This is a genomic window from Geothermobacter hydrogeniphilus (assembly GCF_002093115.1).
Taxonomy (GTDB): Bacteria; Desulfobacterota; Desulfuromonadia; order Desulfuromonadales; family Geothermobacteraceae; genus Geothermobacter_A; species Geothermobacter_A hydrogeniphilus.
In genome coordinates this window covers 57672-115342 of sequence record NZ_NAAD01000003.1, presented here as the reverse complement: position 1 = coordinate 115342, position 57671 = coordinate 57672, and the positions used below count along the sequence as shown (strand labels likewise).

Annotated in this window: 52 protein-coding genes and 1 riboswitch (2 of these 53 cut by a window edge); of the genes, 18 read left to right on the top strand and 34 right to left on the bottom strand. The window is 59.5% G+C overall.

The window, feature by feature from the left end:
* From B5V00_RS03980 to B5V00_RS03970, 3 genes are all read right to left on the bottom strand, one after another.
* A protein-coding gene (locus B5V00_RS03980; RefSeq protein ID WP_085009466.1) for an NAD(+) synthase crosses the window boundary here: on the bottom strand, positions 1-342 show its 5' portion. The gene continues 1602 nt to the left of window position 1, outside the view; 342 of the gene's 1944 nt are visible here — the first part of the coding sequence; it begins with the start codon at positions 340-342; the stop codon falls past the left edge of the window.
* Between the two features lie 771 nt (positions 343-1113).
* Positions 1114-1482 carry a YraN family protein gene (locus B5V00_RS03975; RefSeq protein ID WP_085009465.1) on the bottom strand — a complete coding sequence of 123 codons (369 nt, stop codon included), beginning with the start codon at positions 1480-1482 and terminating at the stop codon, positions 1114-1116.
* Positions 1479-2120, bottom strand: coding sequence for a ribonuclease HII (locus B5V00_RS03970; protein ID WP_281249642.1), 642 nt, complete (start codon positions 2118-2120; stop codon positions 1479-1481). Before B5V00_RS03970 ends, B5V00_RS03975 begins: the two co-directional genes overlap by 4 nt.
* A 140-nt stretch (positions 2121-2260) precedes the next feature.
* Between B5V00_RS03970 and B5V00_RS03965 the strand changes: the two genes are divergently transcribed.
* On the top strand, positions 2261-2452 hold the full coding sequence (locus tag B5V00_RS03965; protein WP_085009463.1) for a hypothetical protein: 192 nt from the start codon (positions 2261-2263) through the stop codon (positions 2450-2452).
* 280 nt (positions 2453-2732) lie between these two features.
* Here B5V00_RS03965 and rplS read toward each other — a convergent pair whose 3' ends face one another.
* The 7 genes from rplS to B5V00_RS03930 form a co-directional block, all read right to left on the bottom strand.
* A complete protein-coding gene (rplS, locus tag B5V00_RS03960) occupies positions 2733-3080 on the bottom strand; it encodes a 50S ribosomal protein L19 (protein ID WP_085009462.1) in 348 nt (115 codons plus the stop codon).
* A 105-nt stretch (positions 3081-3185) separates the two neighbouring features.
* Positions 3186-3929: a tRNA (guanosine(37)-N1)-methyltransferase TrmD gene (gene trmD, locus B5V00_RS03955; RefSeq protein WP_085009461.1), complete on the bottom strand. Its 744-nt coding sequence runs from the start codon at positions 3927-3929 to the stop codon at positions 3186-3188.
* A 48-nt stretch (positions 3930-3977) separates the two neighbouring features.
* Complete coding sequence (gene rimM, locus B5V00_RS03950) at positions 3978-4502, bottom strand: ribosome maturation factor RimM (RefSeq protein ID WP_172399616.1); 525 nt, start codon at positions 4500-4502, stop codon at positions 3978-3980.
* Positions 4503-4510: 8 nt separating this feature from the next.
* Positions 4511-4744 (bottom strand): KH domain-containing protein, encoded by a 234-nt coding sequence (locus B5V00_RS03945; RefSeq protein WP_085009459.1) that lies wholly within the window; start codon positions 4742-4744, stop codon positions 4511-4513.
* A gap of 109 nt (positions 4745-4853) precedes the next feature.
* Positions 4854-5123: a 30S ribosomal protein S16 gene (gene rpsP, locus B5V00_RS03940; protein ID WP_085009458.1), complete on the bottom strand. Its 270-nt coding sequence runs from the start codon at positions 5121-5123 to the stop codon at positions 4854-4856.
* 89 nt (positions 5124-5212) lie between these two features.
* Positions 5213-6556, bottom strand: coding sequence for a signal recognition particle protein (ffh, locus tag B5V00_RS03935; RefSeq protein ID WP_085009457.1), 1344 nt, complete (start codon positions 6554-6556; stop codon positions 5213-5215).
* Between the two features lie 108 nt (positions 6557-6664).
* Entirely contained in the window at positions 6665-6919 is a 255-nt protein-coding gene (locus B5V00_RS03930; RefSeq protein ID WP_085009456.1) for a putative Se/S carrier protein, read from the bottom strand.
* 116 nt (positions 6920-7035) lie between these two features.
* On the opposite strand from B5V00_RS03930, the gene B5V00_RS03925 reads away from it, so the two are divergent.
* Both B5V00_RS03925 and B5V00_RS03920 read left to right on the top strand, forming a co-directional pair.
* A complete protein-coding gene (locus B5V00_RS03925) occupies positions 7036-7290 on the top strand; it encodes a hypothetical protein (RefSeq protein ID WP_139800640.1) in 255 nt (84 codons plus the stop codon).
* Positions 7287-7784 carry a DciA family protein gene (locus B5V00_RS03920; RefSeq protein WP_085009455.1) on the top strand — a complete coding sequence of 166 codons (498 nt, stop codon included), beginning with the start codon at positions 7287-7289 and terminating at the stop codon, positions 7782-7784. Before B5V00_RS03925 ends, B5V00_RS03920 begins: the two co-directional genes overlap by 4 nt.
* Positions 7785-7825: 41 nt before the next feature.
* Here the strand turns inward: B5V00_RS03920 and B5V00_RS03915 are convergent, their stop codons facing one another.
* From B5V00_RS03915 to alr, 13 genes are all read right to left on the bottom strand, one after another.
* The gene (locus tag B5V00_RS03915) at positions 7826-8554 is read right to left on the bottom strand and encodes a tRNA1(Val) (adenine(37)-N6)-methyltransferase (RefSeq protein WP_085009454.1); all 729 of its coding nucleotides are present in this window, start codon (positions 8552-8554) and stop codon (positions 7826-7828) included.
* A 99-nt stretch (positions 8555-8653) separates the two neighbouring features.
* Complete coding sequence (locus B5V00_RS03910) at positions 8654-10891, bottom strand: hypothetical protein (protein ID WP_085009453.1); 2238 nt, start codon at positions 10889-10891, stop codon at positions 8654-8656.
* A gap of 378 nt (positions 10892-11269) precedes the next feature.
* Positions 11270-12373, bottom strand: a complete 1104-nt coding sequence (locus B5V00_RS03905) for an NHL repeat-containing protein (protein ID WP_085009452.1) — start codon at positions 12371-12373, stop codon at positions 11270-11272.
* A 126-nt stretch (positions 12374-12499) separates the two neighbouring features.
* Positions 12500-13117: a cytochrome c3 family protein gene (locus B5V00_RS03900; protein WP_085009451.1), complete on the bottom strand. Its 618-nt coding sequence runs from the start codon at positions 13115-13117 to the stop codon at positions 12500-12502.
* Positions 13118-13365: 248 nt separating this feature from the next.
* Complete coding sequence (locus tag B5V00_RS03895; protein WP_085009450.1) at positions 13366-14358, bottom strand: cytochrome c3 family protein; 993 nt, start codon at positions 14356-14358, stop codon at positions 13366-13368.
* A gap of 39 nt (positions 14359-14397) precedes the next feature.
* Positions 14398-15483: an SMP-30/gluconolactonase/LRE family protein gene (locus B5V00_RS03890; protein WP_172399615.1), complete on the bottom strand. Its 1086-nt coding sequence runs from the start codon at positions 15481-15483 to the stop codon at positions 14398-14400.
* A gap of 53 nt (positions 15484-15536) precedes the next feature.
* Positions 15537-17495 carry a cytochrome c3 family protein gene (locus B5V00_RS03885; protein ID WP_085009448.1) on the bottom strand — a complete coding sequence of 653 codons (1959 nt, stop codon included), beginning with the start codon at positions 17493-17495 and terminating at the stop codon, positions 15537-15539.
* Positions 17496-17868: 373 nt separating this feature from the next.
* Positions 17869-18729: a c-type cytochrome biogenesis protein CcsB gene (gene ccsB / locus B5V00_RS03880; RefSeq protein ID WP_085009447.1), complete on the bottom strand. Its 861-nt coding sequence runs from the start codon at positions 18727-18729 to the stop codon at positions 17869-17871.
* A gap of 48 nt (positions 18730-18777) precedes the next feature.
* Positions 18778-20157 carry a cytochrome c biogenesis protein ResB gene (resB, locus tag B5V00_RS03875; protein WP_085009446.1) on the bottom strand — a complete coding sequence of 460 codons (1380 nt, stop codon included), beginning with the start codon at positions 20155-20157 and terminating at the stop codon, positions 18778-18780.
* 549 nt (positions 20158-20706) lie between these two features.
* Positions 20707-21225 carry a 5-(carboxyamino)imidazole ribonucleotide mutase gene (gene purE / locus B5V00_RS03870; protein WP_085009445.1) on the bottom strand — a complete coding sequence of 173 codons (519 nt, stop codon included), beginning with the start codon at positions 21223-21225 and terminating at the stop codon, positions 20707-20709.
* Positions 21226-21464: 239 nt separating this feature from the next.
* Positions 21465-22742 carry a phosphoribosylamine--glycine ligase gene (gene purD / locus B5V00_RS03865; protein ID WP_085009444.1) on the bottom strand — a complete coding sequence of 426 codons (1278 nt, stop codon included), beginning with the start codon at positions 22740-22742 and terminating at the stop codon, positions 21465-21467.
* Between the two features lie 91 nt (positions 22743-22833).
* Complete coding sequence (purH, locus tag B5V00_RS03860) at positions 22834-24399, bottom strand: bifunctional phosphoribosylaminoimidazolecarboxamide formyltransferase/IMP cyclohydrolase (RefSeq protein WP_085009443.1); 1566 nt, start codon at positions 24397-24399, stop codon at positions 22834-22836.
* Positions 24400-24545: 146 nt separating this feature from the next.
* Positions 24546-25661: an alanine racemase gene (gene alr, locus B5V00_RS03855; protein WP_085009442.1), complete on the bottom strand. Its 1116-nt coding sequence runs from the start codon at positions 25659-25661 to the stop codon at positions 24546-24548.
* Between the two features lie 528 nt (positions 25662-26189).
* Between alr and B5V00_RS03850 the strand changes: the two genes are divergently transcribed.
* The 3 genes from B5V00_RS03850 (at position 26190) to thiC (ending at position 29485) form a co-directional block, all read left to right on the top strand.
* Positions 26190-26375, top strand: a complete 186-nt coding sequence (locus tag B5V00_RS03850; protein ID WP_085009441.1) for a CooT family nickel-binding protein — start codon at positions 26190-26192, stop codon at positions 26373-26375.
* A gap of 20 nt (positions 26376-26395) precedes the next feature.
* Positions 26396-26492: riboswitch (TPP riboswitch) on the top strand.
* 57 nt (positions 26493-26549) lie between these two features.
* Entirely contained in the window at positions 26550-27983 is a 1434-nt protein-coding gene (thiD, locus tag B5V00_RS03845; protein ID WP_085009440.1) for a bifunctional hydroxymethylpyrimidine kinase/phosphomethylpyrimidine kinase, read from the top strand.
* A 194-nt stretch (positions 27984-28177) separates the two neighbouring features.
* The gene (thiC, locus tag B5V00_RS03840) at positions 28178-29485 is read left to right on the top strand and encodes a phosphomethylpyrimidine synthase ThiC (RefSeq protein ID WP_085009439.1); all 1308 of its coding nucleotides are present in this window, start codon (positions 28178-28180) and stop codon (positions 29483-29485) included.
* Between the two features lie 210 nt (positions 29486-29695).
* Here the strand turns inward: thiC and B5V00_RS03835 are convergent, their stop codons facing one another.
* The 5 genes from B5V00_RS03835 to B5V00_RS03815 form a co-directional block, all read right to left on the bottom strand.
* On the bottom strand, positions 29696-30931 hold the full coding sequence (locus tag B5V00_RS03835) for a ChaN family lipoprotein (protein ID WP_085009438.1): 1236 nt from the start codon (positions 30929-30931) through the stop codon (positions 29696-29698).
* A 42-nt stretch (positions 30932-30973) separates the two neighbouring features.
* Positions 30974-31774 (bottom strand): adenosylmethionine decarboxylase, encoded by an 801-nt coding sequence (gene speD, locus B5V00_RS03830; protein ID WP_085009437.1) that lies wholly within the window; start codon positions 31772-31774, stop codon positions 30974-30976.
* 332 nt (positions 31775-32106) lie between these two features.
* Positions 32107-35256 carry an efflux RND transporter permease subunit gene (locus B5V00_RS03825; RefSeq protein ID WP_172399614.1) on the bottom strand — a complete coding sequence of 1050 codons (3150 nt, stop codon included), beginning with the start codon at positions 35254-35256 and terminating at the stop codon, positions 32107-32109.
* Positions 35257-35260: 4 nt separating this feature from the next.
* Positions 35261-36376: an efflux RND transporter periplasmic adaptor subunit gene (locus B5V00_RS03820; protein ID WP_172399613.1), complete on the bottom strand. Its 1116-nt coding sequence runs from the start codon at positions 36374-36376 to the stop codon at positions 35261-35263.
* A 765-nt stretch (positions 36377-37141) separates the two neighbouring features.
* On the bottom strand, positions 37142-38122 hold the full coding sequence (locus B5V00_RS03815) for a class II fructose-bisphosphate aldolase (RefSeq protein ID WP_085009434.1): 981 nt from the start codon (positions 38120-38122) through the stop codon (positions 37142-37144).
* A gap of 252 nt (positions 38123-38374) precedes the next feature.
* On the opposite strand from B5V00_RS03815, the gene B5V00_RS03810 reads away from it, so the two are divergent.
* On the top strand, positions 38375-39820 hold the full coding sequence (locus B5V00_RS03810; protein WP_085009433.1) for a glyceraldehyde-3-phosphate dehydrogenase: 1446 nt from the start codon (positions 38375-38377) through the stop codon (positions 39818-39820).
* 422 nt (positions 39821-40242) lie between these two features.
* On the opposite strand, the gene rpsU is transcribed toward B5V00_RS03810, so the two are convergent.
* The gene (rpsU, locus tag B5V00_RS03805; protein ID WP_085009432.1) at positions 40243-40437 is read right to left on the bottom strand and encodes a 30S ribosomal protein S21; all 195 of its coding nucleotides are present in this window, start codon (positions 40435-40437) and stop codon (positions 40243-40245) included.
* A gap of 149 nt (positions 40438-40586) precedes the next feature.
* Entirely contained in the window at positions 40587-41690 is a 1104-nt protein-coding gene (locus tag B5V00_RS03800) for a THUMP domain-containing class I SAM-dependent RNA methyltransferase (RefSeq protein ID WP_085009431.1), read from the bottom strand.
* 339 nt (positions 41691-42029) lie between these two features.
* Here B5V00_RS03800 and B5V00_RS03795 point away from each other — a divergent pair, with 339 nt between their 5' ends.
* Both B5V00_RS03795 and B5V00_RS03790 read left to right on the top strand, forming a co-directional pair.
* A complete protein-coding gene (locus tag B5V00_RS03795; protein WP_085009430.1) occupies positions 42030-42800 on the top strand; it encodes a cytochrome c3 family protein in 771 nt (256 codons plus the stop codon).
* Between the two features lie 115 nt (positions 42801-42915).
* Complete coding sequence (locus B5V00_RS03790; protein WP_172399612.1) at positions 42916-43659, top strand: PilZ domain-containing protein; 744 nt, start codon at positions 42916-42918, stop codon at positions 43657-43659.
* A 156-nt stretch (positions 43660-43815) separates the two neighbouring features.
* Here the strand turns inward: B5V00_RS03790 and aat are convergent, their stop codons facing one another.
* Genes aat through B5V00_RS17370 form a run of 3 tightly spaced genes read right to left on the bottom strand, consistent with a single transcriptional unit; the run spans position 43816 to position 47104 of the window.
* Positions 43816-44529: a leucyl/phenylalanyl-tRNA--protein transferase gene (gene aat, locus B5V00_RS03785; protein WP_085009428.1), complete on the bottom strand. Its 714-nt coding sequence runs from the start codon at positions 44527-44529 to the stop codon at positions 43816-43818.
* 5 nt (positions 44530-44534) lie between these two features.
* Positions 44535-46769 carry an ATP-dependent Clp protease ATP-binding subunit ClpA gene (clpA, locus tag B5V00_RS03780; protein WP_085009427.1) on the bottom strand — a complete coding sequence of 745 codons (2235 nt, stop codon included), beginning with the start codon at positions 46767-46769 and terminating at the stop codon, positions 44535-44537.
* Between the two features lie 20 nt (positions 46770-46789).
* Entirely contained in the window at positions 46790-47104 is a 315-nt protein-coding gene (locus tag B5V00_RS17370) for an ATP-dependent Clp protease adaptor ClpS (RefSeq protein ID WP_245803903.1), read from the bottom strand.
* 345 nt (positions 47105-47449) lie between these two features.
* Between B5V00_RS17370 and B5V00_RS16830 the strand changes: the two genes are divergently transcribed.
* The 9 genes from B5V00_RS16830 (at position 47450) to B5V00_RS03730 (ending at position 57656) form a co-directional block, all read left to right on the top strand.
* On the top strand, positions 47450-48055 hold the full coding sequence (locus B5V00_RS16830) for a hypothetical protein (RefSeq protein WP_139800639.1): 606 nt from the start codon (positions 47450-47452) through the stop codon (positions 48053-48055).
* 242 nt (positions 48056-48297) lie between these two features.
* Complete coding sequence (locus B5V00_RS03765; protein WP_139800638.1) at positions 48298-49326, top strand: hypothetical protein; 1029 nt, start codon at positions 48298-48300, stop codon at positions 49324-49326.
* Positions 49327-49517: 191 nt separating this feature from the next.
* Entirely contained in the window at positions 49518-49952 is a 435-nt protein-coding gene (locus B5V00_RS03760) for a lytic transglycosylase domain-containing protein (protein ID WP_085009423.1), read from the top strand.
* Between the two features lie 57 nt (positions 49953-50009).
* A complete protein-coding gene (locus B5V00_RS03755; RefSeq protein ID WP_085009422.1) occupies positions 50010-51257 on the top strand; it encodes a metallophosphoesterase family protein in 1248 nt (415 codons plus the stop codon).
* 5 nt (positions 51258-51262) lie between these two features.
* Positions 51263-53716: an AAA family ATPase gene (locus B5V00_RS03750; protein WP_085009421.1), complete on the top strand. Its 2454-nt coding sequence runs from the start codon at positions 51263-51265 to the stop codon at positions 53714-53716.
* A 266-nt stretch (positions 53717-53982) separates the two neighbouring features.
* Complete coding sequence (locus B5V00_RS03745; RefSeq protein WP_085009420.1) at positions 53983-55230, top strand: sensor histidine kinase; 1248 nt, start codon at positions 53983-53985, stop codon at positions 55228-55230.
* A gap of 249 nt (positions 55231-55479) precedes the next feature.
* Complete coding sequence (locus tag B5V00_RS03740) at positions 55480-56067, top strand: LemA family protein (protein ID WP_085009419.1); 588 nt, start codon at positions 55480-55482, stop codon at positions 56065-56067.
* Between the two features lie 5 nt (positions 56068-56072).
* A complete protein-coding gene (locus B5V00_RS03735; protein WP_085009418.1) occupies positions 56073-56798 on the top strand; it encodes a TPM domain-containing protein in 726 nt (241 codons plus the stop codon).
* 222 nt (positions 56799-57020) lie between these two features.
* Positions 57021-57656, top strand: a complete 636-nt coding sequence (locus tag B5V00_RS03730) for a TPM domain-containing protein (RefSeq protein WP_085009417.1) — start codon at positions 57021-57023, stop codon at positions 57654-57656.
* 6 nt (positions 57657-57662) lie between these two features.
* Here B5V00_RS03730 and B5V00_RS03725 read toward each other — a convergent pair whose 3' ends face one another.
* Positions 57663-57671 carry the 3' portion of a nucleotidyltransferase gene (locus tag B5V00_RS03725; RefSeq protein WP_085009416.1) on the bottom strand. The gene runs 1236 nt beyond the window's last position, so 9 of the gene's 1245 nt are visible here — the last part of the coding sequence; the start codon falls outside the window, past its right edge; its stop codon occupies positions 57663-57665.

Here is a 57671-nt window from a genome sequence, read left to right as displayed (position 1 = left end):
GACCCGGCCGGAAGCGATCAGGGCAGCACAATTGAAGAGCCTGCCGTCAAGCGCCAGCGGCAGCCCCGCCACCAGCACCAGGGAGTGTTCGGCGCTCAACCGGGCCAGTTCCTGCAGGGCCTGCAGGGCCTTTTCCTGCAGCAACGGCTGATAGAACAGATCGGCACAGCTGTAGCCGGTCAGGCAGAGTTCGGGCAACAACAGCACTTGCGCCTTGCGCTCGGCAGCCTGCCCGGCCAGTCCGACAATCTGCCGCAGGTTGAAATCAATGTCGGCCACCCGCAGTTCGGGGGTTCCCACCGCAACCCGCACCAGCCCCAGTTTTCGCAAAGAATAGCTCATCTCTCTCCTGCCATCTGTCGTGTGCGACAACCTAGAATCAGTGAGTTCCTGTCGGATGGAGAGTGCAAGTACCTGGTCTGAATGAGATTTTCAAAAATCTGAAACGCACCCATAGATTCGTTGGCAATTTTGGGAAAGCTCAGGCAGAGCAATGACTTTGTACCGGCCGCCGACAAGGGACTCTCTGACTCAGGTAAGCATAGGGGAAGTTCAGGGAATTGGCAAATTGAACCTCGCCGGAAGAGCATCGCAACTGAAGAGCGCAAGCAACACAGCGGATGGGCGCGTATCGACTGCCCTCGCATAAAACCGCGGGGTCACGGCCCCGCTCGCCGCTCTACTCTTTTGCGCGCCACAAAAGAGTAGGCAGAAAATGGCGCCCGACGAAGCCACCCTGCGGGTTCCTTTACTCCGGCGCCGCCCGGCGGGAGGCATGAAAACTCGGCTGCGCCTCAGACATTCGTCCGACTCTGTCCCGAAACGTCCACCTCTCTTCGGCGGCGACAACACGGGGACAAAAAAATACAAAAACAGAAATGCCCCGAACCCGCAAAATGGTCCAGGGCGGCTCAAATGTCGTTAGGTGCAAGGCACACGAAGACTGAAACCGCAGGCGTAGCGGCCAGCTACGTCGAGGATTGAAGGCTGAGTGTAACGCAGCAGATGACGGCATTTCAGCCGCCCCCGCACCAATGAGGTGTAGCGACAGCTACTCCGCAGCGACCGAAGGTGCGAGCAACGCAGCAGGCGGGTGCGTATCGGCCGCCGTACTCAGAAATCAAGCCCGAAGGCGTTGGGGAGATGCTCTATAAACGCCTCGTCCCGCCACTGCCGAACGGCAATCACATCGAAACGCGGCTGCAGCCGTCCGGCCGGCTGGTTGTTGAGATACCACTGGGCGGTGCGGATGATCTGCCGCTGTTTGAAAATGCCGACCGCTTCCTGCGGCAGGCCGCAGGCCTGGCCGCGACGGGTCTTGACTTCGACGAACAGCAGCAGTCGACGATTGCGGGCGATGATATCGATCTCGCCGACCCGGGTGCGATAGTTGCGCTCCAGAATCCTGAACCCCTGGCGACGCAGGAACAAAACAGCCTGCTCCTCCCCCCAGCGGCCCAGCGCCAGACGCTCCTCGGTCATGATCGCTCGAGATGCTCACGCACCCCACCGAAGGTCCGCCGATGCAGAGGGCAGGGACCATGCTCGGCAATCGCCCGTCGATGAGCGGCGCTGCCGTAGCCCTTGTGGCCGGCGAAGCCGTACTGCGGATAACGCCTGTCGTAGGCACACATCATCCGATCCCGCACCACCTTAGCAATCACCGAGGCGGCCGCAACCGACAAGGAACGGGAGTCACCTTTTTTCAGTGTCAATTGCGGGATCGTCGTCGGGATTCTGGAGATCCCGTCGACCAGCAGGTAATCGGCCGGGCAGCGCAGGCGCTCCACCGCCAGGCGCATCGCCGCCAGGGTGGCCTGGAGAATATTGCGCCGGTCCACCTCTTCGGCCGGCATGATGCCGACCCCTACGGCAGCCGCCTGGGAACGGATCTGCAGAAACAGTTCGGCACGCTTGCGGGCGGTCAGTTTTTTCGAATCGGTCAAGCCCGGCAGATCGAACCGTTCCGGCAGCACCACCGCCGCCGCCACCACCGGCCCGGCCAGGGGGCCGCGCCCGGCTTCGTCGATACCGGCAATGACCCGGTAGCCACGGGAACGGGCCTGCTGTTCAAAATAGAGATCGGTCGGAGCATCGACCGGAAAAAGATCCAGGGTCACAAATCCCTCCATGCGCCACCAGGCCGCCGAACCGCGACGGGGGTGACAACCGGAAAAAAGCCTTTGGCATTTTTAACTCATTGATATAAAATTCGCAAAATCTTTTCCAACCTGCACATTCATGTTTCAAGGAGGCAGCAATGCTACTGGCCTTATTCTTTCTGGCACTTTTTCTCTACCTGGTCTTCATCGTCGACTGGGATGTCGTTCGACCCGCGTTCGCCAAGGGCGGCTGGGTTGTCCTCGGCATCTACTGCCTGATCGCCGTCGGCTATTATGCCGCCAAGGCGAATCATGTGGTTGCAGCAGCCGGCATCAGCCACCATGGGTAGGGAGGGTGAGTGATAAGCACCTGCCTGCTGCGTTGCTCCCGCCGGCAACGGTTCAAGTGATTGATTGTTCAGCAAATCGTCAAGATCTCGAGCAGGTAAATCTCCCATACCATCGTCTCAAGTCACCGGATTTTTTATCAGCCCAATGCGCGGCAGCTGCGTCGCACAAGCGAAGCGGGCCTGCAACGCAGAGTTGATGAAAAAGCCGACACCCTCACACACAAAAAGCCCCGGTGCAAACCGGGGCTTTTTGTGTTGCTTCTGGATCTGTCCGGCAGGCTCAGGCGATCCGCTTCTCGCGAATACGGGCAGCCTTGCCGTGCAGGTTGCGCAGATAGTAGAGCTTGGCCCGGCGGACACGACCGATGGTCAGGACCTCGATCTTTTCCACCGCCGGCGAGTGCAGCGAGAAGATACGCTCCACACCGATGCTGTTGGAAATTTTGCGCACGGTGAAGGTCGAACCGATGCCGCGGTTGACGCGCTTGATGCAGACCCCCTGAAAGACCTGGATACGTTCCTTGTCTCCCTCGGTGATCTTCACATGCACCCGCAGGGTATCGCCCGCCTTGAACGCGGGAATGTTTTTCCTCACCTGTTCCATGCCGATCCGGTCGACAATATTCATCCTGTCCTCCTTATGTGCGATGCTGTTCGCTGTTTGTTTTGACATTTCTTGTCCGCCCCCGGGCCGGCGATCCAACATGACCGTCATCGTTCACCCCGAAAGCTGTCACTCATCTGTCTGGCGGCAGCCTTCACGCAACTGCCGCAAAAATTCCCGATCCTGATCATCAAGCGGGGCTGTCTCCAGCAACTCCGGCCGCCTTTCGAAAGTCCGCTGCAGCTGTTGCCGTCGGCGCCAGCGGGCAATCGCGCCATGGTCGCCGGAAAGCAGCACCGGAGGCACCGCCTGCCCGTTAAACTCCGCTGGACGGGTATACTGCGGATATTCCAGCAGCCCGTCGGAAAAGGAGTCGCCGGCGGCGCTGCCGGCCGCGCCGAGGACATCGGGCAGCAGGCGCGCAACGGCATCGATGATGGTCATGGCGGGCAGCTCACCACCGGTCATGACAAAATCACCGATCGAATATTCATCGTCGACCAGCGAACGAACGCGCTCGTCAATCCCTTCATAACGTCCGCAGACGAAAATAAGGCCCGGTTCACGAGCCAGTTTTTCCGCCTCGGCCTGGCAGAACCTGCGGCCCTGAGGCGTCATCAGCAGCACCCTGGAACCGGGACTGGCACGTCGCAGATCAGCAAGAGCCGCGGCAACCGGATCGACCTTCATCACCATCCCGTCGCCGCCGCCGTAGGGCGTATCGTCTGTCACCTGATGCCGACCCTCGGCCCAGTCACGCAGATTATGGCTGCGCACGCTGATCAGTCCCCGCTGCTGCGCCTTACCGAGAATACTGGCAGAAAAAGGCGATTCGCAAAGCTGGGGAAAGAGGGTCAGAATATCAAAGGTCATAACCTGTCGTCGAACCTGTATTAAACCTGGACTCTGGTTCAGACTGACTCACTGCCCCAGGTTGTCCGGAAACAGACCCTCGGGAACATCGACCTGAAGTGTTCCCCGTTCCAGATCAACGGCTCCGATAAATTCAGGAACGGCCGGGATCAGCACCTCACCATACCGGCCCCTGACCACATAGACCGCATGGGCGCCGGTTTCAAACATCTCTTCAAGCCGACCGATCGGCCCGCGGCCGGTATCAATCACGTCCAGACCTTCCAGTTCAAACCAGAACAGGTCCCCATCGTCCCGCTGCAGAGAAGCGGGATCAACCAGCACCTCGGCGCCAACCAGCGGTTCGGCCCGCTCAATTCGGTCAATCTCCCGCAAACTGACACGCAACCAGCCACGACCGGGAACGATCCTCTGCACCGTCAGGCAATCAGAACCGGTGTCATTCTGACGCAGATAAATGCGGGGCGCTGCCAGTAGAGCCGCCTGGTTGCCGGGATGTCCCTTGATTTTCAAATCCCCGCGCAGGCCATGGGTACCAATCACCCGGCCCAGGGGGCGCAAAGCTGTTTCCAACGGCTGCACTACTCCATAATCTGCAGCGAGGCCCGCTTGCTCTCCCGGGTGGCCTTGGCATTGAGCAGGGTTCGCATCGCCTTGGCAGTGCGTCCCTGTTTGCCGATAATGCGCCCCATGTCCTCCTGGGCTGCGGCCAGTTTGACGAGCACGGTCCCGTCCTCGCTCTCTTCTTCAGAGATGGAAATGGCCTCGGGATTTTCCACCAGAGACTTGGCGATGAACTCGATCAGCTCTTTCATGGGGGTCCGTCCTTTGGTACAGGGGTTGCCCTGGCCTCGGAAACCTGACGGAGAAAATCTCGACGTGAAATCCTCCCCACCCCCATCCGACCTTACCAGATGGAGAGAACTAGGCCTCAGCAGGCTGCTTGAACTTGGCCCAGATGCCGCTGCCACGGAGCAGTGTACGCACCGTGTCGGTCGGCTGAGCACCTTTCTTCAGCCATTCGAGGGTCAGTTCTTCTTTCAGGTTGACCAGGGGTGGATCGACTTTCGGATCGTACTGGCCCAGATTGGCAATGAAACGGCCATCGCGCGGGAAGCGCTCATCGGCGACCACGACCTGGTAAAAAGGCTTTTTCTTGGCGCCGCCACGGGCCAGTCTGATTTTTACTGCCATGTGTGTATCCTCCTGGATCTTCCTCGTTGTAATCTTAGCACTTGTTTCGAGATTGTCTTGTCAGTCAATAACGTGAAGCTGCGACAAACCTAAAACGGCATGCCGCGCATCATTCCCTTAAGCCCCTTGGGACCCATTTTCTGCATTTTTTTCATCATCTTCTGCGCTTCCGAAAAACGCTTGATGAGCTGATTGACGTCCTGCACCGTCGTTCCACTGCCGCGGGCGATTCGCTGCCGACGGGAACCATTGAGAATCCGGTGATCATGACGTTCACGGCGGGTCATCGAATTGATGATCGCCTCGATTTTTTTCATTTCCTGGTCGGGCGGCTGCATCCCCTTCATCTGCTTCATCGCCTTGCCAGCGCCGGGGATCATCTTCAACAGGCCCTCCATGGAACCCATCTTCTTGATCATCTGCAGTTGATCGCGGAACGTTTCAAGAGTGAAACCATCCTTGCGCAACTGCGCTTCCATCCTGGCGGCATCCTCGGTCTCGACCACCGACTGGGCCTTCTCGATCAGGGAAAGAACGTCCCCCATACCGAGAATCCGCTGCGCCATACGGTCGGGATGGAACACCTCAAGGGCGTCGAGTTTTTCGCCCATACCGACCAGCTTGATCGGCTTGCCGGTTACCGCGCGGATCGACAGCGCCGCACCACCGCGAGCATCACCGTCGAGTTTGGTGAGAATCACGCCGCTGATGTCGAGAACCTGATTGAAGCTCTCGGCGACATTGACGGCGTCCTGCCCGGTCATGGCATCAGCGACGAACAGAATCTCGCGCGGCTCGAGGGAATCCCTGATCCGCACCAGTTCCTGCATCAATTCGCTGTCGATATGCAGCCGCCCGGCGGTGTCGAGGATCAGGGTGTCAAACCCGTTCAACTCGGCGTAGGCACGGGCCGCTTCACAGATTTTTACCGGATCCTGCCCCGGCTGGCTGTCGAAGACCTCGACATTGATCTGGCGGCCGACAGTCTTGAGCTGCTCAATCGCCGCCGGACGATAGATGTCGGCCGGCACCAGCAAAGGGTTGCGCTTCTGCCTCCGCAGAGAAAGCGCCAATTTACCGCAGGTGGTCGTTTTACCGGCCCCCTGCAGACCGCAGAGCATAACCGGAACCGGCGGGCGTGCCGCCAGGTCGAGAGCATTGGCCTCACCCTCGCCCATCAATCGGGCAAGTTCCTCGCGCACAATCTTGATAACCTGCTGGGCCGGTGTCAGACTTTTGAGGACATCCTGGCCGAGAGCCCGGTCACGAACCGCAGCGATAAAATCCTTGACCACGCGGAAGTTGACGTCGGCCTCGAGCAGAACCAGCCGGACCTCCCGCAGAGCGTCCTTGATATTCTCTTCGCTCAGGCGCCCACGGCCCCGCAGCTTCTTGAAGACCGTGTCAAACTTTTCCGTCAGGTTATCGAACATCGATCACATCTATCACTCTGGATGAAGCCTTCTCACAAAGGATGAAATAATAGTGAAGCGCCGATCGACTGTCAAGGAGAAAACGACGGCGGTGAGACAAGTTAGCCCTTACGGAAGCAACTCAAAACCGCCCTCCTGCTTTTCATGCAGTTCCACCGGCGACAACCGCGCTTCATCGAGCAGTGCCAGTACCCGCGCCCGGTCTTCCGCCACGATGCGAATCGCCAGACCGCAATCGGAACTGAGTTGACGCGGCACAGGAATCAGCAGGATGTTCGCATCTGCGGACTTGAGCAGTTTTTCAGCCTTCATCACCCGGTGAATCGAGTGAAAAATGGCAACCAGATCACCTTTTTTGACCATGCTGTCCTTCCCTTGGGGCCGGCATCATGCCATGATTGTCACAACGAAGCAACCCCACCATTGACCCGACGGAGAAAAGGCGATAAAATCCCTCAGTTTTTATCAGGAGACCATCGGTGATATCCGAAACAACCATCCACCTTACCAGCTTACTGGTTTTTGCCTTCGGCGCCAACCTTCCCCTCGGCTACCTGCGCGAAGGGGTACGCAAATTCTCGCTCCGCTGGTTCATCTACATCCATATCACGATTCCAATGATCATCCTGCTGCGCCTGCACTATGGTTTCGGCTGGAGTATTGTCCCCCTGACCCTGGCCTGTGCCGTGGCCGGACAACTCCTCGGGGGACGAGCCCGGCGCCGGGTGCAATGAACAGGAAACCGAAGCGACCACGTCTCCCCCAGGCGGTCAGGGCCGGAAGCATCGCCGAGGAGTTCTTCTCCAGTGGCGGCTATGCGGAAAAACTGAAGCAGTACCGCGCCTGGCAGGTCTGGGAGCAGGTGGTCGGACCGCAGATCGCCTCCCACGCCAAACCGTTACGCATTCGCGACGGCATCCTTGAGGTGCGCGTCGACCAGCCGATCTGGATGCAGCAGTTGCGGATGATGGCGCCACAGATTCTGCAGAAACTCAATCAGGAACTCGGCGAAGGGCTGATTCGCGAGCTGTTCTGGAAACGCGGCCGGATGCCGGACACCCCTGTCGAGACAACATCTCCCGAACGTCCGCCGCGGAGCCCGTTGACCGAAACCGAACGGGCCGCCATTGAACGGGAACTTGCCGCCCTGCCCGAGGGTGAAATTCGCGATGCCCTGCGCCGGGTTCGTATCCGGCAGGCGGAGACTGAAAAGGGGAGAAGGCAGTAGGCAGTAGGCAGTAGGCAGTAGGCTGCAAACTGACAACTGCCCTATTCTTGCCCGAGGCCGAAACCGGTATAGATCTCCCGTACCTCCGCGGAGTAATCGTCTCCGTCATACAGGTAAAGCGGCGGCTCGATCTTCAGGCCGCCGGGTCTGGCCGCGCGCCGTCCCTCAACCAGCACCAGCTTGGCCCCCTCACCTTCCCTGGAGTGAACCATACGCAACCGTTTTGGCTCAATTTTGCAACTCTGCATCAGGGACAGCAATTCCGCAAGCCGTTCCGACAGATAGACAATGCAGAAGTGCCCGTTGTTTTTCAGCAGATAGGCGGCGGCGCGAATAAAGTCCTCCAGCCCGCCGGCCATTTCATGCCGGGCCCCGGCACGCTCGGCGTCGGGAGCAATGCGACCGCTTTTGGGGGAGCGATATGGAGGGTTGGTCAGTACCGTCCGGTAGGACTGCGCCGCAAACAATTCCCGGCACTGCCGCAGATCCCCGTGAATGACGCGAAACCTGCCGGGCTCCGGCAGGCGGCCGAGGTTTTTACGGGCAGCAGCAACCGGCAACGCTTGCCGCTCAATGCCATCCACCCGCTCCACCCCTCCGGCAGCCAGCAGCAACGCGATGATTCCACGGCCACAACCGAGGTCCATCATCGGCGCCCTGCAGGTGGCCCCCGCGAAAGCGACCAGCAGAAACGGATCAAGGGACCAGCGATACCCTTCCGGCGACTGACTTTCTTCGTCCCGAAGAATGGATGCAACGATCGATTTCATCAAATCCAAACCACCCGTCCGACAGCTTCACCCAACAAAAAGAAAGCCCCCTTCACCAGAGGATGAAAGGAGCCGATTGCAAACGATACCACATAAGGATCAGAATGTTTTCTTGACTTCCACCCGCCAACGATGCTCAACGCGCTCAGGAAGAACGGCACCATCCTTTTTCTCTCTGTCTCCGTAAGCATAGTCGAGGTTGATTTTAAATTTCTGGTAATCAAGCCCCGCCATCAGGTAAACCGCGTATTCACCCTGGTCATCCTGCTGAAAATAACGATAACGGACACGTGATCCGAGGTACAGGTGACGGGTCGGGTACAGGTTGACGGCCACCCCGAGAGTGGTAACGCGAACATCGTAACGGGAACTCGTTTCCTCCTCGTAACGAAGCTCCTGCTCAATCGAGGCGATGCGACGAATCAGGCCGGTCTGACGATAGATGTTGCGCTGCAGCGACTGCCGAGCATCGACGGTGGTGTAATCGGGACCGTTGACGATGTCACTCCAGCGGTAGTCCAGCCGCCCCCGCAATTCCCAGTTCCGGTTCGGAGCGTAATTGAGCGTCAGGTGATGATTGAACTCATTCCTCGTCCCCCCGCCCACACTGGTTCCCAGAGTAACCAGATTGCTGTTGTTTTCTACCGACGGCGTCGAGTTGAGGGTATATTCCGTGGCCATCCGCAACGAAAACGACCGTCGATCATAATTCAGAGTGTGCCTGAAATTGAGCTGGTCATCGCTGTCCGAAGACGCATTCAGATGGTCATAGATGAATTCAATGCGGTTGTCCAAACGATTGGAACTGGTCATTTCGGCAAACAGCGCCAGAGTATTCCGCCAGGTGGTGCCGGTCTGAAAATTCGCATCATTGAGCTTTTCAACCTCTCCCAGCGGGATGACATAGCGGGTCAAGCTGCCACCCAGGTCCCCCTGTCCCCAGACCAGCTGTTCCTGCCCCCCGACCCTGAGTCGCGAGGTGATATTGGTCTCGACCTTGCCGATCAGCACCGTTTCATAATAATTGCTGTCGTTGACATTGGCCTTGTTCCGTCCCGCGAACCGGGCGACGGAAACAGACCCGAACATATCATAACGGGGGCGATAAGCCTGGTTCGAATAGAAGGAGAAGGTCAACCGCTGGGCATCCCCCTGCATCAGGTCATCGTTGTTGTATTCCAGCTCCGACCTGAAATCCGCCCGATAACGGGAGTTGCGGAACCCTTCGATCTTCGTGTCAACCAGGGAAGAATCGACATGCCCCGTCTGGTTCCCGCCGGTGGCAAAATTCGATTCATCGCGCTTCTCCCCGAGCAGACGGACCCGCCAGGCCGTGTCACGGTTCAACTGGCCGGAAGCGAAAATCGGAATCTCCAATTCCCTGATCATTCGATCAGCACGGAGCAGACGCTCAAAGGTGGTGAAGTTGCTGAACTCCCAGTTGGTTCGTCTTCCAACAGAGAAAAGATTCAGGTCGTAGCGTTCCTCATCCGGCACGAATCCGGAGGAATCCAGGGTCGTGTAACTGACATCGGCGGAAATTTTGATCCAGTTGGTGATATTGATCCACTGGCGGGTCAGCGTGTGATCAACAGTGCCAAGCATGAAGATCTTTTCGCGGAAATTATTCTGCGGGTCGAGATAATCGACATAATCGTGAAGACGGTAATGGAACCAGTTGTCTTTCTTGTTCAGGGAGACAAAAGCCAGGTCGCGTTCGCTGTATTTCTGCGGGGTGAGAGACTCAAGATCACGGACATCCACCTGACGATAGTCAATCAACAGCCGCGGGAACATGGAAAGGATATCACGATACTTGCCGAGATAATGGCCGTTGCGGATACCGAGAAACAGGGTGGCACCGCTCTCAATGCGACTGCCGTCCTGAATGTCATCGTAGACCAGCGGCTCAATCACACCTTCGGTCTGATAGGGGAAGAAATCCCCCTGCCAGGCGAAAGTCGAGTCCTCAACGAATTGGGCTTCAGAGAGATCGCGGGAATACGCCTGAAAACGGATCGGCAACCCCCCCGGAGCGAAGAGAAATTCTCCCTGAAAAAGCGCTTTCGGCGCCTGCAGCGACTGACTTTCGCCATTTTCATCCAGATCCAGGCTGATCCACTCGGCGCCGAGAGCAAGTTTATAACCACCGCCCCGCCCTTCATAAATCTGACCGTCAAGGGAATAAAGCAGACTGTACTTCTGCGCGAAATAGGAGGTGTCGGCAACCTGTTGCCCGTCCTCATCCGCCTTGTAGCCGCCATAAGCCAACTCAACACTGCCGTTGAGACGGCTGAGGGCAAAAGCTGGCTGCAGACTCGTCAACAGCAGCAGCAAACAGATTGAAATTTTTAAGAATGTTTTAAACAATTTACAAAGTCCCCGCGACAAAGTCTGCCCTGTTTGGTGCAAAAAGCGTTCCCCGGCCGCCATGGCTATCGCAAATAGCTCACGCTCATGGCGGACCCTCGGCAATAAGCTTTTTCACTATTTATTTCAGACTGTTAGATACAGGGATCGACTCGAAAAACCGCCGATGCAACACCACATCAAAAACTGTGCTTCAGCACAGTACGGCATATCGCCACGCCGCCGCCTTCACACCATGAAATACCGGGGAAAAGGCGTTGCCCAAAACGGACCGCCCACCAAAAAAAAGGCCCGCATTAAAGCGGGCCCGGCGTGAAACTCAGTCATGCAATGGCGCCATAAACATCATTGGGGCTTCTTCTTGTCCGTAGAAAGACCATACTTCGAATAGTCGGCGCCCTCTCGCACCCCGAAGGCATAGAGACTGACCCGGCTCGGCCCGAACTGGTTGGCGACCGCCACTACATAACTGGCCTTGAACCCGGGCGCGATAAATTCCTGCAGATCGGGAACAACATCGGCACTGACGGCGATGCCCAGCGGCAGAAAAAGATTGGCCGGAGGGGGCGCATCAGCATAGTACATCAGCAGGCGATCGTTGCGGTCAAAAACCTGGACATTCTCGAAGCCGCCGTCGACCACATGCAGCAGCCCATCAGGGGCCACGGCAATCCCCTTGGGCCGGGTGAACTGACCCGGCCGGTCACCGACCTGGCCGATCTCCCCGAGGAGCTTGCCCTCAGGCGAAAACTTCAGCACTTTGAACAGCCCCATGTCACTGACGACGAGATTTCCGGCACTGTCGAAAGCCAGCGAATAGGGCCAGTACAACTCACCTTCTTTGGTTCCGAACGTCTGCAGAACTTCTCCATTGGCGATGTCGATACGATAAATCCGGTGGTGCCGCAGGTCCCCGACCCACAAGTTGCCCCCCGCGGCAACCATTCCACCCGGGCGGAAGCCCTCCGGGAAACTGTAGGAACGAATGTATTTCTCATCCTTGTCGAGAACAATGACCGTATGCAGGCCACTGTCCGCGATAAACTTCCGACCCTGCTCATCAATGGTCAGGCCGACCGGTTTCTGCAGGGCAAAGGTCTCTCCCCCCCCGGCGGAATCAAACCCCTGCAGCACCCTGGCTTTGCGTTGCTGCAGATCAAAACGCCACAGCGCCTGAATCCCGGAATCAATAACATAAAGGACATGTCCGTAGAAGGCGACATCGGTCGCTTTCTTGAAAACCATCGGTGCCGTATTGCCCAGCGCTAGGGCGAGTCGACGCTTGTTCTCCGGCAGAACATCGAGTTCCGTGATGAAGGTGGTCAGATACTGGACACGCGGCAGATCGGGGGGAGGAGGAAAATAGACCGGCTCCAACTTCTTCTTCGGACCGGCACAACCGGCAAGCAACAGAACCAGGACCAGAACGGTACAGCATCTCTTCAGCACGACTTCACCTCTTGACCCAGAATTCCTTCACTGCGGAAGGTGGGAAACTTTAACACGATTTCCGTCAAGAAACAAAAAAAGGCTCCCGGCCCAGGGACCGGGAGCCTTGAATGCAGACATAACGACTTACTTGTTGTGACAGACCAGGCACAGGGCGCTGTTGGCGTTACTGGCCCGCAGCATGGGTTGACCCGCGCCGCCGTTGTGCACGTCGTGGCAGGAAGCGCACTCGACCTTGTCAGTGTACAGCGGCAGGGTCACACCACCGTTGGTGACCGAGGTGCCGACGGCGGCATCCGCAGCACGCAGACCGGCGTCGGTGCCGCCATTGGCCGCATCTTCGTAGGTCACGCTGACCGGGTGGTCGTTGCTGAGGTCGGTACCGAGGTTGGCGGCAATACCGGTTGCCATCGGGGTACCGGTGGTCGCGCCGCCGTAGGCGTCGATGGCGGTGACGCCGTCATGGCAGGAGAGGCACAGCTTGGAGCGGCCTGAGGGCGACGTGATGGTGCCGTCGAGGGATGCCGAGGTGTAGGTGGTGAACGTCTGGGTCGTGGTGTAGTGGTTCCACAGCGGCGCGTCAGCCACGCTGGTGTCGGCACCATGCGGGGTGTGGCAGAACACACAGATTTCGGTGGCATTGTAGGGAGCCTGGGTAAAATCGTGCTTGGAGCCGCTGATCACGGCCATGGCAGGGGCGGCAAACAGCATCAGCGCTGCGGCCAGAACAAATACCTTCTTCATTTCCTTACCTCCTTGGAGTTGCGTTTTGAGTGGACCATCCACCCTTCATCGTTCAATGCTCATCCCGACGCCACGCTGGCGTGTATTTGAGCGGTTTATCGCTACACACAAACACATAGCAAGGCATGTGCCAACCCGAATTCACCCCAACAAGTCTCGGTTTTTCCTGAGATTACATCACCGGTCCCCCAAAAGACCGGGCGGCGTCCTGCCATAAGACCGAAAGTCTATTTGGCAAAAGACGCACTCTACTTCTGATGGCAGACCGCACAGAGTCCGAAACGGCTGGTCTTCTGCTGAACAAAAAGCTGCTCCACCGCACCACCGTGGGGATCATGACAGCCGGCGCAGGAAAGCTCACGTCCGGGCCGACTCGGGTCGGGACGCCCCTCCAGGGGGTGGGAGTTGCCGGTCAGCCCCTGAACAGCGTGGACCTGGCCGCGAATCGCTTCATGGCAGCCGAGACAGAGGTCGTTGACCTTGGCGACAAGTTGCGCCGGCTGGTCACTGGCATGGGGGTCATGACAAGGCAGGCAGAGGCCGGCATCAACCGGACCGTGCAACTTCTTGTTTCTGGCAAAACGGTCCTCCTGTTGCCTGTGGCAGCCACCGCAAAGGGCCGCGTCATCACTGGAAACCGTATACTTGACACCATTCTTCGGCTGCATACTGTGACAGGCCGCGCACTGCATGGCACCAGCCGGTCCATGCACGTACTTGCGATTCAGCATGCGACGGTGACAGGAGGCGCAGGGATTCTTGGCCGGGTCGGTCTGCCGCATCTCAACCTTGTCCGGATTCATATTATGACAGCCGACACACTTGGCTTCACGCTCGGCGGTATGCATCCGAAACGGCACGAACCCGGACGGGACAGCTGTCATGGGGTCCTTCTGATAGAAAAGAACAGCCGTCGCCCTGGCCACCTGCTTCCCGGCGACGTAACCCTTGACCTCGACCTGATTTTTACCGGCATCGAATTCCGGCTGCAGAATCAGCAGGTCGCCGAAGGCGGCCCGGTAATCAGCCCCTGAAATATCGATCGGATCGCTGGCCACCCCGTTGATGGTGATCACCATCGCCTCAAGCTGAGGCTTATCCCCGCCCTTGATAATCAGGTAATTGGACTTGGTCACCACCGTCTTGTCAGCCGGGTAGACAATTTCAAGACCGGCCGCCGCCGCCAGTGACGTCACCAGCAGGGAACCCGCCAGGACCGACATCCAGATCAGCTTTTTCATAATTTACCTTCCATCAGTTGCGCTTCATTTTCATCTTACCTACTTCGCTGGAGTCGACTTGAAAACAGCCGTCGGCACCAGCCTCTCTCCAGGCAGGATCGGATGTTTTTCCAGGTAGGCGGGGGTAAGATACTGGAAACGGTGCACCATACGATTGAGCCCGTCAACAACCCAGATCCCATCCTGCTTGTCAACCGCGATTGCCTTGGGCAGATTCATCCCTCCGGGCACAACCTTGCTCAGGTTGCTGGCATAATGCCCGCCGACAGTCAGCAACAGCCTCCCCTGCAGGTCAAAAACAATAAAATCGTTGGCCATCGAATCGGTCACATAAATCAACCCCGAAGTTCGACTGACCGCTAGGCTTTTGGGAATGCGAAACAGCCCCCGCTGGGTCCCGCGACCACCGAAAGCGCGCAGAAACTTACCCTGCGGGGAAAAAACCTGCACCCGGGCATTCATCGCGTCAAGAACGTAGAGATTCCCCTCGGCATCGAAATCAGCATCCAGAGGAAAATTGAACATCCCGGGAGCCACTCCGCGCGCCCCCATTTCACCCAGATAGTTTCCGTCACCATCAAAATGAACCAGCCTGTGGGCACCGGTATCCACCACCCAGACCTGTTGACCATCCGGAGAGACGGCAATGCCGGTGGGTCGTGACAGATGATTCTGCCCGAAGGATTTGAGGTAGGCATCAGCAGCCGAAAAAACATCAACCCGATGCTCAATGGCATCAACCACCAGGACTGTACCCCGTGGAGCCACGGCGATGCCGATCGGTCGACGGAAGAGGTAATCCCGCCCCTTGGCGTCTTTCAGGTAGCGGATTTTCTTTTGCGAAAAATCGAGGACAACAACCTTCTTGATGATCAGATCAGAGACCAGTACCTCGTCCTTCTTGACAGCAATGGCATGGGGCTGCTGAAAAACCGGAACCGGACGTTCCCTGCCGAACACGGCATCGGAAAAGGGGTTCTCGACCCCTCGCTTCAGATCCTGTTCGCCAAGATAGTAGTTGAGATATTCAATGCGCGGCTGGCCCGTCCCGATCGGCCAGAAAAACCTTTTTCGGGGTGCCGCGGCGGGTGAACATCCGGCCAACAGCAGGACCGGCAGCAACAACCAGCATCCGTATTTATGGCAGAACCGCCTCAAACTCACCTTCATCCCTCGCTTCACTTGTTGCGCACCGGACGCACCCGATCATAACCCCGCGGCTGGTGGCACCCGACCATGCAGGTGCCGCCGGTCTCGGTCTTCTGCAACTTGATCGGGATGTCCCAGCTGCCGAAACCACGGGTCTTGCTCTGAACCAGCTTCGGCTGATCGGCACCGTGGACATCGTGACAGGTGCGACAGACCCTTCCCTTGGTGCGCTTGTTGACATGCACGTAATGCAGATTCCGATCCCCGTTGCGAAAGTTGGTCGCCTCGGAGGTACGACGATATTCCAACTTGCCCCGGTTATGGCAGGTCAGACAGAGTGCATAGGTCCCCGGCCGGTAGGGCGCATAGAACTCGCCCGGCGGAGGATAACTCGCCCTCAGCAACGGTGGATTCCGTGACCCGTGGGGCGCGTGACAGGCGACACAGCGGCCATTCTTCACCGGCTGATGCTGGGAAACACTGCCGGCAATCTTCTCCTGCATCTCGTCATGACAGTCAAAGCACATGGTTTCCAGAGGACTGCTGAACATGCGTGGTTGCCCGGTACCATGAACATCATGACAGACGGTGCAGCCATCCTCAAGGGCGGGATGCTTTGAAACTGCATTTTTTGCCGTAGCGGCAATGTCATCATGACAACCGGCACAGAGGGCGTCTCCACGAGCCGGCAACATTTTCGGCTGCGGTCCATTGTGGGGGTTGTGGCAGTTGGTGCAACCGTCGGCGACAACCGGATGGACATTCTTCATGGTCCCCAGTTCAGCCTTGTCATCATGGCACATGAAGCAGAGCTGATTGCCCGGTTCGATGGTCTGATACTCCCCATCGGCAGCATGGACATCATGGCAGCTCTCGCATTCACCGGCGGCAACCGGCGGATGCACGAATTGACCATCAGTCTTGTCATCATGACACTGATAGCAGAGAGCGCTGCCGGTCGCAGGCAGCATCTTTTCCTTCGGACCGCCATGAGGTCCATGACAGGAGGTACATTCCCCATCGGCCACCGGGGTATGCACATGCGCCTTACCGTCGGTCTTGCTCTCGTGACACTGGTAACAGAGAGCACTGCCGGCGGCACGAAGCATCTTCGGATTCGGGCTGGCATGCGGATTATGGCAGGAGACGCATCCCTCTTCCACCGCCGGGTGGACCACCTTCATCCCGTCGGTCGGATCATCATGGCACTGCAGGCAGAGATCATTACCCTCTGCACTGAGCATCTTCGGCGCATCCCCGGCGTGGGGGTCATGGCAGGCGGTACAACCGTCTTCCAGGGCCGGATGAACATATTTCATCCCCTCGGTCGGGTCGTCATGGCAGGTCAGGCAAAGATCCTTGCCTTCCGCCGGCAGCATCTTCGGCGCCGGGCCATCATGGGGATCGTGACAGGAGGTACAGCCTTCCTCAAGGGCGGGATGAACATATTTTCTGCCGCCGGTCGGATCATCGTGGCAGGTCAGGCAAAGGTCATTGCCTTCAACACTGAGCATCTTCGGAGCATCCCCGGCATGGGGATCGTGACAGGAGATACAACCTTCCTCCACAGCCGGGTGCTGATTGGTTCCGCCACCCTTGTCATCATGACACATCAGACAAAGCGCGTTGCCGGGCTGCAGCAGGAAATACTTATTGGCTGACTGGTGAGGGCTGTGACAACCGGTGCAACCCTCTTCGAGAATCGGATGAATATGTTTTTTCCCCTCGGTTTTGCTGTCGTGACAGAGATAACAGAGATCGCTGCCGGTCTTGACCAGCTTGAAGGCACCTTTCTTCCCCGGATGCTTCCTGCCGGTCGACTCGTGACAGAGACCACATTCCCCCACCGCGACCGGACCATGCACCACTTTTGCCTTCCCCATGATGGCGTGACAGGCGGTCGTCACGCAACCACCGGCCCAGGCACTGCCCTGAAATAGGAAAAATGCCGCCAAAACCATCAAAAGGTATTTCAACAGCCGCTCCATTGCAGAAACCTCCTGTCAATACACAGTCATCGATCCGGCCAAAAGACGGCACAGACCAGCCCTTTCCGAACCCCATCCGGGATCGTTCGGCAGGGATTAAACCTGAAGCAGTGAACTCCTTGCCAGCGGATAGCGCAAGACTGACCTGCCTGAGCTTCTCAAAAATCGTCAGCGAACCTATGAATGCGCTTCAAATTTTCGGAAATCCCATCCAGGACAAGCACTTACACTCCCGCCCGTCAGAAACTCACGAATTCAGGTTAAAAACAAAAGGCGGCTCCCGCGCAGTTCACTCGAGCTGCAAACAGGAACCGCCCCCATAAAAAGATGCAATCTTCACACCACGGCCGGCCGGGCCGGGGGAGGGAGAAGATCAACCGCCACCATAGGAATGAAGACCGGAAAGCACCAGGTTCACTCCAAGGTAGCAGAAAATGGTCGCGGCAAAGCCGAACACCGACAGCCAGGCGGCCTTTCTGCCGACCCATCCGCGGGTAAAACGGGCGTGCAGGAAGGCGGCATAGACGAACCAGACGATCAGGCTCCAGGTCTCCTTCGGATCCCAGCTCCAATAAGTTCCCCAGGCATAATTAGCCCAGGCGGCACCGGTAATGATACCGAGGGAAAGCAGCGGAAAACCGATCATGATCGCCTTGTAGTTGATATCGTCCAGCACTTTGATGCTGGGGAACAGCGACATCACCCCGCCGGCCGGAGTCGATTCAGCATTATTCTGCTCCTTGCCCGACTTGATCAGGTACATGATCGACACCCCGCAGGCGACAGCGAAGCATGCATAGCCGAGAAAACAGGTGATGACATGATAGGTCAGCCAGTTACTCTGCAGCGCTGGGACCAGGGGATCGATGGCGTCATCGAGGTTGAGTTGGGCCCAGGTCATGCCGAGAAAAGCGAAGGGCACGACAAAGGCTCCGACCGCGCGCTGCTTGTATTTCAGGTCGATCAGGATGTAGATCAAGACGATGGTCCAGGCGAAAAAAACCACCGATTCATAGAGATTTGAGAGCGGCGCCCTGCCGTCGGCACCGAGCATCTGGTAGGACTCGTACCAGCGCAGACCGATGCCACCGGTATGCAGCACAAAACCGATCCAGGTCGCAATGTTGGCAACCAGGGAAACACCCTCCTTGCGGGTCACCAGGTAGCCGACAAAAAGGATCATGGCGGAGAAATAAGCAATAGTGGTGAAATTGAACAAATTAACGCTGGACATGATGTGTGTGCCTCCTAAAAGTTCTGGCAACAGCGTGGTTCAGACAACCTATTTTTTCAGCGACTCCTCGAAGTCCCTGGCAAAATCTTCAAACCAGATGGCGAAAGCCGCCTGATTACGGTGCGCATTGGCGCCGTAGCGGACATGGGTCTTGCCGCCTTCCGCACGAACGGTCACCCAGAGACGACGGTGAGAAAGGAAAAAGGCCGAAAAAGTACCGGCGACAAGAAAGAAGCAGCCCAGCCAGACGACCCAGACACCGGGGTCTTTAGCAACCTGCAGACCGGTATAGTAGCGCTGCTTGTAATCGAGCAGGCTGAAGATATATTCACCGCCGCGCTGGGCGTCGAATTCCGGGAATTTCTGCAGCACAACAAAGGATTTCCGACTCCTTCCTGCCGGATTCTTGCCGGTCAGGTCGGGCAGCATCTCAATCCGGGCAGCCGAACCGAAGGTCTGAAAATGTTCCGTGAAATCAGCTACCCGAAACGCCTGTCCGCCCGGCAGCTTGACCGGCTGGCCCTTGTGGGCGACAACGGTCACCGTCTTGCCGGTGGCCCGTTCGCGTACCTTGAAGTGAAACTGCGGATCACCCATCGGTCCGTAACTTGACTGGTAGAACGTAATCCCTTTATAGGTCAGCGGGTCATTGACCTCGATGGTCTTCTTCACCACCTCTTTGCCATTCTCCAGCACCACCAGGTCACTGACAAACTCCTTGGGGCGCATGCCGCCGGGATAGAACTGCACCTCGAAACGATCACAGCGCACCTCGAACCCCAGATCGATCGGTGTATCGCTGCCGCGCGGCCAGACCTTGTCGGTACTGCTTCCCTCGGGAATATTGACATAGGCCTTGTAACCCCAGACGGTGCCCAGGATAGCGCCAAGGAAAATCACCAGGATCGACAGGTGGGTGACGTAGACACTGAACCGAGCCCAGGGCATTTTCTGAGCGAAAAGCTGGATTACCCCCTCCCCTTCAGCGACCCGCGGCCGGGAAAACTTCTGACCCAGAAATTCCGCCAGCCGATCACGGACCTCCTCAGGAGCCAGACCGACGGTCAGTTCTCCTCCATTGGCCAGAGTCTTGTAAAACCGTTCATCGGGGTCAAGGTTCGGCTGGTTGACCAGCTTCAGAATCCGCGGCAGACGCTTGATCGAACAGCAGATCAGGTTGACGGCGAAAAGAGTCAGCAGGGTCAGGAACCACCAGGAGTGGTACATGTCGAGAAAATTGAGGGCGGAGAATATCCGGTAGGCGGTCTCGCCGTACTCCCTGACATAATCCTGGGGATTCGCGTTCTGCTGGATCACGGTCCCGATAATGGAGGTGAGAGCCAGCAGGATAAGGGTACTGATGGCAAGTTTCAGGGAACAGAAAAAGTCCCAGACGTGGTCGAAAAACGAACTTTTTTTTGCGTTCAAGCGTCGTCTCCTGATAGGTCGGCGTGGCGAGGAGGCTGGTCAAAATTGACGAGCCGGCGATAACACCGACCCGCTGGCATCCAACAGCCTTCGAGAGACTGGGGGACTAAATCTAACCAATCTCATCAACATTAATCGAACCGTTTTCAGTCTGTCAAGCTTGATGCTTTTGCAAAAGCATCAAGTGTGTTGGCTAAGCAAAAAGCGCCAGCAGCAAGACGCGCGATTGTCGAGCAATGAGGCGTACTTACGTACGTTGAAGCAGCGAGACAAACGCAGCAACGCAGCTGCTGGTGAGTTTTTGCGACGCCATCAAGCTTCCCCCTGAATCATTGGGGGTCATGCCGGATGAAAAGTACAAGCGCCTGGCCTGAATGTGATTTTCAAAAATCTGAGGCGTACCCATCCGGTTCGCCGGTGATTTCTGGAAAGGACAGACGAGTCAATGGCTTGTGCTGTTCGCCGGCAATGAACTCACTGATTCAGAGCCTCCCCTCCATCGGATCCATCAGCACAGTGCAGGCCGGTCAATCAAAGAACAGACCGGAATCAAAATCCATCCTTGCGCAGTCGCTCTTGCAATTTCTCGGCCTTGGCGACCACCCCCGCCGCCATCGTCTGCCGCTGGTCGGTCAACTTGTCCCGCAACGACGAGTCGGCAACGGCAAGAATCTGGGCGGCAAAAATTCCGGCGTTGCGGGCTCCGGCCTTGCCGATCGCCATGGTCGCCACCGGAATTCCGGCGGGCATCTGCACCATCGCCAGCAGAGCGTCGAGTCCGTTCAGGGCGGTCGCGTCAATCGGCACGGCGATCACCGGCAGAGTGGTTTCAGCAGCCACCACCCCAGCCAGGTGAGCCGCGGCGCCGGCGCCGGCGATCAACACCCTGATGCCGCGACCGGGCGCCTGACGAACGTATTCCGATGTTCGTTCCGGGGTGCGATGGGCACTGGTCACGGTAACCTCAAACGGAACGCCGAACTCACGCAGCGCCCGGGCCGCTTCGGCCATGATCTCGTAGTCGCTGTCGCTCCCCATCAGGATTCCGACCAACGGCTTGTCACTCATACAAAACTCCTTTGATTTCAGGCACTGGGCACTGGGCACTCGGCGCCGGGAGAATCTTGAACAACCCGGCGCCTGACGCCCAGAGCCTAGCAGGCTGATGAAAAACGCCCATCTGCTGCGTTGTCCTCACCCCGCGTCAACGACGTACCTTCCGGTACGCCTTATTCCGCGGGGTTGCGGACGCCTTGCATCTGGACATTTTTGCTCAGCCTGGGGAACGTGACTTTTTCAACATCCTGCTAGCGCCCGCCCTTGAGCGCTTTCGCCCCGATATCTTTGCGATAATGAGCATCCTGCCAGGAAATTGTCTCCACCCCCCGGTAGGCCTTGCGAATTGCTGTCGCCACATCACTGCCGAGCCCGGTCACCCCGAGAACCCGACCGCCATTGTTGACGACCTTACCATCCACCAGCCTGGTGCCGGCATGAAAAACAACCAGATCGTCGATCTGCGCGGCCTCTTCCAGCCCCTTGATTTCGTGTCCCCTGGTGAAGCTGCCCGGGTAACCGCCGGACGCCATCACCACACAGACTGCGGCCTTGTCATGCCACTCAAGAGAGGTCTGCTTCAACTCCCCGCGCGCGCAGGCCTGCAGAATCGGCACCACGTCCTCCTTCATCCGCACCAGCAACGGCTGCGCCTCGGGATCACCGAAACGGGCGTTGAATTCGACCACCCGCGGTCTGCCGTCCTTGATCATCAGCCCGACATAGAGAATCCCGGCATAAGGGTGCCCATCGGCGGCCATGCCGGCTACGGTCGGTTTGACGATGGTCTCGACGATCTCGTCGTACAGCTCGTCGGTCACCACCGGTGCCGGCGAATAGGCGCCCATGCCGCCGGTATTGAGCCCCTCATCGTTATCGAAAACCCGCTTGTGATCCTGGGAGGAGGCCAGCGGCAGAATATTTTTGCCGTCGGTGAAGGCAAAGAAGGAGGCCTCCTCGCCGTCCATGAACTCCTCGATCACCACGCTCGTCCCGGCACTGCCGAAGACCTGCTCCAGCATGATATCATCGACGGCGGCAATGGCGGTCGCTTCGTCCATCGCCACGATCACCCCTTTGCCGGCCGCCAGGCCATCAGCCTTGACCACGATCGGCGCACCCTGTTCCCTGATATAGGCCACTGCGGCGGCGTGCTCGCTGAAGCTGCGGTAAGCGGCGGTCGGAATATTGTGACGCGCCATCAGATCCTTGGAAAACCCCTTGCTCCCCTCGATCCGGGCGGCCGCCCGACTGGGGCCGAAAATCTCCAGACCGGCCTCCTGGAAACGATCGACAATCCCCATGGTCAAGGGCACCTCCGGTCCGACCACGGTCAGGTCGATGCTCTCGGCGCGGGCGAAATCCAGCAGCGCGTCGATCTCGTCGGCGGCAATATGAACGCACTCGGCGAGTTGGGCGATGCCGGGGTTTCCCGGCGCACAGTAGAGGGTATCAACCAGCGGCGACTGGGCTATTTTCCAGCAGAGCGCATGTTCGCGGCCACCACCGCCGACAACGAGAACTTTCATAATGACTCCTGAATCGGCCAAAGGCCAAAGGCGAAAGGCCAAGGGAAAGACCCTTTAGCCCTTAGCCTTTTGCCCTGCGCCGAAGTTGTAGTTAGTGCCTGAAATGCCTCATTTTCGTAAACACCATCGCCATGCCGTGCTCATCGGCGGCGGCGATCACCTCTTCGTCACGGATCGAACCGCCCGGCTGGATCACGGCGCTGATACCGACCTCCGCCGCGTTGTCGATGCCGTCACGGAAGGGGAAAAAGGCGTCGGAGGCCATGGCGGCGCCCTTGACATCGAGCCCGGCATGTTCAGCCTTGATGGCGGCGATGCGGGCCGAGTTGACCCGGCTCATCTGCCCGGCGCCGACACCGATGGTCATGCCGTCCCTACCATAAACAATGGCGTTGCTCTTGACGAACTTGGCGACCTTCCAGGTGAAGAGCAGGTTCCGCATCTCCTCCTCGGTCGGCTGACGGCGGGTCACCACCTGCAGCTCTCCGGTCAGGGCCAGGTCAAGTTCCTGGACCAGCAGTCCACCGTTGACCCGTTTGAAATCGAACCGCGCCGCCGGCTGTTCCGGCCACTGGCCGCATTCGAGCAGACGCACGTTCTTCTTGGCGGCAACGGCCTCCACCGCAGCCTCGCTGACCTTGGGAGCGATGATCACCTCGACAAACTGTTTCTCGCAGATGGCCGCCGCGGTCTCACCATCAAGCTCCCGGTTGAAGGCGATGATACCGCCGAAGGCCGATTCCGGATCGGTCGAGAAGGCGCGCCGATAGGCATCGAGCAGGGTCTCGCCGACAGCCACCCCGCAGGGGTTGGCGTGTTTGACGATGACGCAGGCGGGCGCTTCATTGAACTGTTTGACGCATTCGAGGGCGGCATCGGTATCGCCGATATTATTGTAGGACAGCGCCTTGCCCTGCAACTGGCGGGCGGTGCTGATCGAGGCTTCGGTAACATTCTTTTCGACGTAGAAGGCCGCTTGCTGATGGGGATTTTCACCGTAACGCATCTCCTGGGCCTTGTGAAACTGCAGGCTCAGGGCCGGCGGAAAGGCGGCAGACTGTTCATCCAGCCGACATCCGAGCCAGTTGGAAATCGCGCCGTCGTAGGCGGCAGTGTGCTGGTAGACCTTGACCGCGAGACCGAAGTTGGTTGCCGGGGAAACCGCGCCGCCCGACGCCTTCATCTCGGCCAGCACTTTCGGATAATCGCCCGGGTCGACCACCACCGTCACCGAACGATTATTCTTGGCCGCGCTGCGCAGCATGGTCGGACCGCCGATGTCGATATTCTCGATGGCATCCTCCAGGGAGCAGTCGGGGTTGGCGACCGTCGCCTCGAAGGGATAGAGGTTGACCACCACCATGTCGATCGGCTCGATGCCATGCTCAGCCATGGTCGCGACATGCTCTTCATTGTCGCGCAACCCGAGCAGACCACCGTGAATCTTGGGGTGCAGGGTCTTGACCCGGCCGTCAAGCATCTCCGGAAATCCGGTGAATTCGGATACATCCTTGACCGCCAGACCGGAGTCCCGCAGCAGTCTGGCAGTGCCTCCGGTAGAGAGAATTTCGACCCCGTAGCCCGCCAGCTCGGTGGCGAATTCGACGATGCCGGTCTTGTCGGAAAGACTGATGAGAGCGCGTTTAATGGTAGCCATTTTTCAACCTCGGGAAAGCTGTAGGTGCAAAAAACAGAAAAAACCGTCAACTCCTGGCGGTTTTCGGTGTGATCGGATGCAGCGGTCTTCAGGCGCGGCCTGAACAGGGCTTTCTACCACGGACGCGACCGCCCTGGCAACCGTTTTCAACCTTCGTAGACCCGCTCGTTATGCGAACCCAGGGAGCAGTAGAGTTCATAGTCGATGGTGCCGATCTTCGCCGCCAGATCACTGCCGCGCAACAGGGCGTCGCCGTCCCGGCCGAGAAATGTCACCCGGTCGCCGACGGCGACCTCGGGCAGGTCGGTTACGTCGACCAGGGTCCAGTTCATGCACACGGTTCCGACCACCGGCATCCGGCAGCCCCGAATCAGGACCTCTCCGCAATTGCTGAAGCGACGCGAATAGCCGTCGGCATAACCGACCGGAACCGCCGCCAGCCGGGTCGGGCGCCCGGTCGTGAAACGATGGCCATAGGAGACCCCGGTCCCGGCGGGAACCTGTTTGAGCTGGGCGATGGAACTGCGGACATGCATCACCGGGCGCAGGTCAAGATCAGCGAAACCGGGTCCTGGCAATCCGCCGTAGAGGCTGATCCCGGGGCGCGACAGGTTGCATTCGGGGAAATCACGACTGTAGAGCGCCGCGCTGTTGCTGAGATGAACCCACCGGGGAGAAAATCCCGCCTCCCGCACCTGCCGCAGGCAGGCACGGAAACAGGCATACTGTTCCTCACTGAAGGGGTTGTCCCGTTCGTCGGCCAGGGCCAGGTGGGATACCACGCCTTCCAGTTCAAGGTGAGACAACTGCCGCAGGCGTTCCAGCACCTCCGGCAGTTCCTCCGGGCGAAAGCCGACCCGTCCCATGCCGGTATCGATCTTCAGGTGAACCGGCTGTCGGATCCCGGCATTGGCCGCCAGTCCGTCAAGACGTTCCGCCAACCCGAGGTCGAACAACATCGGCGTCAATCGCAACTTCAGAACCTGGTCTTCCTCTCCCGGACGCACGCCGCAGAAGAGCAGGATCGGCCGGTCGATACCGGCCTGACGCAACGGAGCCGCTTCCCCAAGGTGGGCGACGCCGAAAAGCTCGGCCCCTTCCCCGGCCAGGGTTTGCGCGGCCCGCACTGCTCCATGTCCATAGGCATCCGCCTTGACCACGGCAAGCAGGTCGCGACCGGCAGCATACTCACCTGCCAGACGAAAATTATGCCGCAGGGCGTCAAGGTCAATTTCGATACGGGTCGCGGGCAGAGAATCCATGGCAGTACTCCATCAGGGGGCAGAACCTGAAGCAGCGAACTCAACACTGATGCTTTCGCAAAAAAGCATCAGTGTTGGCTAAGCAAAAAGCGCCAGCAGCAAGGCGCGCGATTGTCAAGCAATGAGGCGTACTTACGTACGTTGAAACAGCGAGACAAACGCAGCAACGCAGCTGCTAGTGAGTTTTTGCGACGCCATCAACACTGATTCGGGAAACAGACAAAAGAAATTTTGTAGCATGCCGGCCGAGGCGTGTAAAGCTCGGCCGGTGAATGTTTCCCGCCCGAGTCAACAATTGATGATTGACAGCGGGGGAAGGCATTCGCTAGTCTGCAGGCTTGAAACTAGGACCTGAATCCGTGAGCTTGTCACCGGCGAATAGCGCAAGCCATTGACCTGGATGCGCTTCCCAAAAATCACCGGCGAACCTGTGGGTGCGCCTTAGATTTTTGAAAATCGCATCCAGGCCAAGCACTTACACTCTTCATCCGGCACAAACCCACGGATCCAGGTAGGAGGTATCTCATCATGTGTCTCGACAACGGTCCGCTCCTGCTGGTGCAGGGCGACAAGGAACGCACCCTGGACAACGTGGCATCGCTGCTCCCTCTTGACGGCAAAGTGAAACTGGTCGACGTTTTCGGCAAGATCGAGGAGATCGCCGGCAGAATTGAAGAGATTGACCTGCTCAACAACCGCATCGTCCTGGCCTGACCAACAGGAACAATTCGAATAGACACCGCTAGGGGAGTAGTCACTGAGAGTCCGCAAGGACGACCCTTTGAACCTGATCCGGGTTATACCGGCGTAGGGAAGCGGCCGTAACCACTCGATCCAGCACCGCGGCCGAATCTGCCCGCGGTGCTGTTTTTTTATGGACTGACATAAATGATCAACGGTCTCTACTACATCACCGACGCCGACCCCGAAGGCCGCTACCTGGAAACCACCCGCGCCGTGCTGCAGGGAGGCGCCCGTGTCATCCAGTACCGCAGCAAAACCCGCTCCACAGGCGACCAGCGTGAAGATGCCCGCGGGCTGCTCGAACTCTGTCGCGAATTCGGGGCGAAACTGCTGATCAACGACAATCCGGAACTGGCGGCAGACGTCGAAGCCGACGGCGTCCATCTCGGCCAGAATGATACCCCGGTTTCCACCGCGCGGCAGTTGCTCGGACCGGAACGGCTGATCGGGGTGTCGACCCGCACCGTGGAGCAGGCCCTGCAGGCCGAAACGGATGGCGCCGACTACATCGCGGTCGGCAGCATTTACCCGACCACCACCAAGCAGGACGCGGTCCAGGTCGGGCTGAGGACGCTGGAGAAAGTGCGGCGAGCGGTCAAGCTGCCGCTGGTCGCCATCGGCGGCATCCGCCGCGATCTGGCGCCGGCGGTCCTGGAGGCCGGCGCCGACGCCCTGGCGGTGATCTCGGCACTCCGCGAAGACAGTGATCCACGCATCGCGGCACGCGAATTCTCACTGCTCTTCAACCGTGGTCTGCAACCTCCCCGCGGACGGGTGCTAACTGTGGCCGGGTCCGATTCCGGCGGCGGCGCCGGTATTCAGGCGGACCTCAAGACCATCACCCTGCTCGGTGGCTACGGCATGAGTGCCGTCACCGCGCTGACCGCCCAGAACACGCTCGGCGTAACCGGCATCCATCCCTGCCCGGCCGATTTCGTCGCCGAACAACTGGAAACAGTCCTCAGTGACCTCGGCTGCGACATCCTCAAGACCGGGATGCTCTTCTCCGCCGATATCGTCAGCGCGGTCGCATCTGCCATCGATCGTCACGGACTGCCGGCGGTCGTTGATCCGGTGATGATTGCCAAGGGGGGCGCGCCGCTGCTGCAGCAGCAGGCGGTCGAAGTCCTGATCACCGAACTGCTTCCATTCACCTACCTGCTCACCCCGAACCTGCCGGAAGCCGAGGCGCTGTCGGGAATCGCCATCGAAACCGAGTCGGAGATGGAACGTGCCGCCCGCAAGCTGCAGGCAATGGGCGCCCGCAACGTGCTGCTCAAGGGGGGGCACCTCAAGGGCGCGGCGGTCGACCTGTTGCTGGCCGGCGACAAACTGCACCGTTTTGCCTCCGAACGCATCGCCACCACCAATACCCACGGCACCGGCTGCAGCTATTCGTCGGCCATCGCCACGCTGCTCGCCCAGGGGCAACCACTGCCGGTCGCGGTCAAGACCGCCAAACGGTTCATCAACGCCGCCATCGCCGCCGCTCCCGACCTCGGCCACGGCCACGGCCCGGTCAATCACTGGCAGGGGGCGCGGGCGATCAGTGAACAGGCAGGAAGCGAAACACATTGATCCGGCCCGAAAATCTTTTTTAACGCAGAGACGGAGAGGTGCAGAGACAGAGAGAAAGCATTTTGTTTTTTAAACCTGAACGAATTCCTGGCTCAGCGTCTCTCCCCCTCTGCGTCTCCTGTTACAACGGTTTGCCTGGCGTCTTGGCATCATAAAGATTCCTCGACCCGGCAGGACAAAAAAGGAACCCGCTCATGACTCAGCTCGAAGCCGCCCGCCAGGGCCTGATTACAGAAGAGATGAAGGCCGCCGCGGCCGCCGAACAGATTGACGCCGAACTGCTGCGCGAACGGATCGCCGCCGGCACGGCGATCATCTGCCACAACGTCAAACACTCCAACGCGCCGCCGCTGGCGGTCGGCCTCGGCCTGAAGACCAAGGTCAACGCCAACATCGGCACCAGCAAAGACGACGTCTCCATCGACAAGGAGCTGGAGAAGGCCAAGGTGGCGGTGGCCGCCGGCGCCGACGCCATCATGGACCTCTCCACCGGCGGGCCGATCGACGAGATCCGCGCCGCCATCATCAGCCAGACCGACGCCTGCATCGGCTCGGTGCCGCTCTACCAGGCGGCAGTCGACACCGTGACCCGCAAGAACAAGGCGATGGTCGAGATGACCGCCGACGAGATCTTCGACGGCATCGTCAAACACCTTGACGACGGCGTCGACTTCATCACCGTCCACTGCGGCGTCACCCGCGGCACCGTCGAGCGGATGCGCAACGAAGGACGGATCATGGACGTGGTCTCCCGCGGCGGCTCCTTCACCGTCGAGTGGATGGCGCACAACGACGCCGAGAACCCGCTGTTCGAGCAGTTTGACCGACTGCTGGAGATCGTCCGCCCCTACGACGCCACCCTTTCTCTCGGTGACGGCTTCCGTCCCGGCTGTGTCGCCGACGCCACCGACCGGGCGCAGATCCACGAGTTGATCCTGCTCGGCGAGCTGACCCAGCGCGCCTGGGACGCCGGCGTGCAGGTGATGATCGAGGGCCCGGGGCATGTGCCACTGAACCAGATCGAGGCCAACATCCAGCTGCAGAAACGCCTCTGCCACGGCGCCCCCTTCTACGTACTCGGCCCGCTGGTGACCGACATCGCCCCTGGCTACGACCACATCACCTGCGCCATCGGCGGTACCGTCGCCGCCGCCGCCGGGGCCGACTTCCTCTGCTACGTCACCCCCAGCGAGCACCTGCGCCTGCCGACGGTCGAGGATGTCCACGAGGGGGTCATGGCGACCCGCATCGCCGCCCACGCCGCCGACCTGGTGAAAAAGATCCCCGGCGCCTGGGAGCAGGACCTGGCGATGGCGAAATGCCGCAAGCAGCTCGACTGGGAAGGCCAGTTCAAGCTTGCCCTCGATCCGGACAAGGCCCGCCGCCTGCGCGCCGAATCGGGCGTCGACGAGGAGCATGGCGCCTGCACCATGTGCGGTGAATTCTGCGCGTATAAGGTCATGAACGAACGAACCGAAAAAGACGCGGCGCAACTCGGCTGATGCCCCCCCCATCTGCGTCGTCGCCCACAGCCCGCGTCACTACGGAGTAGCTCCGCTACACCTCGCTCCTTGGGCCGCGGGCGCCTGGCATCTGGAGGTTTTTGATCAGCCTCGAAAGAGGCTTCCGGTAAATGAGAAGCCCCCGGAATCTGGATTCCGGGGGCTTCTTCTTTTCTTCGTGTCTTCGCGGTTGCCTTCCGGCATCCGGAGTTATTTCTTGCCGTGGTGCATCGGCTTGCTCTTCTCGAAGGTTACCCACACCTCCAGCTGCCTGCCGTCCCGTTCGATCAGCAGGGTCTTCTCGTCTCCGGGCTTGAGCTGGTTGATCACGTAGACCAGGTCGAAGCTCTCTTTAACCTGCTGATCGCCGATCTTCAGAATCACGTCTCCCTGCCTGATTCCGGCCCGCTCGGCGTTGGATTCGGGTGCCACACCACCGACGGTCACCCTGCCGTCATCCTCGCCGAGCATGACGCCGAGCTTGACCTTGCCGGCATCGTTGATTTCGTACCTGGTGTAGACCAGATAGTCATAGGGCGGCATCGGAAAGGCCGGAATATTGACATTCATCAGCCGGTCCTGACGCTCCTTGGGAATGACGATTTCCTTCGAGCCGACCAAGGCGTAGGAGGTCGGCAGCCGTCGAAAAACCCGGCGCGGGATGCCGAAACCGTTGCGGACGTGATTGCCGCCGGCGATCACCAGCATGTGCAGCTGCTCGTTCCCGGGCTGCTGCAGGTAGGCGGCGACATTCTGCGCCATGGTTTCATCCCACAGGGTCTGCACCCGACGGAAGCCGTCGAGCATGGCATGACCGGCGCTGTGACCACCGTAGATCGCCTCGACCAGCTCGTTCTGGTAGGGGTCCTCAAGGTCCATCTCGGGAACCTGGCAACGCTGCTCGGGGGTGAGATCGTCGAGCCCCTTGCGACCGACCGCCCGCACCAGATCCTTCTCGGCATTCAACCCGCGGATCGGAATCCCGCGCTCGCGGGCCAGTTGCAGCAGATCGCGGTAGAGACCGAAATCCATCCGCCAGGTGCCGTACCAGTTCGACTGCTTGAGAAATTCTTTTTCCGTCAACTCGCCGGCGACCCAGGCGTCCAGCACCTGCTGCTGGGCGGGAGTGAACATCTCCATGCCGAGAGCGACCTGTCCCGGCCAGCGATCGGCCATGGCCTGCAGCACGTCCCGTTCGAGCCGGTGGGAAGCCGGGTTGTCGTGGGTTTCCCCGACATAGACGATTCGGGCATCGGCAACAGCTGAAAGCATCGCTTCGCGACTGACATAGAGGCCTGTCGGAAAGTGCAGGACGTCACCGACCTGTGGCGCCCGGGGGGGCGGATAAGGCATTTCAGGATTTGCTTTGTTGTTCATGGCGACCCCTGAACAACCGCAGAGAAAGGCAGGAAACAACAACCAGAGGATGCGGAGGCGAAATGACATCGGTTGACTCCTGTCAGCAAAGCCACGCCGAAAAGCATGGACTCAGAAAATATGTTTCGAATAGAAAATTTCGGTCATCTCCTGCTCAAGAATAGCACGGATTTTCTGTTGTTCCCCGTCACTGAAATCGGCCGAACTGAGGGCAAAAAGATAATTATCGAGCTTGAAATCCTTGAGCAGCATCTTGGTATGAAACAGGTTCTCCTGGTAGATGTTGATATCGACACAGTGGTAGCGATGCAGGATGCGCCGCTTGATGTACTGCTGGATCGAATGAATCTTGTGGTCGATGAAGTGCTTCTTGCCCTTGATGTCGCGGGTGAAGCCGCGAACCCGGTAGTCCATCAGCACGATATCCGATTCGAAGGAATCGATCAGGTGATTGAGGGCCTTCAAGGGGCTGATCCGGCCGCAGGTGGAGACATCGACATCGACCCGAAAGGTCGACACTCCGCTGCGCGAATCGGTTTCCGGATAGGTATGAATGCAGAGATGGCTCTTGTCGAGATGGGCCAGCACCTGATCGCTCTTCGGTTCAACCGGTTCCTCGGCGATCAGCACCGTGACACTGGCCCCCATCGGGTCATAATCCTGGCTGGAGATATTGAGGACATTGGCGCCGATGATCTCGGTCACCTCGGTCAGGATCCGCACCAGCCGATCCGAGTTGTACTCCTCGTCGATATACTGCAGATATTCCTTGCGCGCCTGCGGCCGCTTGGCATAGCAGACATCATAGATATTGAAGGAGAGGGTTTTGGTCAGGTTGTTGAACCCGCGCAGCTTCAGCTTGGGACGGGGCCGACGATTGCGCCCGTTACGGACAATACGTTTAGCGACCATGGCAGGGGTCTCACTTTGCCGATGATGATGGTGCGAAAGACGGGCAATTAAAGCACAGAATGGGAAGGGCTACCAAACGAAAAAAAGTGATGCCCGGCGAAGCGAAAAACCTGCCGCCAAGACGCCAGGAGCGCCAAAAAAATCTTTTTTAACGGAGAGGCGCAGAGCCGTAGAGAATGCAGAGTAAAACTTTTTCTAGGGTTTAAAATCCAAAAAGCTTTTCTCTCTGTCTCTGCCCCTCTCCACCTCTGCGTTAAATCAGGTTTTGACCTTCTTGGCGTCCTTGGCGTCCTGGCGGCAGCATTGGATCATAGAGGGTTACACCGGAGATCCTACTCTCCCACCCCCTTGGCGACCTGCCCGGTCAAATGTTGCCGAACGCCGACCATCAGACTGAACAGGGCCGGCACCAGCAACAGGGTGAAAATGGTCGAAACCACCAGGCCGCCGACCACCACGCTGCCCAGCCCCCGGTAGAGTTCACTGCCGGCACCGGGGAAGAGGATCAGCGGCAGCATGCCGAAGACCGAGGTCAGCACCGACATGAAGATCGGCCGGACCCGACTGCGCACCGACTCACTCAGCGCCTGATGGTACTCCAGGCCCTCCTGGCGCATGAAATTGAGCGCCTGGTGAACAATCAGGATGGCATTGTTGACCACCGTGCCGATGAGAATGATAAAACCGAGCATGGTCAGGATATCGAGCGGCTGGTAACCGATGGTCAGATTCACCAGGGTCAGGCCGAGGAAACCGCCGGCCATCGCCAGCGGGACCGAGAACATGATGACGAAGGGATAGAAGAAACTCTCGAACAGCGCCGCCATCAGCAGGTAGGTGATGAGGATGGCGAGAACAAAGTTCCATTTCAGCACGGCGAAGGTCTCATCCAGTTTACGTGCCGTGCCGCTCAGCCTGACCCGCACCTCGGGCGGGATGATGCCCCCCTGGCGGAACGGCTCGATCACCTTGCCGCGAATCCGGTCCATCAGTTCCTTGAGCGTCATCCCCGCCGGAGCGGTCACCTTCAGGGTAATGGTACGCTGGCGTTCACTGTGATTGATCTGCTCGGGACCTGCCATCAACCGGACAGCGGCCACCGATTCGAGCGGCACCCGCTGTCCGCCCGGAGCACGCAGCAGCAACTGACCGATCTCTTCGATACGGTCGGCCTGATCATCCCGGCCGATAACCGTCAGGTCGAGTTCCTCCCCGTCAACATTGACCTTGCTCGCCACGGCACCGTCAAGAAAGGCATCGACAGCAATACCGACATCCCGCGCCGAGAGCCCGAAATCAGCCAGCCGCACCCGGTCGGGAATGACACGGATTTCCGGATTGCCGAGATCGAGGCTCGGAACCGGTCGGATCTGCGCCCCCGGCGCCGCGCCGAGAGTGGCGCCGAAGGCCTGCCGTCCGATGTTGACCAGTCGCTCGAGATCGTTGCCGGAAAATTCGATGTCGACGGTATTGCCGCCGGAAAGCCCCCGCTCAAAAAGAGACGTCTGAAAAACCAGGGCTATCATTCCAGGCACCTTGCGCAGCTCCTTCTTGGCGAAAGGAATCAGTTCACGAATCCGTTTCGGGTCGACGGTACGCATCCCCATGAAAATCCGCCGACTGCTGGCAACGTAGAAGAAAGAGCTGATCTTCGGCAACCCGGCAGGGGCCGCGAGATCCTTTTCATAGAGAGGAGAAAAGGCCCGCTCCAGTTTTTTCCCGATCTGAGTGAATTCCTCAACATTGTAGCCGGGGGGAGGCAACAACAGGCCGATGACCAGGTTGCGATTGCCGGTCGGCAGGTATTCCGGTTTCGGGGCCAGCCACCAGGCGGTCGCCAAAGCTGTTCCGGTCAGCAGCAATACAGTCAGCAACTGCAGACGAGGGCGCCGGCCGACATGAGAGGTCCAGGCGGCCAGTCGATCGGTCAATGCCCTCGCCAGCGGGACCAGCCCGAACAGGCTGCCGACAGAGCCCGTCCGCCGCGATGACCGCCCGCCGCCGATGATCCGCCCGGCAAAGGAGGGGATGACGGTTACCGCCACCACCAGCGAAAAACCGACCGCGGCACAGATGGCAATGGCGATGTCACGAAACAGCTGCCCCGATTCCTGGACGATGAAGAGAATCGGCAGAAATACCGCGATGGTGGTCAGGGTCGATGAAAGAACCGCGCCCCAGACCTCACGGGTTCCGTCAAGAGCCGCCTGCGGCCGGGACTTGCCCATTTGTCGATGACGATAGATATTCTCCAGCACCACGATGGCGTTGTCGACCACCATGCCGACGGCGAAAGCCAGCCCGGCCAGAGAGATGACATTGAGCGAGCGACCGGCCAGAAACATCACCACGAAGGTACCGATCACCGAAATCGGGATCGCGGTTCCGACAATCAGGGTCCCGGAAAAAGAACGCAGGAAGAGCAGCAGCACCAGGATGGCCAGCCCGCCACCAATCACCAGATTCTGCTGAACCAGGTCGATGGCCGAAGTGATGTATTCGGTCTCGTCGTAGACCTGGGTCAGGGTCAGGCCCCGCTGCCTGAGGATGCCGGCATTGAGCTCGGCAATGGCAGCCTTGATGCCGGCCATCACTGCGAGAACGTTGGCGCCATTCTCCCGCTGGCAGTTGATGGCGATCGACGGCCGACCGTTCTGCCGCACCGACACCGTGGCCCGCTTGAAACCGAAGCGGGTTTCAGCGACATCACCGACCAGGATTCGTCTCCCATCCTCTGTCCGCAGCGCGACCTGCGCCACCTGCTCCGGGGTCACCAGCTCACCGTAGGTACGGACGATATAGCGGCGTTTCCCCTCGTCGAAACTGCCGGCGGAGCGATTGACATTCTCGGCATCGAGGCCCCGCATGAAGTCGCCGAGGGTCAAGCCGAAACCGGAAAGCCGGGCCGGATCGACAATCACCTGCAGTTCCCTCTCCCGGCCGCCGAAAACGTTGCTGCGCGCCACCCCCGGCACCCGTTCAAAACGGGCTTTGACGTAATCCTCGGTAAAATTCTGGTAGTGATCGATGGGGGTGGTATTGCCGGGAGCGGTCTGCAGGATCAGCCAGGCAATCGGCCGATCCTCGGTGTTGACCGCCGAGATGACCGGGCGTTCCGCCTCGTTCGGCAGGTTCTGGACCCGGCCTAAGGCGTTGCTGACCTTGAGCAGAGCGGCGTCCATGTCGGTGCCGGGAGCGAAGCTCAGAACCACGCGACCGTTACTGTCGCTCGATTCGGACTTCATCTCGACCACGCCCTGCACGCTCTTGAGCTGATCTTCCTGGCGCTGCACCAGCTCCTTTTCAACATCCTCGGGGCTGGCCCCCGGCCACAGGGTGCTGACGGTAATTTCCGGTTTGGCGACCTCGGGCGTCAACTGCACCGGGATCTGGCGCAAACCGATCAGGCCGAACAGCAAAGTCAGCAGCACGCCGACGGTAACCGTAACCTGACGGGAAATAGCGGTCCTGATCAGACTCATGCCATCAACCCTGTCGACCGCCGGCTTCGCGGACCACCTGCCCCGGCCGCAACCGTTCATTGCCGCGCACCACCACCCGGTCACCGACAGCCAGCCCGCCGCCCAGGGGGTCAACAGCGAATCGTTCTCCCTGGCCGGAAAGAACGCGAACCGGCACCAGGGCCGCCTTGCCGTCGACCACCCGCACAACATACCCGGAGCCATCGGGACGGGACACCAGGGCATCCTTGGGAACCAGCAGCACCTCCCTCTCGCCCCCCGTATCCAAACGGACACGGGCCAGCATCCCCGCCAGGATGCGTCCCTCCGGGTTGGCGACGTTGACCTGTACCGGGAAAGTCCGCGCCTGGCGGTCAGCACGTGGAATGATGGCCGCGATCCGGCCGCTGAAAGTCTCACCCGGAAGGGCGTCAAAACTGACCTGCAAAGTGGCACCGGGCTGCACTCCGGCAATCCGCTGCTCGGGAACCGGGACCATCACCTTGATGGTTGACAGGTCGACCAGGGTCAGGGCGGCCTCTCCCTCGGCAAGCCACTGCCCAAGTTCGGTCTTCTCTGCCACCACCTGCCCGGCAAAGGGAGCACGGATCACCATGCGCGACAGGCGATCCTCGATCAGGCGAATAGCGGCCCGCAGTTGATCCTGCTGACGCAACAGGGCATCCCGATCCGTCAATCTCGCCTGCAGCTCCTGGTCGGAAATAAATTTACGCTTGAACAGGTCTTCGGCCCGACGGGCATCGGCCTCAGCCTTCCGCAACCGCGAACCGGCCTCCGCCAGGCGAGCCCGGGCTTCATCACGCAGCAGCTGCTGACGGGTGTCACGCAACCTGACCAGCACCGCCCCGGCAGCGACCCGGTCACCCTGACGGGCGACGATCTCCGACACCAGTCCCTGGGTTTCAGCCGCGACATCCGCCTGACGCAGCGGTTCGCTGCTGCCGACCAGCAACTGCGGCATCCGCAACCGACCCGCTTCCACCTCCGCGGTTGCCACCAGGGCCGGCGGCCGACCGTGGGAGACCTTCTTGTCGGCGGCACCGACAGCAGGCGGCAGCAGCAAAACGATGAAAAACAGCATCAACAGGGAACAGCCCCGGCCCGGAAGGGGTCGTGTCATGGCGCAGACCTCGGGAGGAAGATTAGCTGGGTTATGGTGAATTGTTAGAGGATACCACAGAAGAAGGGGATCCATCTGTTTTGTGGGCGGGGAACGACGTGTTGTCGGGGAAAATCAAAATCTTTCCGGCACCACCGCCTCAAGCGGTCGAGACGTGTACAGACACAAGAGGCGCACGAAAACTGAGGGCAACGCAGCAGACGGGCGCATATCGGCCGCCCCAGCACTACCGTTGAAGGCGGTCGAGACGTGTGCAGATGCAAGGCGTCTCACGGGCCGAGGAATGAGGCGTAGCGGCAGCTACGTCGGAATGACAAGGCACGGGAGCAACGCAGCAGATGCGTGCGTATCGACCGCCCTCGCAGTACACCGCGGGGTCGCGGCCCCGCCCGCCGCCTCCTTTCCTTACTCTTGCCTGCTCGCAAGAGTAAGCAGAAAGAGCTTTCGCCTGCGGCGGGCATGGACACTACCCCTTGCCAACCATGCTGATTACGAAACACGCGGCGCTCCCGTAGCCACGCCCGGCAGTGGTGGTATACGAACCTGGCTACGCAGGGGGCAAACAAACGGGGTACACAGGAGAACCCGAAAAAAACCCGAGGGTCTTAAAGCCCCCCCCAGCACCACCGGCCCAAGGCGGTCGAGACGTGCCCGGATGCAAGGCGTCTCACGGGCCGAGGAGTGAGGCGTAGCGGCAGCTACGTCGCAGCGACCAAAGACGGGAGCAACGCAGCAGATGCGTGCGTATCGGCCGCCCCCACCACACTACCCTTTGCCTGCGCTGCCGAGTACTGCCTCATTCTTATGCCTGATCAACCGGATCAGCTCGTTGCGGGCATCGCCGAGATACTTGCGCGGATCAAACTCGGCGGGATTGTTGGCGAGATGCTCGCGGATCTTGGCAGTGACCGCCAGCCGGCCGTCGGAATCGATATTGATCTTGCAGACCGCGCTGGCCGCGGCCTTGCGCAGCTGCTCTTCCGGAACCCCGACCGCGCCGTCCATCTTGCCGCCGTAGCGGTTGATCAGCTGGACATATTCCTGCACCACGCTGGAAGCGCCGTGCAGCACGATGGGAAATCCGGGAATCCGCTTTTCACACTCTTCGAGAATGTCGAACCGCAGCGGCGGCACCTCCTCACCCTCCTTGAGCTTGAACTTGTAGGCGCCGTGGCTGGTGCCGATGGAAATCGCCAGGGAATCGACTCCGGTCCGGGCAACGAAATCCTCAACCTCCTCGGGCTTGGTGTAGGTGGAATGTTCGGCTTCAACCTCATCCTCGATACCGGCCAGCACGCCGAGTTCACCTTCGACGCTGACATCGAACTGGTGGGCATATTCGACCACCTTACGGGTCAGGGCGATATTCTCGTCATAGGGGAGATGGGAACCGTCGATCATCACCGAAGAAAAACCCGACTCGACGCAGGATTTGCAGAGTTCAAAGGTATCACCGTGGTCGAGATGCAGGGCGATCGGGATCTGCGAACCCATCTCGCGCGCCATCTGCACCGCCCCCATCGCCATGTAACGCAGCATGGTCTGATTGGCGTAGTTGCGCGCCCCCTTGCTGACCTGGATGATCACCGGCGAGGAGGTCTCCGCGCAGGCGGTGACAATCGCCTGCAGCTGTTCGAGGTTATTGAAATTATAGGCCGGGATGGCATAGCCGCCGGACATCGCCTTGGCAAACATGTCGCGGGTGTTGCTCAGGCCCAGCTCCTGGTAGGAAACGGTATCCGCCATAAGATAATTCCTCCTTTGAAACAGACGTGGATGATCCCGCAGGCAACCGCGGACAGAGATATGAATACCAGCCAATCCCGGACAAGTCCAGTCTCGAAATTTCCACCGCCCGGCCCGGTGGATCTGGGTTGGACCATTCCCTTGCCTTGAATCCGGTTTTTGTTTAGGATGAGCCGGTTTTTCAACAGAACCACGCTGACAGGCATTCAAATCGGGGTGGATATTCCTTAAGTCGCGGAAGGACAGAAAACGATGGTTACCGAAAAGCAGGAACGTTATTTCTCAGACTGGAAAAAGCGCGAAGAGATCGCCGAACTGATGCTGCCGATTATCGGCCGGCTGTATCGTGACCGGGGCGTGGTCATCACCATCTACGACCGCAAACTGGTTCACCAGTCGACCATCGACATCCTGCGGGCGCATCGTTTCGCCCGGCAGATTCTCGAAAATGAACTCTCGGTCCGGGACACCATGCCGGTCCTCGAAGCGGTGGCGAAGCTGGAACTGGCTCCGGCCCGCATCGACATCGGCAAACTGACGGTCCGCTTCCAGGCCCAGGCCGGCAACCTCGACATCGACGCCTTCGTCCGCCAGGAGCTCAAGGATGTCAATACCGGCAGCAAGCCGCTGCTCACCGAACCGCGCGACGTGGTTCTCTACGGCTTCGGCCGCATCGGCCGCCTGCTGGCGCGCATTCTCATCGACCAGACCGGCGGCGGCGAAAAACTGCGGCTGCGCGCGGCAGTGGTCCGCAAGGGCAGCGAGGATGACCTGATGAAACGCGCCAGCCTGCTGCGCCGCGACTCGATTCACGGTCCCTACAACGGCACCATCAAGGTCGACAAGGAAGAAAACGCCATCATCGCCAACGGCAACCTGATCCACATCATCTACTCCGATGATCCGGCAACCGTCGACTACGCCAAGTACGGTATCAGCAACGCCATCCTGATCGACAACACCGGCAAATGGCGCGACCGGGAAGGACTCGGCAAACACCTCAAGAGCGGCGGCATCTCCCAGGTGATTCTCACCGCTCCCGGCAAGGGCGATGTGCCGAACATCGTCTACGGCGTCAACAACGAACTGCTGACCGCCGATGAACAGATCTTCTCGGCCGCCAGCTGCACCACCAATGCCATTGTTCCGGTCCTCAAGGTCATCAACGACCGCTTCAGCATCGTCGAGGGGCATGTCGAAACCTGCCACTCCTACACCAACGACCAGAACCTGATCGATAATTACCACAAGAAATCCCGCCGTGGCCGGGGAGCCCCGCTGAACATGGTCATCACCGAAACCGGGGCCGCCAAGGCGGTAGCCAAGGCCCTGCCCGAACTGAGCGGCAAGCTGACCGGCAACGCCATCCGGGTGCCGACCCCGAATGTCTCGCTGGCAATCCTGAGCCTCAATCTGGGACAGGAAACCAGCGTCGAAGAGGTCAACCGGGTGCTGCGCGACGCCTCCCTCGAAGGCCCGCTGCACGAGCAGATCGACTACACCAATTCGCCCGACGCCGTCTCCAGCGACTTCGTCGGCTCCGGCTACGCCTGCGTGGTCGACTCCTGCGCCACCATCGTCCAGGGCAAGCGCTGCAACCTCTATGTCTGGTACGACAATGAAAACGGTTACAGCTGCCAGGTGGTGAAGATGGTCGACTACCTGGCCGGGCTCAAGCTGCCGGTGTTGCCGAAATAAGGGGACAGCAGGCGCGAGGTGCAAGGCTCAAGGCGCAAGGTTAAAATCTGAAGGCAAAGGCAAGGCCGATCCGGGATACGGGTCGGCCTTGTTGCATTTTGGCATTCAGCAAAGATGAAAACTACGTCGAAGATTGAAGGTCGAGGGCAACACGGCAGATGTGCGGATATCGCCCCCCCCCAACACAAACGGTTCGAGGTGGTCGAGACGTGCGTAGATGCAAGGCGTCTCGCAACTGAAGGAGTGAGGTGTAGCGGCAGCTACTCCGCAGCGACTGAAGGTGCGAGCAACGCAGCAGATGCGTGCGTATCGGCCGCCCTCGCACCAAAGGGTGCGTATCGGCCGCTCTGCGCCCGCCCAAACAGAAGGAGGCCGGTCTCATGTTGAGACCGGCCTCCTTATTTGGGCAATAAAAACGAGGATCAGCGGTTGCGCATCAACCGCATCTTCTTCCGCAGACGGCGCTGGGCCTCTTTCTCCTTGCGCTTGCGCTTGACGGACGGCTTTTCGTAAAACTTGCGCTGCTTCATTTCACGAAAAAGTCCCTCCTGCTGCAGCTTGCGCTTGAGGACCCGGATCGCTTTCTCGACGTTGCCGTCGACAACTGTGATTTCCACCTGAGAATCACCTCGCTTTCTCTCAACTTCCAGAATCGTCCCGGCCTTGTCGGCAGCAGGACAAGACGGCAAAATATACAACTGAACGAAAAAATGCAAGAAAAAAGGGGCCCCGAATCCCGAAATTGCCGGTGGGTTTGGGGCGGCAATCAGTCAAACCACAATCGCACCGGAAGCCCCCCATTGCGGAAACGGATCTTCTTCCGTCCCGACCATTGCCGCAGCAGCGCCGGATCGGGAACGATGATGCCCTTGCGCCAGTCCCGCCATTCCGTCAGGCACAGCGCGTCCAGCTGTCGGTAAAGCCGCGCCACGTTCTCCGGCTGCTCCAGCCTGTCCCCGTAAGGGGGATTGGCAACCAGCACTCCCGGCTGCGTCGGCAGACGCAGGTCAATGACTTCGGAACACTGCCATTCAATCATGCCGGCAACCCCGGCCAACTCTGCGTTGGCCCGCGCCTTTGTCAACATCCCGGCGTCACGGTCGGCGGCAAGAATCAGCCCGTGACTCTCTTTGCGCAGGCCGCGGTCGGCCTCGTCGAGCAACAACTTCCACAGCCCATGACGAAACCCCGGCCAGTGCATAAAGGCAAAACCCCGCTGCCGTCCCGGCGGAATGTTGGCCGCCAGCAGGGCCGCCTCTATGGCGAAAGTTCCCGATCCGCAAAAAGGATCAACCATGGGTTCCGAAGAACGCCAGGCCAGAGTTGCCAGAATGGCGGCAGCCAGATTTTCCCGCAACGGCGCAGCTCCCGGTTCAACCCGATAACCGCGCCGGTGCAGCAACGCACCGGAACTGTCGATGGAAATAAAGCAGCAATCCTTCTCCAGCCTGACCAGCACCAGCTGCTCCTCCCCACCATCCTCCTCCTGCCTGACTCCCAACGCCTGTCGGGCCGCCATCTCCAAGGTCTCGGCGATGCGCCCGCCATGCTGCAACCGTGACCCTCGGGAACTGACCCGAAACCTCATTCGTTGCCCGGGCCGGATAAACTCCCCCCATGGCAGACGGACCGCTTTGCGGAACAGGGAAGGAAAGTCGCGGGCCTGAACCTCCGCGAAACGCACCAGAACCCGGCCGGCCGACCGCAACCAGAGGTTGGCCAGGTAGAGTTCCCGCAGTTTGCCGGTAAAACTGACGCCGCCCGCCTCCGGCCCGATGTCCGCCATCCCCAGGGCGAGAAGCTCCGCGGCACAGACCTGTTCAAAACCGGGCGGTACAACCGCAAAAAGATCAACCTGGCGGTTTTTCATCACTGTATCCTTTCCATTTCGACCGGGACTGGCAAATCGCGGGAGTTTAGCACAGTCCCCCGCTGAGACCAATCACCCGGCCATATCACGGTCTGCAATCAGCGATCGACCGTAGCAGGCAGCTTCCTCCGGAGAGTTTAACACCGGCCCGGGGAGGGGACGAATCGTCTCCCGCGGCAGTTTTGGTGACCTTCCACGAATCCAGAACTGGCATCGATTGCAACCCGCCCTTGACAAGGCACGGATTTTGCGAAATTAATACGGTTCTCAAGATGGACTGCAACAATTTTCATGACGGGCCCGGCCCGGCCGCCACACATTTGAAACCAGGAGACATTCATGAAGCGCTTCATCCCCCTGCTGATTGCCGCCCTGCTCGTTCTTCCCGGCACCCTCTACGCCCGCTGGATCAAGGACAAGGTCGAAATTCCGGTGGCCGCGACCGGCACGGTTGAATTCAGCCACTACAACCATCTCGAAGCCCTCGGGAAAAACTGCCCGACCTGCCACAACAGCGTTTTCAATATCGTCACCAGCAAGAATCCGGACTTCACCATGGCCGACATGGAGAAGGGCAAGGCCTGCGGCAAATGCCATAACGGCGAGCGGGCCTTCAGTGTCAAGGAAGACTGCAGCGCCTGTCATCCGACCCACCCCATCCAGTTCGAGAATGATTCGGCGCCGGCGCGTTTCCCTCACGATGTCCACACCGAAATGTACAGTTGCAGCGAATGTCATCCCGATCTCTTTATCCCCGACCAGAAAAAGAATCCGCAGTTCACCATGAAGCAGATGCGCGACGGCGAAGCCTGCGGCGCCTGCCACGACGGCGACACCGCCTTCTCGGTCAAAGGGGATTGCGCCAACTGTCATCCAACCGCCGACGTCAAATTTGAAACCGATGCCGGCCCGGCGACGTTCCCCCACTCCGTCCACACAGAAATGTACGGCTGCGACGAATGCCACCCCGACATCTTCATCCCCAACCGGAAGAAAAACCCGGCCTTCACCATGGACCAGATGAGTGAAGGGGAAGCCTGCGGGGCCTGCCATGATGGTGACACCGCCTTCTCGGTCGACGACAACTGCGACAACTGTCACGAAATGTAATCGCCGAGCGGAACAGCAAAGATTCGAAGGGGGCCTCTCGGCCCCCTTTTTTATGGATTCCCCGAATCGGCGGGGTTATGCTGATAATTTCCTTTTCACGCTGAGGTTCCGGCTGATGCCGTACCGGAAATATTTCAAAACCGACCAGAGACTGTTACTGCGCCCGATCTCCGGCGAACAGAACACGGACCGGGTGGAAACCCTGACCGCGTTCATTGTGCATGCCCGCGGTGACAGTTGCGACCTGAGGCTTCCCTACGAAAACCGCCCCGGTGAAGAATTTCCCTTCACCGCGGGAATGGAGGTGGAACTGAGCGGCGAAGCCCTCGGACTCGGCGTTCGCATCACCGGCCGCTTCGAACGCTATCTCGACCCGGGGCAACTGCGCATCAGCATCGATCCCACCCTCGAAGTCTTCCAACGCCGCAATCACCCCCGCCGGGACGTCAGGGTCGGGCTGCGCTATACCCGGGGACATGGCACCCTGCGTACCTTTCGCCGGCAATGGGAAAAAAACATCCGCATCCTCGCTGGCCGCACCGATCTGAAAAAGCTCGGGGGGTTCCCCCGTTGTCAGGTCAATCTCAGCCAGGGGGGGCTGCGCTTCACCATCAGGCCGCCGGTAGAAGTCGCCGACCTCTGCATGATTCTGCTGGAACTTGAACCGCAGTCACCACCGGTCTGCGCCCTGGCCGAGGTGGTCTGGATTTCCGACCCGGGGGAAGAACCGAATCAACACGGTCTCGACGTCGGCATGCAGTTCATCGACATCCTCAAAAGCGACCAGAAACGGATCGCCGACTTCATGAGTCACGCAACCGGCCAGGCCTCCTCACCCGCCGAAGTCTCCGGCAGCTAGCAACCTTACAAGTTATTGTTTTACAAACACAATTCGTATCCATCCACAGTTTCGTGGAAAACCCTGTGGGCAATACGTGAATCATTCAACGGGAATGCCGCAACCTCTCTCCGCCTGGCATTTTGCACATTTTTTAAGCAGCCCAGACAAGCGACTTCAGGCGGCGGCGATACGCATCGGCGCGCCGGGAAAGAGACCGCGCGAGGGGTGAGTTGACGGCTGCAGACCACCCTCAACCAGCAGGTCGAGAAAATCCTGCCGGGAAATATCACAGGCCCCGAGGGAGTGCAGGTGCGATGTCGGCAACTGGCAGTCGATGGCCAGAAAGTTCTGCACCCTGAGGCTCTGCACCAGGGCGGCAAAGGCAACCTTGGAAGCATCCGGATGGCGATGGAACATCGATTCACCGAAGAAAAAACGCCCCAGGCAAACCCCGTAGAGTCCGCCGACCAGTTGGTCCCCCTGCCAACATTCAACCGAATGGGCATACCCCTGTCGGTGGAGACGCTGGTAAGACTCCAGCATCTCCAGGGTAATCCAGGTCTCTTCCCCCAGTTCCTGGCGCACTCCGGCGCAGGCGGCAATGACCTCGCCGAAGGCCTTGTTGAACGTCACCCGATAACGGCCACGGCGCATTGTCCGCCCCAGGCTGCGTGAAACATGCAACTGGTCCGGGAAAAGCACGCAACGTGGGTCGGGAGACCACCAGAGCAACGGATCGTCATCATTGAACCAGGGAAATATCCCCATCGAATAGGCCAGCAGCAGTCTGGGCGTCGACAAATCACCACCGACCGCCAGCAGGCCGTTCGGCTCGGCAAGTGAGGGGGGAGGGAAAACCAGTTCTTCAACCAGGCGGTAGACCGGCATCGGAGTCACCTGAAGTTGAACAGCAGTTTTCGATTGCGGCAACCGATGCGTACTCGACCCCCCTGGCGCAGACAACCGAAGAGGATTTCGTTGGCAACCTGATCGCCGATTTCGGACTGCAACAGGCGCGCCAGCGGACGGGCACCGAACTGCGGATCATACCCTTTCTCCGCCAGGTAACGCCGGGCGGCCGGTGTCAACTGCAGCTTGACGCCCTTGTCAGCCAGGGGACGCTGCAGCTCACGCAGCATTTTATCGACCACCAGCCCCATCACCTCGCTGTCAAGCGGGGCAAAATCGACGACGGCATCCAGCCGGTTGCGGAATTCGGGGGAGAAGGTCCGCTCGATCTCTCCCCTCGGGGGCCCGCCGCGCGCGTCACCGAAACCGATCGGATTGGCACTCATCTCCCGGGCGCCGACATTACTGGTCATGATCAGCACGACATTGCGGAAGTCGGCCTGCTTGCCATTGTTGTCAGTCAGGGTACCGTGATCCATCACCTGCAGCAGAATGTTGAACAGGTCGGGATGGGCCTTCTCGATTTCATCGAGCAGCAACACCGCGTGGGGATGCTTGATCACCGCTTCGGTCAACAGCCCCCCCTGATCGAAACCGACATAGCCGGGTGGCGCGCCGATAAGTCGGGCGACCGAATGTTTCTCCATATACTCACTCATGTCGAAACGCAAAAACTCGACCGCCATACTGCCCGCCAGCTGCTTGGCCGCCTCGGTCTTGCCAACCCCGGTCGGCCCGGTAAAGAGGAAGGAGCCAACCGGCTTGTCGGGATGACCGAGTCCAGCGCGACCGCGCCAGATCGCCCGACAAAGCAGGTTGAGGGCCTTGTCCTGACCGAAAACGGCCTTCTTCAGATCCCGCTCCAGGTTCTGCAGCCGCTGGCTCTCGTTGCGCGAAACACTGCGGGTCGGGATCCGGGCGATACCGGCCACCACTTTTTCGATATCGGCAACCTGCAGCGTCCGCTTGCGGCGCGGCTGTAGACGCGCGTAGGCTCCGGCCTCGTCAATAACGTCAATGGCCTTGTCCGGCAGGTGACGAAAATTGATATGCCGGGCCGAAAGTTCCGCCGCGGCCTGCAACGCCGCATCGCTGTAGCGGACCCCGTGGTGCTCCTCATAATGAACGCGCAGCCCCTGCAGAATCGCCACCGTCTCTTCGACGCTCGGCTCGGGAACGTCGATTTTCTGAAAGCGCCGCGAAAGAGCGCGATCCTTGTCGAAAAGGTTCTTGTATTCCTCGTAGGTGGTTGAACCGATGCAGCGGATATCGCCGCTGGCCAGGACCGGTTTAAGGATATTGGAGGCGTCGAGCGATCCGCCGCTGGTCGCTCCGGCACCGACCACGGTGTGGATCTCATCGATGAACAGCACCACCTGCGGTCGTTTCTGCAACTCCTTGATCACCGCCTTGAGCCGTTCCTCGAAGTCCCCCCGGAACTTGGTCCCGGCCAGCAACGCTCCCATGTCGAGACTGTAAATTTCACAATCACGCAACAGGTCGGGAACCTTGCCCTCGGCAATACGCAATGCCAGCCCTTCGGCCAGGGCGGTTTTGCCGACCCCCGGCTCACCGACAAAAATCGGGTTGTTCTTGCGACGGCGGCAGAGAACCTGAACGGTGCGCGACAGTTCGGCTTCGCGGCCGATCAGCGGATCGATCCGTCCGTCGCGGGCCCATTGCAGCAGATTGACGGTAAAGAGGGCGAGAGGATTCTTGCCGGGCTTCTCCCGAGCCGGTTTCGCTTCACGGGTCCGGTCCTCCTCCGGCAGGCTCTCCTCTCCGACCACCTTCGGTACTCCATGGGAGATATAATGAAGGACATCAAGCCGTCCGACGCCCTGAGAGAGCAGAAAATGGGCGGCGTGCGACTTCTTCTCTTCGAGAATGGCCGCCAGCAGGTCGCCGACGGTCACCTCCTTCTTGCCCGCCGACTGCATGTGCATGACGGTCCGCTGGAGGATGCGCTGCAGACCGACGGTCTGTTCGGGAACAAACTCCTCTTCTCCCGGCAGGCTCTCCAGCTTTTCATTGAAAAATGCTTCCAGCTGACGGCGCAACTCGCTCAGATCCCCTCCACAACTGCGAATGATCTCCTGCCCCTGCTCTTCAAACAGTACGGCATAAAGCAGATGTTCCGAGGTTAAAAACTCGTGATGCCGGCGCTGAGCTTCACGAACCGCGAGCGAAAAAGCAATTTGTACTTCGGCACTGAACATAGGTATCTCGACTCTCTTCGTCAGGCTTCTTCCAGGCTGCAACGCAGCGGGTACCCGGTTTTCCGCGCCAGGCTGTGGACCCTGGCAACCTTGGTTTCGGCGATTTCGTAGGGGAAAACGCCGCACTCCCCAACGCCCTTGTGATGAATATGGAGCATGATCTGGTTGGCTTCCGTAGCCGATTTGCGAAAAACGGTCTGCAGCACCTCCACGACAAATTCCATGGTGGTGTAATCGTCATTGTGCATCAGTACGCGATAAAGCGGCGGCGCGACCGTCCGCGTCCGACTCTCTTCCTCAACCCTGATACCGCTTCCGGGAACCTCCCTGCCCACAACTGAACTCCTTTCCTGGAACGGATACCGACAAAACCCGCTCCCGCATCTGATAATTAAATTTAAGCTGACTGAAGCGTTTTTCGCAAGGCCGGAAAGAGAATCTCTGCAACTCCCCGAAGCCGTCAAGAGACTCCCGCTCGCATCACTGGCAGGATTTTTGCTGAAAACAGCCCTGTTTGCCTGCATCGACGACGGGGCAATGCCCTGACAGCATAAGGCAAGTTATTTATTTTATTTTGTTTTTTATGCCAATGTCAGCCTGTCGGCCCACGCCGGCAGGCGAAAATTGTCATTTTCCGGATCGAGAGGATGACAGGATCCGGCACTGGAGTCGTATCAAGGATGGAAACAGAAACAATACCCGCGTATTGTCCCCACTGCTGCAAAACCGTCATCATCCACAGGCATCCCGGCCGACGGGGGTTGCGCAGCCTGCTTGCCTTCCGCGGCGGCGACGCCGGAAACAACATCTGGCACTGCAGCAACTGCCGCAGGCCGGTAGCCTCCCCGCCAACGAACGAAGTCGGGCCGGAAGAACAGGACAACGTCCCTTGTCTGACTGAAAGCAATCGCCGGACCTGTCCCCATTGCCGGACAGCGATCGGCCGCACCCTGGAACTCTGTCCAAACTGTCAGCAGCATCTCGCCCCCATGCCGCCGCTCCGCGCTGTCGACTGCCACATTTGTCAAGGCCGACTCTACTTTCAATCGCAGCACGAAGGTGCTGAAACGATTTGCGATCACTGTCGAAACCCGGTGGTTCTGCCACGAGCTTCGGGCCGGCAAACAACAGCCCCCGCGGTTATCCGTCTGCCGTCCGACCCGCGTCGGCCGGGCATTCGAACCATTCTCTGCGGCCAGTGCAGAACCCGCATGACCTACCCCGACCGTCTGACCGGCCGCAAGGTCAACTGCACAGCCTGCCGCCAACCCTTCGAATTGCCCTGAACAGCCGAGAAGCACAACAGCGTCTGCCGGCATGACGGTTGAATCCGGCGGGCAACACAGTCCCATCGGCGATCCCCGGTTTCAGCCACCGGCATCGGAACATTAGAGCGTTGACGCGCCATCTTCATCGTCGGGCAAATTCATTCCGCCATGAAAGAAGATAAAACTCGTTAAAATATTGACACTTTTCCCCGGTGCAGGTATTAAAAGACTGATAAACTACCCAGCCAGGAGGGAATGTAATGGATAGTGGAGCGATGCAGATGCTCGGAGCGACCGGCGGCCTGATGTTTATGGTTTATTACCTGCTGATGTTGGTGCTGTCGATTCTGGTTCCGTTTTTTGTCTGGCGCATCTGGAAATGGAGTTACGCCACCAGCCAGGAACTGAAACAACTCAACGAAAAATTTGACCAGTTCCTGTCCCAGCAACAAGCCGGGGTTCCGGTTGAAGAAGCCGCCGAGTCCACTTCGGCAACAACCGCCTTTGCACCCGCCGCCTGGGAACCGGAGGAAGAAAAAACGGATCCCCCGCCCGCCGGACAAGACGACAATGACCCGCTGGCCGCAGCCTTCGACCTGGATGAGGCGACCGAACAGGAGCAGGAAGCGCCCGCCACCGAACAAACCACGGAAATGGAACCGGCGACGGTCACGGAAACCGCGGCGGATGACAGCCCCCGGGAAACGGGCTTTGAATTTGCCGTCAGCCCTGAAGAAGCCTTCGGGGAAGAAACAACCGAAGAGAGCCAGGCCCCTGCTGCAGACGCCTTCGCCTTCGAAGAAGAGCAAACCGGTGACGACGCAGATCCCTTTGCCGAGGCTTCCGACAACCGGGAGCCCCAGGAAACAGCTTTTGGCGGCGACGACAGCGCCCTCGAATTCACTGAGGATGAAGATGCCGAAGCGGCCAACCTCGATCAGCAGTTCGACAGCGCCTTCAACCATGAGGAATCAGCGGAGGATTCCGCAACTGAAACGACCGACGATCCTTTTGCCGGCTTCGGGGAGCAGCCGCCCGCCGAGGAGAAACCGGCCCCCGGGACACCCGCCGAAAAACCCGTGGCCGCCCCGGCTGAAGAAGCTGCGGTGGCAGAAACGGAACCCGTGGAGGAAAAACCCGCTATCATCGCCCTCGAACCGGACCCGCAGCGACCGACCGTCAAACTGGCTCGTTGCGGCCAGTGTAACCACAAGCTGGCCTACAAGGAAACCCTCAGCGGCAAAAAAGCCCGCTGTCCATCCTGCCGGTCGGCATTCGTGCTTCCCTGAAGGAAAGGGGCTGCCCAGGCAGCCCCTTTTTTTATACGGGGCCGATGAAAAGCGCCCGTCTGCTTCGTTGCCCTGGCTCGCGTCGCTGCGGAGCCGCTGCCGACCAGCTTGTCTCTTCCCTGTCGCTCGGGTAAAATGAACCTGATTCAGGATGAAGCAATTCCCGACAGCAACCCGGACAAACGACAGAGATGAACCGAACCCCGCTGATCATCCTGCTGCTGGCAGCCATCTGTATTCACCCCGCCGCTGCCGGCGCCTTCTGTTTTGAACAGGCCGCCGACCGCTACCAGGTTCCCGCGGCCCTGCTCTGGGCCATCGCCAAAGTCGAATCCAACTTCGATCCCCGGGCGATCTACCACAACCCCGACGGCAGCACCGACATCGGCGTAATGCAGGTCAATTCCCGCTGGCGGCAGAGCTTTGCGCCCGCCGTCTGGAACGCCCTCGACGACCCCTGCACCAACGTCAAGGCCGGGGCAAGGATTCTCTCCGACTGCCTGCAGCGCCTCGGCTACACCTGGCGGGGAATCGGCTGCTACAATGCCGTCAGCCGCGACAAGCAGGCTAATTACGCCCGACGGGTGCTGGCGGTCATGCAGACCATGCCGCGACAAAGAGAGTGAATGATTCCGGCCGATCACGGTCTTGATGTCGCCGGATGGGCCTGCTAGAGTGGGGCCATGACGCTTCGCTTCCTCCACACCGCCGATATCCATCTCGGCAAAACCTACCGCAACAGTCCCGGCAGCACGCAACGCTACCGGGATTTTTTCGCCACCCTCGACCGGATCGTCACCACCGCCATCAACGAAAAAGTCGACGCTCTGCTGATCAGCGGCGACCTGTTCCACGTCGGCCAGATCCTGCCGCGCACCTTCGCCCGCACCATCGCATCCCTCCAGCCCCTCAAGGAGGTCGGCATCCCCTGCATCGCCATCGAGGGAAACCATGACTGGATTCACCGCCGTGACAGCGTCTCCTGGATGGAGGCTCTGTCACAGATGGGCTACATCCGCCTACTGCGCCCGACCCGGACAGATGATGGCGGCTACCGCTTCGATCCTTTCGATGAGGAGACCGGACTGGGGGGACGGATCAAGATCGGCGATGTCAACATCTACGGCCTCGGCTACATCGGCGCCCAGGCCGGCAGCCACGTCGAGCGGATCTGCGATGCGGTAACCACCGAGAATAATCTGCTCCTTTTTCATGTCGGCATCTGGAGCTACTCGCCGGTGGAGATCGGCAACATGAAGCCGGAGGAGGCCCACCCCCTCGCCGGAACCTTCGGCTACGTCGCCCTCGGCCATGGCCATAAACCCTATATTGTCGAAACTTCGGATGGACAGCCCTACGCCTTCAATCCCGGTTCTCCGGAGCGGGTCAATTTCGGTGAAGAGACGTACGACAAAGGCTGTTACCTGGTGTCATTTGAGAACGGAACTTTCTCTGCCGAGTTCCGGACCACCGCCCCCCGCCCGATGCTGGTCGCGACCATCGACCTGTCGGGATCGCAAAACGCCGAACAGGCACTTGAGAGATGCCTCACCCGGGTCGGAGAACTCCTCCCTGCCGATAAACGCCGGCCGCTGCTGGAACTGAAGCTGGTCGGCAAAGTGAGCTTCCATCCCTTCGAACTCGGGCGGGAACGACTGCGCCTCGCCCTGGAAGAGATCGCCTCCCCCCTGCACGTGGAAATCAAGAATCACCTGTCACTGGTCAGCAGTGCCGGAGACGCGGCGACTGAGAAAAAGAGCCTCGCCGAGATCGAACAGGATGTGCTCCGCGAACTGATCGGCTCCGGCAGTGACTACCGGGGACGCGAGGATGAGTTGGTGAAACTGTCACTGACGCTGCGTGACATGCTGCAGAAGAACGAGGTGGATGAAGACGAACTGCTGGCCCTGCTGGGCACAGAGGAGACGTAACCACCATGCGGATCCTCTCCATCCGGCTGAAAAATATCAAGTCGCACCGCGATCTTGATCTCAGTTTCTCCCCGGGAATCAACGTCCTCGCCGGTCCCAACGGCATCGGCAAGAGTACCATCTTCGAAGCGATCGGCTACGCCCTGTTCGGAGTCGACGCGCAGAGCTTTGTCGGCAACGTCGAGCGTTTCATCTCCATCGGCGCGAAAAAGGGGGAGATCACGATCCTTTTCGAGGCCCGGAAAGAGCGCTTCCAGGTCAGCCGCACCGTCGGCACCCCGGCAAAATGGCTGCTGGCCAAAGAGGTCGGCGGAGCTTTCGAGGTCGAGGAGCACAAGGATATCAGGGAAACCGAGGCGCGGCTGAAGGAATTGCTTGGCCTCGAAAACGGGCGATCCCTCGCCGAGCAGTTCGAACTGGTGATCGGCCCCTTCCAGCATGAGTTCCTCGGCCCCTTCGTCATCAGACAGCCGACCAGACGTCGGGACAAGTTCGATGAAATTCTCGGTATCGACACCTGGCGCAAGACCTTCACCCGGTCCAACGCCCTGCTCAAGGCCATCGCGAACAAGGTCAGCGTGCTGGAAAGCGCCATCGGTCCACTGAAGGAGCAGCTGGCGGTCCTGCCGGAGAAACGTTCCGCGCACAAAGATGCCATACAACACCTCGCCCGGACGGAACAGGAGTGCCACGGCAAGGGCCAGGAGCTCCAGAAACTTGAGGAACAGCTGGTTGAGATCGACAGGCGCGAACAGAAGATCAAGGCCCTCGGCACCGAAATCGACAAGCTCAAGGAGCGAATCGACAACGGCAGGGAACGGGTCGCCGCCCAGAAAATCCTGATCGCCGAAGCGGAGAAGTCCCGCCGGGTGGTGAGCGAAAACATGGCCGGCAAACAGGCCTGCGAGCAGGCGGAAAAGAGACTGGTCGAGTTGCGCGAACAGGCCAAGGTGCAGCACCGTTTGGAACAGGAGATGGCGCAATTCGAGAAACAGCTCTCAGCGCTGACCGCGCGCCACGCTGCCGAAAGCAAGGCCATTGAGAGGGCGATGCTCGAAGTTGCGGACGAGGAGCGGAACCTCACCGAGAAACGCAGGACACTGGAGGTTGACCCAACGACGCGAAAGCTGGCTGCCCGACTGCCGGAGGTGCGCGAAGCAATCATCGCGGTGCGTTCGCGGCTCGGACAACTCGATGGCCGCCGCACCGGGCTTGAGGAAGGAAAAGACAAGCTCGCCGAGGGGATCTGTCCGTTCTTTCAGGACCCCTGCCTGAACATCGCCGAGAAACCACCGGGGGATCTCTTCTCTACCAGGCTGGCCGAACTTGCCGCGGAACGAGAAGCGATGGAAAAAGAGCTGGCTCGACTGGAGCAGACGGAAAAAGAGGCGAGCCGGGCCGCCGAACAACTCAAGGCCTTCGAGGTGCAGCTCAGAACACTTGATGAGCAGGCAGCTGGGTTGGCCATAAAACTCAAGGCCAATCAGGAGCGTGCCGCAGGGCTGGAACGATCAGGAAGAGACCGGGACGCACTCCAGCGGCAGTTGACCGAAAAACAGACGGCGCTCAAGGAATATGCGAACCTGGCCGCCATGATTGAACAGATGGAAGCCGAACAGAAACGGCACCGGCCGGCGCGTGATCTCTACATGGCCCACCGGGAACAGGCGTCCAGGCTCGAAGGACTGCAAACCGAGCTGCGAAAGTTCGAGCAGCTCCTGGCCCGCCTGCAACAGGATCTCAGGACCGGAGAAACCGAGCTCAAGGCGGAAAGCAGGGAGTATGATACCGTCCGGCACCAGGCGCTGCGTCGACAGAAGGATGAACTGGGCCGCGAAGTCGGTGCCCTGGGCCAGAAGGCCGTAGGACTCGGGAAGGACGTGAAACGGCTGGCCGATGAAATCGACCGGCTCAAGCAGATTGAAACAGAGATCACCGCCCGGCAGGCGCAGGTCAGAACCTGGAAGGAAAAGGAAAAACTGGTCAGATTTCTCCGCAACCGGGTCTTTCGCAATGTCTCAAGCTACCTCTCCGAACGCTTCCGCGAAGAGATCAGCCAGCGCGCCAACCGCATCTACCGCATCATTGCCGAAGCCGATGAAGAACTGGCCTGGGGCGAAGAGTATCGCATCGTGCTGCGCGACCTGCACGAGGGCCGACTGCGCGAACGGGCTGACGACCAGTTGTCCGGCGGACAGACCATGAGTGCCGTAGTCGCCCTGCGCCTGGCCATGCTGCAGACCATCGGCGCCCGCATCGCCTTCTTCGACGAACCAACCTCCAATCTCGACGCCGCCCGCCGCGAAAATCTCGCCCGCGCCTTCCGCGCCATCGACGTCGGCCGGGAAGAGGTCACCGAGCACTGGTACGATCAGCTCTTTCTGATCAGCCATGATATAGCCTTCTCCGAAATCACCGACCAGATTCTCGATCTCGAAGGACAGACCGAAACAAACTGAAACCGTCGGCATTTTGACTCTGACAGGCGAACCACCCCTCCCCATCCCCGGAACCGATTCCGCGCACGACAAAACTTTCTTTTGTTTTTCAGTATCTTGCCCTCCTGCTCCCGGCATTCATGAAAACCTTGGCACTCCCCTTGCGATTTCACTTCATCCGGAGTCGATTTCCCGCCTGAGGGGGGGGGCAACACGATCCACCCGTCTGAACAGGGTAATCTGTCGAATTAAAAGATGTTTTTCAATCCGGAAAGCGAGGGTTGCCGATGTCAATGGAGACAACCGCCAAAGAAATCGAAGTCACTGAATTGACACAACTCCAGGATGAGCTGGCCGAACTGCGCCGCGATCACGAGCAGTTGCGCAGACGGTATCGCCGACTGGAAAACGAACTGGCCACGGCACGCGGTTGGCGTTGCCAGCTGGGCCTGATGCTGGAATCACTGCCGGTCGGCATCATCGGTATCGACGGGCGGGGACAGGTTGCCCTCTGCACCGGCCGGGCCGCGAAACTGCTTGGACTCGACGCCCGCTCCATGCTTCACCAACCGCTGGCCGACGCATTGCGACATCATCCCCTGACCCGTCCCCTGCAGCAGTTGCTGGCCCGCGATGCCGGTGACCGGGAGACCCTGTTGAGCTGGAAAACCGGTGATTCCCGACACGACCTGCGGGTCTGGGCGGAGCAGATACGCAACAGTTCCGGAGTACTGATCGGGGCAACCCTGGTCCTGGCCGATGCCAGTGGTGAAAGGGGCCTGCAACAGAAACGTTCCACCGCTCTGCTCTCCATCGGTCACGAATTACGCAACCCGCTGACATCGATCATTGGGTTCACTGAACTGATGCTCGACAGCACCCGGATCAAACTTGAACAACGGCAGCAGTTTCTGCACCACATCCTGCAGAAAGGAAAACTGCTGCAGCGCATCATCGAAGACCTGCAGACCATGGCCCGCCTGGAAGAGGGACATGGTTTCCAGCTGCAGCGGGAAGACGCGGACTTGCGGCCTCTGCTGCAGAAGGTCTGCGACCAGTTCCGCTGGGAACACCCGGACTACAACTTCGAACTGGAACTCGCGAGTGAACGACTGCCGACGCATTATGACCGGCAAAGAGTCGAACAGGTGCTGCACAACCTGCTCTCCAACGCCGTCAAGTACGCCCCTTCAGGAACCTCAGTCCGGCTGCAGGCCGGCATCTGGCAGGAGATGGTCCAGGTCAGCGTCTGCGACCAGGGACACGGCATGAACAGTGACGATGAGCTTCGCGCCTTCGATCGTCATTTCCGCAGCGCCGGCATTGCCGGAGATGTCGAGGGGCTTGGACTCGGTTTGACCATCTGCCGGGCCATCGTCCAGGCTCACGGCGGTACCATCAATCTGCAGAGCCGTCCCGGAGAAGGAACCGAGGTCCGTTTCAGCCTGCCGGCCGCCAGAGACGAGATGCTGTCCTACCGGGCACCGGAGCTCAGCAGCCGGCACCAGCAACCGCTGCATGCAACCACCCATTAACCTGAATCAGTGAGTTCCTGTTGGATGGAGAGTGCAAGTACCTGGTCTGAATGTGATTTACAAAAATCTGCAGCGCACCCGCAGGTTCGCTGGTGATTATTGGGCAACTCGGGCAGAGCAATGACTTGTGCTGTCCGCCGACACGGGCCTCACTGTTTCAGGATTAATATCGCCATGTCCCCTTTACAAGGAGACTCCGGCTCCCTATATTGACAGAACAACCATTCCACCTGTCACAAGGAGCCGATCATGACCCGCGCCCTGCGCCTGTTTACCGTCCTGCTGCTGACCGTTCCACTGCTGACCAGCTGCGGCTACAACCAGATTCAGAAAAACGAGGAAGCGGTTTTCGCCGCCTGGGCCGATGTCGAGGCGACCTATCAACGCCGCGCCGACCTGATCCCCAATCTGGTGGAGACGGTCAAGGCCTACGCCGCCCACGAGAAAGAAACCCTGCAGGCGGTAACCGAAGCCCGCGCCAGCGTCGGTAAAACCACCATTTCAACCAAGGATCTCGGCAACGCCGCGTCGTTGCAGAAATTCCAGCAGGCCCAGGGGCAGCTCTCCAGCGCTCTCTCCCGGCTGCTGGTGGTTGCCGAGCGTTATCCGGACCTGAAGGCCAACCAGAACTTCCGCGATCTGCAGCACCAACTGGAAGGAACGGAAAACCGCATCAACGTCGCCCGCCAGCGTTACAACAAGGCGGTCCAGATCTTCAACACGTCGATCCGCACCTTTCCCAACAACCTGACCAACAGTATGCTGCTGCATCTTGAGCGCAAGGAACCCTTCAAGGCCACGGCGGGCGCCGAGCAGGCTCCTAAGGTGAAATTTTGAGAACCATGCGCCGCCTGCTGCTTCTTCTTATTACCGGGTTGCTGCTGACTGCTCCGGCCCTCGCCCTTGAAGTACCGACCGCGACCGGCTTCGTCAATGACCGGGCCGGACTGCTGGCGCCTGAAACCCGCACCAGGCTTGAACAGTTCCTGCGCCAGTTCGAGCAGAGCGATTCGACGCAGATTTCGCTGCTGACCATCCCCACACTGAAGGGGGAATCGCTGGAAGAGTATGCTCTCAAGGTCGCCGAAAAATGGGGATTGGGACAGAAGGGCAAGGATAACGGCGCCCTGCTGCTGGTCGCCAAGGAAGAACGCAAGGTCCGCATCGAGGTCGGCTATGGCCTCGAAGGCCGACTCACCGACCTGCTGGCCGGACGCATCATCGACAATGAAATTGTTCCCCATTTCCGCCTCGGGGATTTCGACGGCGGCATCATCGCCGGCATCAACGGCATGGTGCAGGCGGTCCGCGGCGAATACCGGGCCGATGGACAATCCAAGCGCAAGAAAAAGCGCAGCCCCTGGGGACTGCTGCCGTTGCTGCTCTTCTTCGGTCCCGGCATGTTGCTGCTCGGCGGGGGACGGCGTTTCCGCGGCCGCCACTACCGCCGCGGCGGCTTCTGGATCGGCGGCGGGGGGCTTGGCGGGGGCTTCGGCGGAGGCGGCGGGGGCTTCGGCGGCTTCGGTGGTGGCGGCTTCGGCGGCGGTGGATCGTCGGGCGGCTGGTAGACCACCTGCGCACCCTGTTCACTCAAAACGCCAAAAGCACCAAGGGAAGAAAAGGCTCTCAACGCAGAGTCGGAGAGGGGCTGAGAGGGAGAGGAAACTCTGGGCCGGTGAAATTTCAATCAAATTTTGAGCTTATCAAGCGCGCTCTTCCACCTCTGCGCCTCTCTGTTAAAAAAGGTTTCCTTGGCGCCCCAAATCAATTCGAATGAGCAAGGACAAACCATGCCCGAACCGACAACCAAAACCATCCTCACCGCGGAAGAGAAACAACGCATCGAACAGGCGGTAGCGGAAGCCGAATTACGCACCAGCGGCGAGCTGGTGCCGCTGATCGTCGACCACAGCTACGACTACCCGCGGGCCGAACTGGTCGGAGCCGGATGTGCCGCCCTGGCAGGCGGGCTGACCCTGAGCTGGGCCTTCGGGGACGAATCGATCTGGTTCTTCCTGCCGATCTACGCGGTCCTGTTCGCTCTTTTCTTCTTCCTGATCCGCTTCACACCCGGACTCAAGCGACGCCTGATCCACCCGGCCGAAATCGAGGCCGAAGTGGAGGAGAAGGCACTGGTCTCCTTCCTCGAACATGGTCTGCACGAGACCCGCGACCGGACCGGCATCCTGATCCTGATCTCCCTCTTTGAACGCCGCGTCCGCATCCTCGCCGACCGCGGCATCAGCGAAAAGGTTCCCCAGCAGAAATGGGACACCATCGTTGCCGACATCGTTCAGGGCATCAAGCAACAACGGCTCTGCGATGCTCTCTGCGCGGCAATCTCCGAGTGCGGCGAGCTGCTGGCTGAAAGTTTCCCGCCGCGCGCCGACGATACTGATGAACTGCCCAACCTGATCACCGACTGAGCCGGCTCAGACCGT

Excerpts from the sequence above, each read along its gene's own strand:
- purH (WP_085009443.1), bottom strand. The coding sequence starts at position 24,399 with ATGGCTACCATTAAACGCGCTCTCATCAGTCTTTCCGACAAGACCGGC.
- B5V00_RS03930 (WP_085009456.1), bottom strand. The coding sequence starts at position 6,919 with ATGGTCAAAAAAGGTGATCTGGTTGCCATTTTTCACTCGATTCACCGG.
- B5V00_RS03920 (WP_085009455.1), top strand. The coding sequence starts at position 7,287 with ATGAACAGGAAACCGAAGCGACCACGTCTCCCCCAGGCGGTCAGGGCC.
- B5V00_RS03820 (WP_172399613.1), bottom strand. The coding sequence starts at position 36,376 with ATGACACGACCCCTTCCGGGCCGGGGCTGTTCCCTGTTGATGCTGTTT.
- B5V00_RS03850 (WP_085009441.1), top strand. The coding sequence starts at position 26,190 with ATGTGTCTCGACAACGGTCCGCTCCTGCTGGTGCAGGGCGACAAGGAA.
- B5V00_RS03915 (WP_085009454.1), bottom strand. The coding sequence starts at position 8,554 with ATGAAATCGATCGTTGCATCCATTCTTCGGGACGAAGAAAGTCAGTCG.
- ccsB (WP_085009447.1), bottom strand. The coding sequence starts at position 18,729 with ATGTCCAGCGTTAATTTGTTCAATTTCACCACTATTGCTTATTTCTCC.
- B5V00_RS03800 (WP_085009431.1), bottom strand. The coding sequence starts at position 41,690 with ATGAAAAACCGCCAGGTTGATCTTTTTGCGGTTGTACCGCCCGGTTTT.
- B5V00_RS03745 (WP_085009420.1), top strand. The coding sequence starts at position 53,983 with ATGTCAATGGAGACAACCGCCAAAGAAATCGAAGTCACTGAATTGACA.
- B5V00_RS03790 (WP_172399612.1), top strand. The coding sequence starts at position 42,916 with ATGCCGTACCGGAAATATTTCAAAACCGACCAGAGACTGTTACTGCGC.
- aat (WP_085009428.1), bottom strand. The coding sequence starts at position 44,529 with ATGCCGGTCTACCGCCTGGTTGAAGAACTGGTTTTCCCTCCCCCCTCA.
- alr (WP_085009442.1), bottom strand. The coding sequence starts at position 25,661 with ATGGATTCTCTGCCCGCGACCCGTATCGAAATTGACCTTGACGCCCTG.
- B5V00_RS03740 (WP_085009419.1), top strand. The coding sequence starts at position 55,480 with ATGACCCGCGCCCTGCGCCTGTTTACCGTCCTGCTGCTGACCGTTCCA.
- B5V00_RS03895 (WP_085009450.1), bottom strand. The coding sequence starts at position 14,358 with ATGAAAAAGCTGATCTGGATGTCGGTCCTGGCGGGTTCCCTGCTGGTG.
- B5V00_RS03835 (WP_085009438.1), bottom strand. The coding sequence starts at position 30,931 with ATGTCATTTCGCCTCCGCATCCTCTGGTTGTTGTTTCCTGCCTTTCTC.
- rpsP (WP_085009458.1), bottom strand. The coding sequence starts at position 5,123 with ATGGCAGTAAAAATCAGACTGGCCCGTGGCGGCGCCAAGAAAAAGCCT.
- B5V00_RS03730 (WP_085009417.1), top strand. The coding sequence starts at position 57,021 with ATGCCCGAACCGACAACCAAAACCATCCTCACCGCGGAAGAGAAACAA.
- B5V00_RS03975 (WP_085009465.1), bottom strand. The coding sequence starts at position 1,482 with ATGACCGAGGAGCGTCTGGCGCTGGGCCGCTGGGGGGAGGAGCAGGCT.
- B5V00_RS03900 (WP_085009451.1), bottom strand. The coding sequence starts at position 13,117 with ATGAAGAAGGTATTTGTTCTGGCCGCAGCGCTGATGCTGTTTGCCGCC.
- purD (WP_085009444.1), bottom strand. The coding sequence starts at position 22,742 with ATGAAAGTTCTCGTTGTCGGCGGTGGTGGCCGCGAACATGCGCTCTGC.
- B5V00_RS03735 (WP_085009418.1), top strand. The coding sequence starts at position 56,073 with ATGCGCCGCCTGCTGCTTCTTCTTATTACCGGGTTGCTGCTGACTGCT.
- B5V00_RS16830 (WP_139800639.1), top strand. The coding sequence starts at position 47,450 with ATGGAAACAGAAACAATACCCGCGTATTGTCCCCACTGCTGCAAAACC.
- B5V00_RS03810 (WP_085009433.1), top strand. The coding sequence starts at position 38,375 with ATGGTTACCGAAAAGCAGGAACGTTATTTCTCAGACTGGAAAAAGCGC.
- speD (WP_085009437.1), bottom strand. The coding sequence starts at position 31,774 with ATGGTCGCTAAACGTATTGTCCGTAACGGGCGCAATCGTCGGCCCCGT.
- rplS (WP_085009462.1), bottom strand. The coding sequence starts at position 3,080 with ATGAATATTGTCGACCGGATCGGCATGGAACAGGTGAGGAAAAACATT.
- thiC (WP_085009439.1), top strand. The coding sequence starts at position 28,178 with ATGACTCAGCTCGAAGCCGCCCGCCAGGGCCTGATTACAGAAGAGATG.
- ffh (WP_085009457.1), bottom strand. The coding sequence starts at position 6,556 with ATGTTCGATAACCTGACGGAAAAGTTTGACACGGTCTTCAAGAAGCTG.
- B5V00_RS03885 (WP_085009448.1), bottom strand. The coding sequence starts at position 17,495 with ATGGAGCGGCTGTTGAAATACCTTTTGATGGTTTTGGCGGCATTTTTC.
- B5V00_RS03765 (WP_139800638.1), top strand. The coding sequence starts at position 48,298 with ATGGATAGTGGAGCGATGCAGATGCTCGGAGCGACCGGCGGCCTGATG.
- B5V00_RS03795 (WP_085009430.1), top strand. The coding sequence starts at position 42,030 with ATGAAGCGCTTCATCCCCCTGCTGATTGCCGCCCTGCTCGTTCTTCCC.
- B5V00_RS03755 (WP_085009422.1), top strand. The coding sequence starts at position 50,010 with ATGACGCTTCGCTTCCTCCACACCGCCGATATCCATCTCGGCAAAACC.
- clpA (WP_085009427.1), bottom strand. The coding sequence starts at position 46,769 with ATGTTCAGTGCCGAAGTACAAATTGCTTTTTCGCTCGCGGTTCGTGAA.
- B5V00_RS03965 (WP_085009463.1), top strand. The coding sequence starts at position 2,261 with ATGCTACTGGCCTTATTCTTTCTGGCACTTTTTCTCTACCTGGTCTTC.
- purE (WP_085009445.1), bottom strand. The coding sequence starts at position 21,225 with ATGAGTGACAAGCCGTTGGTCGGAATCCTGATGGGGAGCGACAGCGAC.
- B5V00_RS03815 (WP_085009434.1), bottom strand. The coding sequence starts at position 38,122 with ATGGCGGATACCGTTTCCTACCAGGAGCTGGGCCTGAGCAACACCCGC.
- thiD (WP_085009440.1), top strand. The coding sequence starts at position 26,550 with ATGATCAACGGTCTCTACTACATCACCGACGCCGACCCCGAAGGCCGC.
- B5V00_RS03760 (WP_085009423.1), top strand. The coding sequence starts at position 49,518 with ATGAACCGAACCCCGCTGATCATCCTGCTGCTGGCAGCCATCTGTATT.
- B5V00_RS03825 (WP_172399614.1), bottom strand. The coding sequence starts at position 35,256 with ATGAGTCTGATCAGGACCGCTATTTCCCGTCAGGTTACGGTTACCGTC.
- B5V00_RS03945 (WP_085009459.1), bottom strand. The coding sequence starts at position 4,744 with ATGAAAGAGCTGATCGAGTTCATCGCCAAGTCTCTGGTGGAAAATCCC.
- trmD (WP_085009461.1), bottom strand. The coding sequence starts at position 3,929 with ATGACCTTTGATATTCTGACCCTCTTTCCCCAGCTTTGCGAATCGCCT.
- B5V00_RS03750 (WP_085009421.1), top strand. The coding sequence starts at position 51,263 with ATGCGGATCCTCTCCATCCGGCTGAAAAATATCAAGTCGCACCGCGAT.